The 56,358-nt window shown below is 50.1% G+C and carries 63 protein-coding genes and 3 pseudogenes (2 of these 66 running past the window's edge); 17 read left to right on the forward strand and 49 right to left on the reverse strand.

The annotated features are described in order from the left end of the window. Together nifJ and ompC are read left to right on the forward strand one after the other, a co-directional pair. Positions 1 to 1,388, forward strand: the 3' end of a protein-coding gene (gene nifJ, locus L384_RS04555) for a pyruvate:ferredoxin (flavodoxin) oxidoreductase (protein ID WP_023324702.1). It extends 2,137 nt beyond the left edge of the window; the window shows 1,388 of its 3,525 coding nt (coding positions 2,138–3,525); the start codon falls outside the window, past its left edge; its stop codon occupies positions 1,386 to 1,388. Positions 1,389 to 1,775: 387 nt separating this feature from the next. After that, positions 1,776 to 2,936 (forward strand): porin OmpC, encoded by a 1,161-nt coding sequence (ompC, locus tag L384_RS04550; protein WP_023324703.1) that lies wholly within the window; start codon positions 1,776 to 1,778, stop codon positions 2,934 to 2,936. A 34-nt stretch (positions 2,937 to 2,970) separates the two neighbouring features. On the opposite strand, the gene L384_RS04545 is transcribed toward ompC, so the two are convergent. The 3 genes from L384_RS04545 to L384_RS22810 all read right to left on the reverse strand — a co-directional run bounded on the left by L384_RS04545 (position 2,971) and on the right by L384_RS22810 (position 3,947). Continuing rightward, positions 2,971 to 3,393, reverse strand: coding sequence for a GFA family protein (locus tag L384_RS04545; RefSeq protein WP_023324704.1), 423 nt, complete (start codon positions 3,391 to 3,393; stop codon positions 2,971 to 2,973). A gap of 3 nt (positions 3,394 to 3,396) precedes the next feature. After that, a complete protein-coding gene (locus L384_RS04540) occupies positions 3,397 to 3,594 on the reverse strand; it encodes a hypothetical protein (RefSeq protein WP_003856931.1) in 198 nt (65 codons plus the stop codon). 221 nt (positions 3,595 to 3,815) lie between these two features. Further along, the gene (locus L384_RS22810; RefSeq protein WP_255343908.1) at positions 3,816 to 3,947 is read right to left on the reverse strand and encodes a hypothetical protein; all 132 of its coding nucleotides are present in this window, start codon (positions 3,945 to 3,947) and stop codon (positions 3,816 to 3,818) included. Between the two features lie 70 nt (positions 3,948 to 4,017). Here L384_RS22810 and L384_RS22105 point away from each other — a divergent pair. Together L384_RS22105 and L384_RS04535 are read left to right on the forward strand one after the other, a co-directional pair. Beyond that, a pseudogene (locus tag L384_RS22105) lies at positions 4,018 to 4,215 on the forward strand (tyrosine-type recombinase/integrase); the annotation flags it as partial. 324 nt (positions 4,216 to 4,539) lie between these two features. Next, positions 4,540 to 5,211, forward strand: a complete 672-nt coding sequence (locus tag L384_RS04535) for an SOS response-associated peptidase (protein ID WP_023324705.1) — start codon at positions 4,540 to 4,542, stop codon at positions 5,209 to 5,211. Here L384_RS04535 and L384_RS04530 read toward each other — a convergent pair. The 4 genes from L384_RS04530 to L384_RS04515 form a co-directional block, all read right to left on the reverse strand. Next, on the reverse strand, positions 5,208 to 6,095 hold the full coding sequence (locus L384_RS04530; RefSeq protein ID WP_023324706.1) for a hypothetical protein: 888 nt from the start codon (positions 6,093 to 6,095) through the stop codon (positions 5,208 to 5,210). The genes L384_RS04535 and L384_RS04530 overlap by 4 nt on opposite strands. 155 nt (positions 6,096 to 6,250) lie before the next feature. Next, positions 6,251 to 7,519, reverse strand: a complete 1,269-nt coding sequence (locus tag L384_RS04525) for a Y-family DNA polymerase (protein WP_032628257.1) — start codon at positions 7,517 to 7,519, stop codon at positions 6,251 to 6,253. Positions 7,520 to 7,521: 2 nt separating this feature from the next. Further along, on the reverse strand, positions 7,522 to 7,941 hold the full coding sequence (locus L384_RS04520) for a translesion error-prone DNA polymerase V autoproteolytic subunit (RefSeq protein ID WP_023324708.1): 420 nt from the start codon (positions 7,939 to 7,941) through the stop codon (positions 7,522 to 7,524). Positions 7,942 to 8,113: 172 nt separating this feature from the next. Further along, positions 8,114 to 8,671, reverse strand: coding sequence for a recombinase family protein (locus tag L384_RS04515; protein WP_032628390.1), 558 nt, complete (start codon positions 8,669 to 8,671; stop codon positions 8,114 to 8,116). Between the two features lie 82 nt (positions 8,672 to 8,753). Here L384_RS04515 and L384_RS22815 point away from each other — a divergent pair, with 82 nt between their 5' ends. Beyond that, a complete protein-coding gene (locus L384_RS22815) occupies positions 8,754 to 9,578 on the forward strand; it encodes a phage tail fiber protein (protein WP_251997979.1) in 825 nt (274 codons plus the stop codon). On the opposite strand, the gene L384_RS04510 is transcribed toward L384_RS22815, so the two are convergent. The 35 genes and pseudogenes from L384_RS04510 to L384_RS04375 all read right to left on the reverse strand — a co-directional run bounded on the left by L384_RS04510 (position 9,544) and on the right by L384_RS04375 (position 39,915). After that, a complete protein-coding gene (locus L384_RS04510; protein ID WP_023324711.1) occupies positions 9,544 to 10,860 on the reverse strand; it encodes a phage tail fiber protein in 1,317 nt (438 codons plus the stop codon). The genes L384_RS22815 and L384_RS04510 overlap by 35 nt on opposite strands. Before the next feature lie 59 nt (positions 10,861 to 10,919). Further along, positions 10,920 to 11,885 (reverse strand): DUF6453 family protein, encoded by a 966-nt coding sequence (locus L384_RS04505; RefSeq protein ID WP_032628261.1) that lies wholly within the window; start codon positions 11,883 to 11,885, stop codon positions 10,920 to 10,922. A 1-nt stretch (position 11,886) separates the two neighbouring features. Next, the gene (locus tag L384_RS04500) at positions 11,887 to 15,468 is read right to left on the reverse strand and encodes a TipJ family phage tail tip protein (RefSeq protein WP_023324713.1); all 3,582 of its coding nucleotides are present in this window, start codon (positions 15,466 to 15,468) and stop codon (positions 11,887 to 11,889) included. A gap of 52 nt (positions 15,469 to 15,520) precedes the next feature. Further along, positions 15,521 to 16,150: a tail assembly protein gene (locus L384_RS04495; RefSeq protein ID WP_017694304.1), complete on the reverse strand. Its 630-nt coding sequence runs from the start codon at positions 16,148 to 16,150 to the stop codon at positions 15,521 to 15,523. A gap of 32 nt (positions 16,151 to 16,182) precedes the next feature. Beyond that, a complete protein-coding gene (locus L384_RS04490; RefSeq protein ID WP_023324714.1) occupies positions 16,183 to 16,893 on the reverse strand; it encodes a C40 family peptidase in 711 nt (236 codons plus the stop codon). Position 16,894: 1 nt separating this feature from the next. Continuing rightward, complete coding sequence (locus L384_RS04485) at positions 16,895 to 17,650, reverse strand: phage minor tail protein L (RefSeq protein ID WP_023324715.1); 756 nt, start codon at positions 17,648 to 17,650, stop codon at positions 16,895 to 16,897. Continuing rightward, a complete protein-coding gene (locus tag L384_RS04480; RefSeq protein WP_015570921.1) occupies positions 17,647 to 17,994 on the reverse strand; it encodes a phage tail protein in 348 nt (115 codons plus the stop codon). Before L384_RS04480 ends, L384_RS04485 begins: the two co-directional genes overlap by 4 nt. Positions 17,995 to 18,050: 56 nt before the next feature. Then, on the reverse strand, positions 18,051 to 18,404 hold the full coding sequence (locus L384_RS04475) for a hypothetical protein (protein WP_020690998.1): 354 nt from the start codon (positions 18,402 to 18,404) through the stop codon (positions 18,051 to 18,053). Between the two features lie 74 nt (positions 18,405 to 18,478). Next, a complete protein-coding gene (locus L384_RS04470; RefSeq protein WP_023324717.1) occupies positions 18,479 to 21,391 on the reverse strand; it encodes a phage tail tape measure protein in 2,913 nt (970 codons plus the stop codon). After that, positions 21,388 to 21,702 carry a DUF1799 domain-containing protein gene (locus L384_RS0121260; protein ID WP_032628264.1) on the reverse strand — a complete coding sequence of 105 codons (315 nt, stop codon included), beginning with the start codon at positions 21,700 to 21,702 and terminating at the stop codon, positions 21,388 to 21,390. Before L384_RS0121260 ends, L384_RS04470 begins: the two co-directional genes overlap by 4 nt. Beyond that, the gene (locus L384_RS04465) at positions 21,699 to 22,010 is read right to left on the reverse strand and encodes a phage tail assembly chaperone (RefSeq protein WP_023324718.1); all 312 of its coding nucleotides are present in this window, start codon (positions 22,008 to 22,010) and stop codon (positions 21,699 to 21,701) included. The genes L384_RS0121260 and L384_RS04465 overlap by 4 nt, the downstream gene beginning before the upstream one ends. 64 nt (positions 22,011 to 22,074) lie before the next feature. Further along, entirely contained in the window at positions 22,075 to 22,746 is a 672-nt protein-coding gene (locus L384_RS04460; protein WP_023324719.1) for a phage tail protein, read from the reverse strand. A gap of 69 nt (positions 22,747 to 22,815) precedes the next feature. Beyond that, the gene (locus L384_RS04455) at positions 22,816 to 23,226 is read right to left on the reverse strand and encodes a phage tail terminator-like protein (protein ID WP_023324720.1); all 411 of its coding nucleotides are present in this window, start codon (positions 23,224 to 23,226) and stop codon (positions 22,816 to 22,818) included. After that, positions 23,223 to 23,807 (reverse strand): hypothetical protein, encoded by a 585-nt coding sequence (locus tag L384_RS04450; RefSeq protein ID WP_023324721.1) that lies wholly within the window; start codon positions 23,805 to 23,807, stop codon positions 23,223 to 23,225. The genes L384_RS04455 and L384_RS04450 overlap by 4 nt, the downstream gene beginning before the upstream one ends. 1 nt (position 23,808) lies before the next feature. Then, complete coding sequence (locus L384_RS04445) at positions 23,809 to 24,159, reverse strand: hypothetical protein (protein WP_023324722.1); 351 nt, start codon at positions 24,157 to 24,159, stop codon at positions 23,809 to 23,811. Further along, the gene (locus tag L384_RS04440; protein WP_023324723.1) at positions 24,159 to 24,641 is read right to left on the reverse strand and encodes a DnaT-like ssDNA-binding protein; all 483 of its coding nucleotides are present in this window, start codon (positions 24,639 to 24,641) and stop codon (positions 24,159 to 24,161) included. The genes L384_RS04445 and L384_RS04440 overlap by 1 nt, the downstream gene beginning before the upstream one ends. A 36-nt stretch (positions 24,642 to 24,677) precedes the next feature. Continuing rightward, positions 24,678 to 24,977, reverse strand: a complete 300-nt coding sequence (locus L384_RS22940; RefSeq protein WP_162497085.1) for an Ig-like domain-containing protein — start codon at positions 24,975 to 24,977, stop codon at positions 24,678 to 24,680. Further along, positions 24,959 to 25,912: a major capsid protein gene (locus L384_RS04435; RefSeq protein WP_023324724.1), complete on the reverse strand. Its 954-nt coding sequence runs from the start codon at positions 25,910 to 25,912 to the stop codon at positions 24,959 to 24,961. Before L384_RS04435 ends, L384_RS22940 begins: the two co-directional genes overlap by 19 nt. Before the next feature lie 11 nt (positions 25,913 to 25,923). Continuing rightward, positions 25,924 to 26,694, reverse strand: coding sequence for a hypothetical protein (locus L384_RS04430; protein WP_023324725.1), 771 nt, complete (start codon positions 26,692 to 26,694; stop codon positions 25,924 to 25,926). 80 nt (positions 26,695 to 26,774) lie between these two features. After that, positions 26,775 to 27,872 carry a phage minor head protein gene (locus L384_RS04425; RefSeq protein WP_022651279.1) on the reverse strand — a complete coding sequence of 366 codons (1,098 nt, stop codon included), beginning with the start codon at positions 27,870 to 27,872 and terminating at the stop codon, positions 26,775 to 26,777. A gap of 1 nt (position 27,873) precedes the next feature. Beyond that, complete coding sequence (locus tag L384_RS04420) at positions 27,874 to 29,262, reverse strand: DUF4055 domain-containing protein (protein ID WP_023324726.1); 1,389 nt, start codon at positions 29,260 to 29,262, stop codon at positions 27,874 to 27,876. Position 29,263: 1 nt separating this feature from the next. Next, positions 29,264 to 30,571, reverse strand: a pseudogene (locus L384_RS0121265) (terminase large subunit domain-containing protein). Next, positions 30,549 to 31,547 (reverse strand): terminase small subunit, encoded by a 999-nt coding sequence (locus L384_RS04415; RefSeq protein ID WP_023324729.1) that lies wholly within the window; start codon positions 31,545 to 31,547, stop codon positions 30,549 to 30,551. Before L384_RS04415 ends, L384_RS0121265 begins: the two are co-directional and overlap by 23 nt. Before the next feature lie 46 nt (positions 31,548 to 31,593). After that, positions 31,594 to 32,043 carry a hypothetical protein gene (locus L384_RS0121270; RefSeq protein ID WP_032628266.1) on the reverse strand — a complete coding sequence of 150 codons (450 nt, stop codon included), beginning with the start codon at positions 32,041 to 32,043 and terminating at the stop codon, positions 31,594 to 31,596. Positions 32,044 to 33,762: 1,719 nt separating this feature from the next. Further along, on the reverse strand, positions 33,763 to 34,038 hold the full coding sequence (locus L384_RS0121280) for a hypothetical protein (protein WP_032628392.1): 276 nt from the start codon (positions 34,036 to 34,038) through the stop codon (positions 33,763 to 33,765). 7 nt (positions 34,039 to 34,045) lie between these two features. Next, complete coding sequence (locus L384_RS04410; RefSeq protein ID WP_023324732.1) at positions 34,046 to 34,675, reverse strand: glycoside hydrolase family 19 protein; 630 nt, start codon at positions 34,673 to 34,675, stop codon at positions 34,046 to 34,048. Continuing rightward, a complete protein-coding gene (locus L384_RS04405; RefSeq protein WP_023324733.1) occupies positions 34,675 to 34,956 on the reverse strand; it encodes a phage holin family protein in 282 nt (93 codons plus the stop codon). The genes L384_RS04410 and L384_RS04405 overlap by 1 nt, the downstream gene beginning before the upstream one ends. Further along, a complete protein-coding gene (locus L384_RS04400) occupies positions 34,943 to 35,329 on the reverse strand; it encodes a phage holin family protein (protein WP_023324734.1) in 387 nt (128 codons plus the stop codon). The genes L384_RS04405 and L384_RS04400 overlap by 14 nt, the downstream gene beginning before the upstream one ends. Before the next feature lie 1,172 nt (positions 35,330 to 36,501). Then, positions 36,502 to 37,317: an antitermination protein gene (locus L384_RS04395; protein WP_023324735.1), complete on the reverse strand. Its 816-nt coding sequence runs from the start codon at positions 37,315 to 37,317 to the stop codon at positions 36,502 to 36,504. Continuing rightward, positions 37,314 to 37,676 (reverse strand): crossover junction endodeoxyribonuclease RusA, encoded by a 363-nt coding sequence (gene rusA, locus L384_RS0121285; RefSeq protein WP_032628394.1) that lies wholly within the window; start codon positions 37,674 to 37,676, stop codon positions 37,314 to 37,316. Before rusA ends, L384_RS04395 begins: the two co-directional genes overlap by 4 nt. 2 nt (positions 37,677 to 37,678) lie before the next feature. Next, complete coding sequence (locus L384_RS04390) at positions 37,679 to 37,885, reverse strand: hypothetical protein (RefSeq protein ID WP_023296483.1); 207 nt, start codon at positions 37,883 to 37,885, stop codon at positions 37,679 to 37,681. Next, on the reverse strand, positions 37,885 to 38,487 hold the full coding sequence (locus tag L384_RS04385) for a DUF1367 family protein (RefSeq protein WP_023324736.1): 603 nt from the start codon (positions 38,485 to 38,487) through the stop codon (positions 37,885 to 37,887). The genes L384_RS04390 and L384_RS04385 overlap by 1 nt, the downstream gene beginning before the upstream one ends. A 39-nt stretch (positions 38,488 to 38,526) precedes the next feature. After that, complete coding sequence (locus tag L384_RS22825) at positions 38,527 to 38,769, reverse strand: hypothetical protein (RefSeq protein WP_224065701.1); 243 nt, start codon at positions 38,767 to 38,769, stop codon at positions 38,527 to 38,529. Positions 38,770 to 38,875: 106 nt separating this feature from the next. Further along, a complete protein-coding gene (locus L384_RS04380) occupies positions 38,876 to 39,100 on the reverse strand; it encodes a DinI family protein (RefSeq protein ID WP_023324737.1) in 225 nt (74 codons plus the stop codon). 365 nt (positions 39,101 to 39,465) lie between these two features. After that, a complete protein-coding gene (locus L384_RS04375) occupies positions 39,466 to 39,915 on the reverse strand; it encodes a VOC family protein (RefSeq protein WP_023324738.1) in 450 nt (149 codons plus the stop codon). A 486-nt stretch (positions 39,916 to 40,401) separates the two neighbouring features. Here L384_RS04375 and L384_RS04370 point away from each other — a divergent pair, with 486 nt between their 5' ends. Then, on the forward strand, positions 40,402 to 41,583 hold the full coding sequence (locus L384_RS04370; RefSeq protein ID WP_023324739.1) for a diguanylate phosphodiesterase: 1,182 nt from the start codon (positions 40,402 to 40,404) through the stop codon (positions 41,581 to 41,583). 564 nt (positions 41,584 to 42,147) lie between these two features. Here L384_RS04370 and L384_RS04365 read toward each other — a convergent pair. Further along, the gene (locus L384_RS04365) at positions 42,148 to 42,933 is read right to left on the reverse strand and encodes an IclR family transcriptional regulator (RefSeq protein WP_023324740.1); all 786 of its coding nucleotides are present in this window, start codon (positions 42,931 to 42,933) and stop codon (positions 42,148 to 42,150) included. A gap of 149 nt (positions 42,934 to 43,082) precedes the next feature. On the opposite strand from L384_RS04365, the gene L384_RS04360 reads away from it, so the two are divergent. Both L384_RS04360 and L384_RS04355 read left to right on the forward strand, forming a co-directional pair. Then, positions 43,083 to 44,675 carry an MFS transporter gene (locus tag L384_RS04360; protein WP_023324741.1) on the forward strand — a complete coding sequence of 531 codons (1,593 nt, stop codon included), beginning with the start codon at positions 43,083 to 43,085 and terminating at the stop codon, positions 44,673 to 44,675. Between the two features lie 10 nt (positions 44,676 to 44,685). Beyond that, positions 44,686 to 45,714, forward strand: coding sequence for an HlyD family secretion protein (locus tag L384_RS04355; RefSeq protein ID WP_032628271.1), 1,029 nt, complete (start codon positions 44,686 to 44,688; stop codon positions 45,712 to 45,714). Between the two features lie 256 nt (positions 45,715 to 45,970). On the opposite strand, the gene L384_RS04350 is transcribed toward L384_RS04355, so the two are convergent. Then, entirely contained in the window at positions 45,971 to 47,350 is a 1,380-nt protein-coding gene (locus L384_RS04350) for a MocR-like pyridoxine biosynthesis transcription factor PdxR (protein WP_023324743.1), read from the reverse strand. A gap of 109 nt (positions 47,351 to 47,459) precedes the next feature. Between L384_RS04350 and L384_RS04345 the strand changes: the two genes are divergently transcribed. Genes L384_RS04345 through L384_RS04335 form a run of 3 tightly spaced genes read left to right on the forward strand, consistent with a single transcriptional unit; the run spans position 47,460 to position 48,997 of the window. After that, complete coding sequence (locus tag L384_RS04345) at positions 47,460 to 47,885, forward strand: GNAT family N-acetyltransferase (RefSeq protein WP_023324744.1); 426 nt, start codon at positions 47,460 to 47,462, stop codon at positions 47,883 to 47,885. An 8-nt stretch (positions 47,886 to 47,893) separates the two neighbouring features. After that, the gene (locus L384_RS04340; RefSeq protein ID WP_224222677.1) at positions 47,894 to 48,502 is read left to right on the forward strand and encodes an FMN-dependent NADH-azoreductase; all 609 of its coding nucleotides are present in this window, start codon (positions 47,894 to 47,896) and stop codon (positions 48,500 to 48,502) included. Between the two features lie 15 nt (positions 48,503 to 48,517). Beyond that, a complete protein-coding gene (locus tag L384_RS04335) occupies positions 48,518 to 48,997 on the forward strand; it encodes a carboxymuconolactone decarboxylase family protein (RefSeq protein ID WP_023324746.1) in 480 nt (159 codons plus the stop codon). Between the two features lie 246 nt (positions 48,998 to 49,243). Here the strand turns inward: L384_RS04335 and L384_RS04330 are convergent, their stop codons facing one another. The 5 genes from L384_RS04330 to L384_RS04310 form a co-directional block, all read right to left on the reverse strand. Continuing rightward, positions 49,244 to 49,693, reverse strand: a complete 450-nt coding sequence (locus tag L384_RS04330) for a carboxymuconolactone decarboxylase family protein (protein WP_005131814.1) — start codon at positions 49,691 to 49,693, stop codon at positions 49,244 to 49,246. Positions 49,694 to 50,172: 479 nt separating this feature from the next. Next, positions 50,173 to 50,859, reverse strand: a complete 687-nt coding sequence (locus L384_RS04325; protein ID WP_023324747.1) for a replication protein P — start codon at positions 50,857 to 50,859, stop codon at positions 50,173 to 50,175. After that, a complete protein-coding gene (locus L384_RS04320; protein ID WP_032628274.1) occupies positions 50,856 to 51,773 on the reverse strand; it encodes a replication protein in 918 nt (305 codons plus the stop codon). Before L384_RS04320 ends, L384_RS04325 begins: the two co-directional genes overlap by 4 nt. 84 nt (positions 51,774 to 51,857) lie before the next feature. Continuing rightward, a complete protein-coding gene (locus L384_RS04315) occupies positions 51,858 to 52,409 on the reverse strand; it encodes a toxin YdaT family protein (protein ID WP_023324749.1) in 552 nt (183 codons plus the stop codon). A gap of 2 nt (positions 52,410 to 52,411) precedes the next feature. Further along, positions 52,412 to 52,630 carry a transcriptional regulator gene (locus L384_RS04310; protein ID WP_014832188.1) on the reverse strand — a complete coding sequence of 73 codons (219 nt, stop codon included), beginning with the start codon at positions 52,628 to 52,630 and terminating at the stop codon, positions 52,412 to 52,414. Between the two features lie 98 nt (positions 52,631 to 52,728). Between L384_RS04310 and L384_RS04305 the strand changes: the two genes are divergently transcribed. The 6 genes and pseudogenes from L384_RS04305 to L384_RS04300 all read left to right on the forward strand — a co-directional run. Then, on the forward strand, positions 52,729 to 53,118 hold the full coding sequence (locus L384_RS04305; protein WP_023324750.1) for a helix-turn-helix domain-containing protein: 390 nt from the start codon (positions 52,729 to 52,731) through the stop codon (positions 53,116 to 53,118). 49 nt (positions 53,119 to 53,167) lie between these two features. After that, positions 53,168 to 53,584: a hypothetical protein gene (locus L384_RS0121290; protein ID WP_032628277.1), complete on the forward strand. Its 417-nt coding sequence runs from the start codon at positions 53,168 to 53,170 to the stop codon at positions 53,582 to 53,584. Between the two features lie 6 nt (positions 53,585 to 53,590). Further along, on the forward strand, positions 53,591 to 54,010 hold the full coding sequence (locus L384_RS0121295; protein ID WP_234784026.1) for a hypothetical protein: 420 nt from the start codon (positions 53,591 to 53,593) through the stop codon (positions 54,008 to 54,010). 323 nt (positions 54,011 to 54,333) lie between these two features. Beyond that, positions 54,334 to 54,489, forward strand: a pseudogene (locus L384_RS22830) (hypothetical protein); the annotation flags it as partial. After that, the gene (locus L384_RS22835; protein ID WP_032628279.1) at positions 54,482 to 54,646 is read left to right on the forward strand and encodes a YdaE family protein; all 165 of its coding nucleotides are present in this window, start codon (positions 54,482 to 54,484) and stop codon (positions 54,644 to 54,646) included. The pseudogene L384_RS22830 and the gene L384_RS22835, both read left to right, overlap by 8 nt. A gap of 140 nt (positions 54,647 to 54,786) precedes the next feature. Further along, positions 54,787 to 56,358: the 5' portion of a RecE family exodeoxyribonuclease gene (locus tag L384_RS04300; protein WP_023324752.1), read on the forward strand. 1,566 nt of this gene lie beyond the right edge of the window; the window shows 1,572 of its 3,138 coding nt (coding positions 1–1,572); it begins with the start codon at positions 54,787 to 54,789; its stop codon lies beyond the right edge, outside the window.

The raw sequence follows: 56,358 nt of genomic DNA on the forward strand, positions 1-56,358 counted from the left end.
CGTTAGATGGCGCACCGGAAAGTTTGCACTCGCTGGATGTAAAATCCCGCGATATGCGTGGTCAGAAATATGTTCTTCAGGTGGCGCCGGAAGACTGTACCGGCTGTAACCTGTGCGTCGAGGTGTGCCCGGCGAAAGATCGTCAGGACCCGTCAATCAAAGCCATCAATATGATGTCGCGTCTTGAACATGTTGAAGAAGAGAAAGTGAATTATGATTTCTTCCTCGACCTGCCCGAAATCGATCGCAACAAGCTGGAACGCATTGACATTCGTACCTCGCAGCTCATCACCCCGCTCTTCGAGTACTCCGGGGCGTGCTCCGGCTGCGGCGAAACACCGTATATCAAACTGCTTACCCAGCTTTACGGCGACCGGATGCTGATTGCCAACGCGACGGGCTGCTCGTCGATCTACGGAGGTAACCTGCCGTCCACGCCGTACACTACCGACGCAAACGGTCGCGGCCCGGCGTGGGCAAACTCGCTTTTCGAGGACAACGCAGAATTTGGTCTGGGATTCCGTCTGACGGTCGATCAGCACCGCGCCCGCATAATGCGTCTGCTGGCACAGTTTGCCGATAAGATCCCGGCAGAACTGAATGATGCCCTGCATGCGGAGGCCACACCTGACGTTCGTCGCGCGCAGGTTGCTGAACTGCGCCACGCGCTTCAGGGTGTTGAAGGGGCTGAACAACTCCTGACTGATGCTGACGCGTTGGTTGAAAAATCTATCTGGCTGATCGGCGGCGACGGGTGGGCCTACGATATTGGTTTCGGTGGTCTTGATCATGTCCTGAGCCTGACCGAAAACGTCAATATTCTGGTGCTCGATACTCAGTGTTATTCCAACACCGGCGGACAGGCCTCGAAAGCAACGCCATTGGGAGCGGTCACGAAATTTGGTGAGCACGGCAAGCGCAAGGCGCGTAAAGATTTGGGCGTCAGCATGATGATGTATGGGCACGTCTACGTCGCGCAAATTTCGCTTGGGGCGCAGCTCAACCAGACGGTGAAAGCCATTCAGGAAGCGGAAGCGTATCCAGGCCCGTCGCTGATCATCGCCTACAGTCCGTGTGAGGAGCATGGCTACGATCTGGCACTCAGCCACGACCAGATGCGTCAGCTCACCGCAACCGGCTTCTGGCCACTGTACCGCTTTGACCCGCGCCGTGCCGATGAAGGGAAATTGCCGCTGGCGCTGGATTCGCGTCCGCCGTCAGACGCCCTTGCCGAAACCTTACTTCAGGAGCAGCGTTTCCGCAGGCTGAACGCCCAGCAGCCTGAAGTAGCAGAGCAGCTATGGAAGGATGCGGCAGCGGATCTTCAGAAGCGTTATGACTTTCTGGCGCAACTGGCAGGAAAAGCCGAAAAATCGACCAGTGAATAACCTGTATGCCCGGCTTGTCCGGGCATTTTTTTGCTATAAAAAAGCCCGATGCACGTGCACCGGGCGAATCCAGAAGATCGGTGAAAATTGCCTCAATGTTCTGAACAATATTCACGTGAATTATGGATGAAATAATCTTAAAGGCATATAACGGCGTGGAGATTACCTTGTTTTCCTCGTAATTAATAATTTTTATTTTGTATTGATTATAATAATCCATTCATGACGTTTATCATTATTTCAACCGCATCATTTAGTTTAGATTTTACTTAACCCGTAACAATTATATTTTATTCATCCGCCGCCAGAGTGATTTAGCATGGGACACCTTTCCAGCCCGGAAAGTTCACTAAGCAATAAAAAAATAACTGCAAAGGAATAATCAAAATGCAAAGAAAAGTACTGGCACTGATGATCCCCGCTTTGTTAATGGCTGGAGCCGCTCACGCAGCTGAAATTTATAATAAAGACGGCAATAAACTGGATCTGTATGGCAAAGTAGATGGTCTGCATTATTTCTCTGACGACGCGTCTAAAGATGGCGATCAAACCTATATGCGTCTGGGTTTTAAAGGTGAAACCCAAATCAACGACATGATGACCGGCTTCGCCCAATGGGAATACAACATTCAGGCAAACAACACCGAAGGTTCTGACAATCAGTCCTGGACGCGTCTGGCCTTCGCGGGCGTGAAGGTGGGCGATTACGGCTCCTTCGATTACGGCCGCAACTATGGCGTCCTGTACGACGTTGAAGGCTGGACCGATATGCTGCCAGAATTTGGTGGCGACTCTTATACTTATGCCGATAACTTTATGACCGGTCGTGCAAACGGCGTGGCGACCTACCGTAACACCGACTTCTTTGGTCTGGTGCAGGGTCTGAACTTCGCGGTGCAGTATCAGGGTAATAATGAAGGCAGCAACTCTGACGAGTATGGCTGCTCTCAGGAAGGCACTAATAACCGTTCAGATAACAACATTCGTAATCAAAACGGTGATGGCTTCGGTATCTCCACCACCTATGACTTTGGCATGGGCTTCAGCGCGGGCGCGGCATATGCGTCATCTGACCGTACCAACGATCAGGTTAGTGCTGGCACTGGCGCAGCATCTCAGTATGCAGGAGGCGATAAGGCGGATGCATGGACTGCCGGCCTGAAATATGACGCTAACAATATTTACCTGGCGGCAATGTATTCCGAAACCCGCAATATGACCCCTTATGGTTCAACCGATAGCCAAGATGGCGGCGGTATTGCAAACAAAACCCAGAACTTCGAAGTCACCGCACAATATCAGTTCGATTTCGGTCTGCGTCCGGCCATTTCCTATTTACAGTCTAAAGGTAAAGACCTGGGCAATGGCCAGGACGATAAAGACCTGGTAAAATATGCTGACGTCGGTGCTACCTATTATTTCAACAAAAATATGTCCACCTATGTTGATTATAAAATCAACCTGCTGGATGAAGATGATTCATTCTACAAAAACAATGGCATCGGTACGGATGACATTGTAGCGTTAGGTCTGGTTTACCAGTTCTAATCCCGTTAGCCCGCAGCGATCTGCGGGCTAGTTTTCATCGCTGTTTCGTCTGTTCTTTACGGAAAGAGAGATAGCCAAATACCCCGCTGTCGTCATCCATAGGGTGATTTACTCCATCCATTACCGCCACTTCCGGGAAGTCGAATGGCGTGACATTTTCCAGACAGGCGACATTCACACCATATTCATTGGGATTGGAACGTCGTTGGTGGAACGTGTAAATACCGCAAATCGAACAGAAGAAATGGCGCGCCGTGCCGGTGTTGAAACGGTACTCTGTGAGCGTGTCCGCGCCCTGCGTCACCTTAATGCCCGTCAAAGGCGCTGAAACCACGACCGCCCCACGCATCCTGCAAAACGAGCAGCTACATCGACGTGCGGTATTCAGGCCGTCCGTCAGCTCAACCGTAAATTTCACCGCCCCACAATGACACTGTGCATGACGAATGTCAGCCATCGCTTATACCCCTTTTCTCACTAACTCAGCCGCTTTTAAAAAGACCTCATCTTCGACACCATCCCCCTTCTGCCTGCCGAGCCTTACCAGTTCATCGACAATACTTTCACGGTTGATGATCTTCTGGGATGAAACCAGCCCGATAACGGCGGCACCAATCGCCAGCCCAACTAATCCTGTCTGCTCGTCTTTATTTTTCATAGAAGCGCTCCCTTGTCCCCCTCAAAAGCGTAGCAGGAGAACTGTAAAACGCGCTGGTACGCGGGAATGAGATCCGTGCTTTATCTCACCCGTTCATCCGGCAAAAAAGGGCTGGATTCTGAGCGGTTATCAGACGACGTTGATGAGGATAACGTGAATAGCGGTGCGCGTAGAGAGGCCGTAATGGGTGTTAAAACCGCCTTCGTAAAGGCGGTTGGTCATTACTCTGGATCTTTATCGCCTGATTCAGGCGCTGAGCCAGGATCATCTTTCGGTTTTCTTCTATCCTTTTCCGGGTTATCCGGGCTGGGATTATAATCAGGATGGTCACCATGAACGGGACGGTCAGTCATTTTCACCTCCGTTTTTACTGCGTAAGCTGTAAGTGTAGACAACCCTTCAGTCTTAACCAAACTTCTCCTGTGGGGCTCATTTGTAAATCGTGCTGGCATTCGGCGCTGCAATCCGTACCATACACGACACACTTTCGCATGCTGGTTTTTACCGGTAGCCGCAAACCCGTCTTTTATCGCTAACCAGATGGGGCACGTAAATGCGCAGATGGTGTATGAAATCTATGCTACATGGATAGAAGAGATGAACACGAAGCTGACGCTTTGAAATCGTTTTCCTCACCCTGTGCCCCATTTGAGATCTGAGTAACGAATAGATGCAACAAAATCAAGAGATTAACAAGAAAGAACAATACAACCTGAATAAGCTACGCTGATTTTATTAACTCATTGATTGCTTTCGTTTTGTCAATTTATTCAATTAGTTAAAGCATAGCAGTTTCTCCCTAAAGCTACCCAGTAATACATTTTTAATGCCCTTTTTTTGCCCCTATTCCTCAGTTTTGCCCCTAAATTTGCCCCTAACTTTAGCCAGTGTGCCCTCCTTTTTCTCCCTGCCATATACTTTCAGTCTGACTGACTGGAGGTTTCTATGTGTGGACGTTTTGCACAAGCACAAACCCGTGAAGAATATCTGGCTTACCTGGCTCATGAAGCCGTTCGCGACATCGCATACGACCCGGAACCCATTGGCCGATACAACGTCGCGCCCGGTACCAAAGTTCTGTTGCTGAGCGAACGAGACGAACAGTTGCACCTCGATCCTGTCCTGTGGTCATATGCGCCCGGGTGGTGGGATAAGCCGCCACTGATTAACGCTCGCATCGAGACGGCGGCCACCAGCAGAATGTTTAAACCTCTCTGGCAGCATGGCCGGGCGATATGCTTCGCCGACGGATGGTTCGAATGGAAGAAGGAAGGCGACAAGAAACAGCCCTACTTTATTCACCGGGCAGATGGTCAGCCCATTTTCATGGCAGCGATCGGCAGTACGCCATTTGAGCGTGGTGATGAAGCAGAAGGTTTTCTGATTGTGACGTCTGCAGCTGACAAAGGACTGGTCGATATTCACGACCGACGGCCACTGGTTCTGTCACCGGAAGCAGCACGAGAATGGATGCGTCCTGGTGTAGGAGGGAACGAAGCTGAAGGAATAGTTGCCGACGGGACAGTGTCCGCCGACATGTTTATCTGGCATGCAGTGTCGCATGCTGTGGGTAATGTACGATACAACAATTCAAATGCAATCAGAGCGATAAACTAATCTTTGATTTTATACTTTTCATGCTGAATATTTTTCCTTGTATTTATTGCCAATGCCTTGAGTTTGCTGTGAGAAATACAACCTATTATTGCAATAAAGAAGACCACAGTCACACTTATGCAACAATTGTTTTTTATAGTAAGAATCAAGTCATTCATTGGCGCACTTAGTTCTTTTTTATTTACCAAGCAATAGAAAATATAATTTAACGTTGCCGCAGCAAACCAAATAAAAAAGGAAAGCACCCACTCAAAAAACCAAAAAACTCTTTTCTGTAGAGACAGAATGTAATTCTTCTCAGTTAACCATTCCAAAGAATCGACAACCACAAAATTGTAGTAAACAATTCTTTTCTTTCTGGTGAAAAATCCTTTAGATACTTTTATTCTTGTATGAATTGTAAGTGAGTTTGGGAGCCCTATATCTATTAAATTACGACTCACCCATTCGCAACGAAAGCTTTTCCACCACTTCCATATATGGAAGTAATCTCTGCAATTGCTGACAATGGGTTTGAAAAAAGAGACTGCCTCGCCTCTAAAAACTATAAAGAATTTTTGATTTTTATCCCCTACGGTACTAACACCCAGATTAGGATTGAACCGAGATGTAGCATAACATCTACCGCCTGTTAATGACATAAGACATCTAGACTTTAGTATATTGCTAAAATTATCCTCTCCATTCGAGAAGTGGTATAAGTGAGTTGCCTTTTGAGATAACCGCATCTTCAAAAACAACACAACAAAAATAAAAAAAGCACCAAATGGAATTAGTAAAACTGTAAAAACCCCTGATAAAAATAATGCAATTTTAATTAAGCACACAAAGAACCTTTTGGTAAAACTATTGCTAATGCTTTTACCATTAACTCGACCACTCATACCCCCCCCATTAATTTATCAAAAATCCACATGAAACTGCATTCAGCACCCACCCAAAAAAATTAAGTCAACTAAACCTATTCATGGTATTTCTAGATGTTAAGCTCACTAACAAAAGCTAAACTTATCTGTATACATTCCAGCATATTATGGAATTATTTCACCCTAAGCAAATCATCGAATCTGGTAGTATACCGAGGCGACAACATTTGACGTTTCATCTGCCACTGCTGCTGCATACCCTGCCCGGCAAAGAAGAGGGTTCCCTTTCCGTCTTTCGCGTTCAGGTGATCGAGCACTTCCATCAAACTTTCGCTACCAGCCCGCGGCGCGTTCTCATCAAAAAGGTTTAACTGCGCCACGCCCTGGCTGAAAAAGTCACCCAGCATAATGCCTGCTTTCTGGTACCGGTGACCATCCTTCCAGATTTTGTCCAGGCACTTTACCGCGGCGTTGATAATGTCGCGTGAGTCCTGAGTAGGGGTGAGAAGCTTCATTGACGCACTGTTGCCGTAATATGTCTCATTCAGGGCAAAGGGTGAAGTCTTCACGAACGTAGAGATAAAGCGGCAGTACTGATGTTCCCCCCGAAGTTTTTCAGCACCACGGGCGGCATAGCTACAGATAGCCTGGCGCATCTGTTCATACTCAGTAACGCGTTCGCCGAATGACCGACTACAGACGATTTCCTGCTTTGCCGGTGCAAACTCTTCAAGATCGAGACAAGGCTCGCCGCGCAGCTCCCGGACAGTCCGCTCGAGTACAACGTTAAAGTGCTTTCTGATTATCCACGTGCTCTGCTCCGAAAGGTCCAGCGCAGTTTTGATACCCATGGCGTTCAGCTTCTTACTAATACGCCTGCCGACGCCCCATACGTCCTCAATGGGTACCAGGGCAAGGAGTCGGCGCTGGCGATCGATATTTGACAGGTCCACTACACCGCCCGTCTGCCGCTGCCATTTCTTTGCGGCGTGGTTGGCGAGTTTAGCGAGAGTTTTTGTCTGAGCAATGCCAACGCCAACGGTGAGGTGAGTACGCTTCTGAACCGTAGCACGGATCTCTTTGCCGAACTCCGTCAGGTCCCGGCAGTTGCGAACACCAGTCAGGTCGCAAAAAGCTTCGTCGATGCTGTAAATTTCGACGCGAGGGCTCATTTCCTCCAGTGTTGTCATTACCCGGTTCGACATATCAGCATACAGCTCATAGTTGCTGCTGAAGCAAACAACGCCCGCGCGCCGGAAAAGCTCTTTTTGCTTGAAAAATGGCTCCCCCATGGTGATTCCTGCCGCTTTTGCTTCTGCGCTGCGTGCGATTACACAGCCATCGTTATTTGAGAGAACAACAACAGGCCGCCCTCTCAGGTCCGGCCTGAATACAGTCTCGCATGATGCGTAGAACGAATTCACATCACAGAGCGCAAACATATTCAGCTCGCAGATTTAACGATGAAAGTCACGACGCCGAAAACGTCCAGCGTATCTTCGCTACCGACGATGATCGGTGAGTATGCGCTGTTCATCGGATTGAGCTGAACAGTTGGACGCAGTTGAAGACGTTTAACAGTAAATTCCCCATCCACAGCCGCAATGACAATGTCTCCGTGTTCAGCAGTCCGTGAGCTATCAACCACCAGCAGATCACCGTCGCTGATCCCCGCTTCTATCATCGAATCCCCTGCGGCTTTAACGAAATACGTTGAGCTGGGATGGGAAACAAGCAACTCATTAAGATCAATACGCTGCTCTACATAATCAGCTGCGGGGCTGGGAAAACCACATTGCACCAAATCGCTGTATAGTGGGATTGCGATAATTTCTCGCAGTTCAGTAGGCCTGATAAACTCCATTACGCATACCTCAAATACTGTTTATATATACAGTAGTTTCGTTTCTGTCAGCGCGCAATACACCTTAGTCGTAGCGACTGTTTAAAGCTTCACCGCTTCGTTTCTAAGTTTCTATCAGGCTTCGAATTATTATTTTTGTAAATTTTCCGACTTGAATCCTAGATGCACAAATTTAAGCCGGTTTGGATGCAGGGAATTTTTTATACAGCGTGCACACCGCTACGTCGTAAATAATCGCCACCTGCTTTCTGTCCACGCCGTTTGAAATCAACCTGCCAGCCTGCGCCCATTGCTCTGGGGTTAACTTCGGACGCCTGCCACCTATGCGTCCCTTCTCCCGGGCTGCCGCCAATCCTGCCCGGGTGCGTTCCACGATTAACTCCCTCTCCATTTCGGCCAGGGCCGACATGATGTGGAATATGAAACGCCCCATTGGGCTGGAAGTGTCGATGCTGTCCGTAAGGCTTTTGAAGTGGATGCCGCGCTGCCGGAGTTCGTCGACCAGCAGTACCAGGTTCCGCATGCTTCGCCCGAGGCGATCCAGCTTCCACACTACCAGCGTATCGCCCTCGTTCAGCGTTCGCAGAAGCTTTTTAAGCGCTGGCCGGTTCGCTACCGCCCCGCTCATTTTTTCCTCAAAAACCTGTTCACATCCTGCTCGTTCGAGAGCTTGTCGCTGGAGATCTGTGTTTTGGTCATTTGTTGACACCCTAACGTAGCCAATATGCATATTTTTCACCCAATATTTTCTGCAAAAAAATCAGGTGAAGTTATCGGCATGGATGCCGCAGGGTAATCTATAAAACGTCGGTTTGGTAGACAGCAATGGTGTCATCCCATTAGAACTGGGAGGAACAGGTGCAAAGACTGCCAGTTCTGCACTCTCAAACCTTGGCGCGCTGGGCTTGAGCGGAGGTACATTAACGAATGCTCTGAATATCGCAGGTATCGCTGGCAACCCTTACGCTTTTACCGTTGAAGGACTTTCAACGGTGGGTAGTGTATGGGCTCATACGGTGATGGTTAACGGTACTCCTCGCTTCAGGGCAGGTGTTGCAGGCATTGGTGGTGCCGTCTCTTACCAAATCGCAGGAAGAAATAATGGCACCGATGCATTCTCAACAATGCTGTCTGTGAAGCCAGGCTCAGTTGTTTACACTTCTGAAAATACCACTAAATCCTCCGATGGCACGCTGAAAGCAGCTTCGCCGGTGGCCAGAATCGTGAAATCTCAGAACGAGAATCAGCGCACCGATATTGATGAAAATGATTTTATCTGGTGCGGCTGCGGTACTGCGAACACCGAAGCTGAAGGAATCAAAATTTCCCGGGTCGATGTTGGTGTTTATGTGCTGACAGGTTCGGCAGGCCTGGCGTCAGAGGGATGGCAGTTACTGCCGCCAATGGACCCTGTCGGCATGGGGGAACTGGGTGTAGTTGAGGCAGAGCAAACCGAAAACGGAGGACTGACTATCCGCCTGTTTAAGCGAAAATACCTGCTAGGCGATGACGGGGAGATCGTCAAAACGAAAGGGGAACCGATGGACGTGCCAGCGAACAGCTGGATCGATGTTCGCCTGGATATGCCTGATGATTCTGCCTTTAATCAGCGGATGAGTCAGGGACTTGAGCCATAGCCGCACGTTGATTCCAGATACTGTTTTGCGGCATCTCTACACGGACACTGACAAACTGATCGGCCGGAATGTCGGCCGCTTCGCCATCTGCGAGACCTTCCCGGGAGTTCCTCGCAAATATCGGTGCCGTCGAGTATTCCCGGTGGAATGTTTTCACGAGCACTGACCCGTCGGCATTTACCTCATAGTCAAGCCAGATCAGGGCCTGCCCGTTGCGATCTTTAGGAATATCAAAACCGCCATCAATCCCACCCCACGCCGCATCAGAGTTCATACCCATGCAGCCCTCGATCAGATACTCTCCGGCTTTCATACGAGTTACAGAACAGCCTTCTGATTCGTCATTAGTTTCAAACGAACCGTCTGCAAAAAGCTTAACTACTGGGGATGCAGCCTTGAGCGTTCCGTCACTGGCTTTCGTGGTGTTCTGCGTCGAATAAATGGTGTGCGTCGTGGAGAACCCTACGTTAGCATTGCCCTGAATTGTTCCATTACCCTGACGATATTTGAGGCCCTGAGAGGTGGACGCTAACTGCCACGACACATAGCCACCACCCGACGAATCATGCCAGCCACGGAGTGTTAACATGCCCGTGTAAGTATCAACTCCGCTGCCTCCACCCCATCCATTTCCTCCAAGCTGTATGCCAAAAGACATGCCGAGCGGATATTGTGAAATACCATCATAAGAGGCAAGGTTCCTGTAATCGCGATGAACCTGGACCATAACAGCGGCTCCGTTGATGTACGACGACACCGGGGCAAACTGATTATCAACGTCTCTTGTAGCGCTATTTCCCAAACCGAGGTTTGTGCGTGCGTCAGCGGCATTCGTTGCCCCGGTCCCACCCTGGCTAATTGGGACTGCTCCATTACTTCCTTTCTGGACCAGTTTGCCGATCGCCGGAATGGTTACACGAGCGCCGTTGATGGTAACGGTGATGTTCTGGTTTGCTGAGGTGGTGGCGAACGTCTCCCAGGCGCCGATGTTCTCGTCATACTCGTTGATGAGCTGAGACATGCTCTGCGCCAGGCCGTCGACCGAGAGACTATCAGTAACAAGAATGCCGTACTTCTGGCCGCTCAACGCCGGAGACGCGGCAGGCGTAACCGTCAGTGACGTCGCACTGTTGATGGCGATGATCTGAAACATCTGTACCGGGTTAGAAAGAACAAACAACGTCTGGCCAATCCGAATCTGGCTGGCCGGTGCCGTCCAGTTCGTGCCGGTGCCGGTGGCTGTATTTCCGTTAATGGCGATGGTGCCAGTGTTATAAAGCATATTATCTCCAGGCAATAAAAAACCCCGCCGGAGCGAGGTTGATTAAAAAGACAGTTTATTCAGACGTACATATCGGGAAGAACGGGAAGATTCAGTGGCGTTACCGTGTCATTACCAAAAATTGCATACCGCTCGCGCCCAAGATATTTCCCACCCTGAACTGAAGCACTGCCGTTCTGTATTTTTATTCCGAACATTCGATACACGTACATGCCATTTACTTCGTGAGCCATCAGCCCGAACCTGCCCAGCGGAACATAGCCGCTGCCGATGCTCACGGCATTTTTCGAAGGCGTCCAGAGTTGGTTGAGGTAGACGAAAGGCCGCTTTGTCGTCGAAAACGTGCAAGCCCCGGCTGCATTGAAGATGTTGAGGCCGGTGCCCGGCTGAGGCGCCACGCCACTGGCAAAGATGACAATATCTATCGTGCCGGTCGTCGGAGCATCATCGTTGGTGGATGGAGGGCTGAAGAACCTGACCGTGTTGCCATCGAAATCGACTGTGTTACCGCTATTGCAGCGCCCAAAGACGATATATTTGGACTTGTCGTACCCCGCTATCGTGGGAACTGCCCAGCCGCCAGTGGGAACATTGACGGTACCCTTCCAGATACACTGTCCTGACTGTGTAGCATTGGTTATTGAGGTGAAGTCAGTGCTGTTGCTGATGAGAAGACCCACACCACTACGCTGGCCTGACGGAAATATCTGCCAGAGGCTACCGGGGAACGTGTACGTACTTTCACGCTCACTGATGCTTACATCCTTCATCGTGGAGTTCTGCGTCACGCGGCCACCGGATATGGTGACCGAGTTCATTTTATGAAGCAGCCCTGAATCAAGATAAGCCGTTGCGTGAGGGATAAACAGCACCTGCGCCCCGGAAACATAACCGGCAATATCAGCGTACTTGGCTTTCTGGTAGCCACTGTCAAAGTTGGCCCCAAACGACGGGCATCGCAGGCCCGCAGTTATCTCCATGCGCTTTCCGCCGTCATTTAGTTCTATCAGTAGTCCTGTCGGCATTTTATGTCCACGTCCCCAGTACGATGCGGCCGCCACCCGGAATATTAATGGTTACGCCATTACCATTAATCAGCGTTGTATTGCCGGAGCCATTGAAAGAAAAATTACCGTTTGTGGCGTAAATCGAGCCGCGAACGGTCACGTTGTTAAACGTCGCGTAGCCAGATTTGTTGATGTGCCAGCCAACGTTCCCGGTGCCGTCCCAGGTTGAAGATTGGATATAGCTGCCGATCTTGGCGTTTCCAATCGTCCCGTCTCCAATAACCGTGTCCCGAATTATGGTCTGCCCATTCTGGATAACGAAAGGAAGCGTAACGCTCGCTCCGGCCTGGTGCGTTACGGCGAAGCGGTCAGCCAGGAAGATAACCTGCGACTGCATGCCGGACGGCGTATTCTCCACGCCGATCCCCATCCCTGCCGCGTAAAGCTGACCATTGCTGGATAACCCGACCTTGATGCTGTACATCGCCTTCAGGTCGCCGTTGACGTTCGCAATGGCCTGCGCGTTGGTGGTGATCGCTGAAGTGTGCCCGTTGATGGTCGCCGTGATGCCGTTTATCTGCGTGGCGGTGGCCTGCTGATAATCGGAGAACGTCTGGTTCAGGCTGTTGATGGATGCCTTGTTGCCGTTCACGTCAGTCTGCAAACTTAGCAGCGAACGCGCCGTTGCCTCCTTCTCGTTGACGATCACCTCATCAATGCGATCCAGGTGCGCGCTGTTACCGGCGACCGATGCAGACAGCGTTTTGCGCGCAGCCACCTGCGCCAGGTTGCCCTGAATAATCGCGATGGCGGAGTTCTTCACTCCCCCCGCCATGCCGTCCACAGACACATTGATGCTATCGATTCGCTGACCCAGTGCGGTATCGGCCGTCGCCACTGTCTGCTCAAGCTCGCTCAGAGAAGAAGACACATCTCCGACCGTGCTCGACAGGTTTGTAACGCTGGTCTGAACCTTCCCGATATCCTGGGCATTTTTGGCGATTTCCTGCGCCTGTTGCGCCAGTTCATCGTTGGCCTGTTTGATGTCGTCAGCCATGCCAGCAATTTTTTCATTGCTGTCTACCGCGTTCTCGATCAGGTCTTTGAACGTATCGGAGCCTTTCATGTCCTCCAGAATGGCATCGGTGATATCGGATACATCGATGCTGGCCTGTCCGCGCACAAAGTCTGTATACCCTGATTCGTTTCCGCTGCGGTCCACCAGCTGCGCGCGGTACCAGAAAATTTGCCCTGCCTTAAGGCCCATCTGCTGATACTTGCGCTGCGGATAAGGCACATCGGCCAGCAGCATCGCATCCTCTTCGATACCCGTCAGGCTGTACTGAATTTCCGTCTTCAGCGTGTCGTCGGTGTTCGCCGGGAATCCCCAGCTCAGCTCGATACCGAATACCACATTATCGGAAGCGATGAAGCCGACCGGTTTCGGCGGATTGCCCACTTTACCCGTCAGCGTTTTCTCTTCCGAATATCCCCATCCGGAAGAAATTTCTGCGGCATTGATGGCGCGTACACGTACCAGATAGCGCCCGGCATAAATCCCAGGAACGTCGAATGACGTGGTGGAACTGCGCGGCACGTTAACCCAGTTCCCGTCGTTGCGGCGCCATTGCGCTTCATAGGCGATAGCATTCTGCGCCTGGTCCCAGCTCACGCGCATGGTTTCGACGCTGATATTCTGCTGCACCACTGAAAACGAACTGATTACGATGTTGTCTGGCGGTGACTGATTGCTGGGCGGGATCACGCTCACCGGCCGCTGGTCAATGATGGCTCCGGTATCGATTCGGGCATATTTATCCGGATCATGATTTGCACCGACGATTGTGAACGTGCCGTCATTATTATCTGTTACCGTTATAACGCGATACTGCTGTGCATAGAGTTCATCAGACTCTATGACCCACACGGCCTGAGCCACCGGCGTTTCGCTGTAAGCAGTCGTAACGGTTACTTTATTGCCCGTTATCGACTGGATGGTGCGTGACTGTGAAACACCCGATGGAAGATTGACAATCATCCTGTCGTCTGCCGAAGCATCCGGCGCCCTGTCCAGCGTCAGCACGCGACCATTCACCGCAGAGATACGGCCGCCCAGGTCGCGCCCGGAGAGATTTCGGTCCGCTACAGCGATTACATAGCCAGGCTGCGGAATGTTGCCATCTTCCCCTACATTGAAAGTAACAACGCGATCTTTGTTGTTGGTGAGGATCCCACATCGCCCTTTCCGATTCGCTTCCGACTGACGGGTACAACCGATAGCCGTTATCTCAAGTTGATTAAACCCATAACGCGCAACCAGCGCCTGCTCAAAAACAGGCTCCATCGCATCAGAATAAGCGTTATCAGGATCAGACCAGGACACCAGCGCATTGGTGTAACGGTTCTTTGTGGTGCTGCTGGAATAGGTAAAGCGCCCATCAATAACGTTCGCATGCGTGTATGTAAAATCTACATCTCTCGGCATGTCCGCCAGCGCCACAATCTGGTCGTCGCCCCAGTAGGTCATCCCACGGAAGATGGCAGCAAAATCACGCAGGACCGTATAAGCGTCGTTGCGTTCCTGAATGTAGACGTTGCAGGTATAACGTGGTTCGGTACCACTTCCGCCTTTGCCGTCCGGTACCATTTGATCGCAATACTGCGCAACCTGGTAGAGCGTCCATTTATCTATGTTGGCCGTTGAAAGACGATCCCCAAGTCCGAAACGGTCGCTAACCACCAGGTCGTAGAATATCCAGGCAGGGTTATCGGTCCAGGCCCATTTAAATGTCCCAGTCCACGTACCGCTATAAGTGCGGGTTTCGGGGTCGTAAGTATCCGGTACGCGGATAACGCGGCCGCGGGGCTCGCAGGAGATCTGCGGGATAGAGCCGTTAAACTGGCTCGAATCGAATTCGATATAAAGCAGCGCTGTGTTTGGATAGCGTAACTTGGCATCAATTACCTCGGTAAAGCTCTGCAAGATCATCGTGTCGCCGATCTTCGCGCTGTTGGCATCAGACGTTATCTTACGGAGTCGGATTGTCCAGGTACTGCCAGCCTGAGGTAAATCAATACGGTGGCTGCGCTCGTAACCTGAAGTCGTTTTGCCGGTCACACTGGTATTGAGTACCGTCTGCCATGTGCCACCATCCGTCTGCAGGTCAATCGCATAATTAACCGAGTAACCGACCAGATCGCCGTCGTCCTCCTGCTTGAAAAGCGAAGGCCATTTCAGGCGCAGGCGAACCGCTGAAAGCTGCATATTGGTAAACGTGCGCGTCCACGCTGTAGCGCTCGATACCTCAGTTCCCACGTTGATTTCGTTTTCGGTACCGGGTATGCCCTGAATATATTTTTGCGCCTGAGTTCCCGCGCGAAATTCCCACGTAACGCCGCTGAAGTTTTGAGAGCCGTCAGCATTCTCCAGAGCCGTTCCGTCTAGGTAGATATCCCTCGCGGTCAGCCCACCAGCAAACTCCCCTTCACCGAGAACCATCAGGATTTTCGCTTTCGCAACGGACTGGAGATCATCGGGCTGCTCGACAGGGGTGCGAGAACTCGAGCTGCCGCCTTTACGTCCGGTAATTGTTTTAACCATATCGCGCCCATAAAAAAAGCCACCCGAAGGTGGCCTGAATGACAAATATTTGTTATTGCTGATCTTCTACGTAAATCCCGGCAGAGGCAACAGCGCCGCCGATTCGCCGTTTACCATAGAGAATGGGGACAGGGTTTCCCTGAGAGGTTGTGTTCGTCACGCCACCAAAGGCGTAGCTGGCTTGGTTATCCGCAGATTGCTTACTGGCGAGCCCGGTTGTCTGTGGGGAAAGCATCTGGACTACGCCGCCGATCGCCATTGATGCCCCAATCCCCGCCACAGCGCCCCATCCACCAGCGAAAGCGGTACCACCAATCCCAATCGCGGCCCCTCCCGTGACGAACGCAGCAACAGCGACAAGGGCAACCCCGAGGATTGTCTGAAACACCCCGGCTCGCTTACTGCCGATGATCACCGGCGCGATGCGGATTTCCTCTGTGCTCCTGTCCATACTGAGCTCATCGTTTAAGAGGTTTCGTTTCCCGCTGAATACCGCATAAGTTAAACCTCGTTGCTTACTGGTATTCAGGAAACGTTCAAAACCCGGCACGATAACGCTTAGGGCGCGGATGGCCTCCTTTGGTGAGGCTACTGATAAACGATATTCACGCCCGAAGGTGGCGCCTAGCACGCCGTACAATCGAATTGTGCGGACCGGCTCAACATTGAGTAATGCAGCCATTTTTCCCCCATAAAAACTGTCACAGGCAGTTATCAGAAACGGTCTTTAAAGCGCAGTATTTTCATCGTGCGCTCACGCCAGTAACCGCCATAAGGTACGCGCTGGCTCAGATGACCATAAAGGTGATGCAGTAGCATGTTGCCTTCCAGCAGAATCCCCGCATGATTCCACTTATCAGCCTGAACCTGCATGATCACCATATCGCCAGGTTTTGGCGGCCCGTCGAATTCACGGAATCCGCACTCATACCAGCAATCCTGATAGAAGTTGTCCGGGTAGTCGTTTTCCCACCAGGGATAATCGACCCGGTAATCGTGAAGCTCTATCCCGTGCGTTTGCCGGTAATAGCTCATCACCAGCCCCCAGCAGTCAAAGTGACCAAGCACAAACGGGCGCTCCAGCAGCGGCAGTTCTCCACGCGGCTGGATGGTTCTTAAATCCCCCTCCGGCCAGCTCACGATATGCCAGGGTAAAAGCGTTGAGTCGCATTGCGCTTTATCCAGTTCGCTCGGCTGCGTAGTGGCGTCAGGGTGGCTGTGAACGATGGCGATCACCGTACCCCAGTCCTCAGCAACTGCGTAATCTTCCGGGCAGAGGACAAAATTTTCCTCCGGCGCCACGGCAAGATTCCGGCACGGAAAATAACGTTCAACGCGGCTTTTCTGCGCCACCACACCACAGCACTCACGAGGATATTCAGCGGCTGCATGCGCCATAATCGCATCAATGGTTTTCTGACGCATATCAGCTCCTGATTAAAGACGTTCCCGGGAAACCACCAAACGGCAGTTCTTCATTCTCTCCGAAGCGAAGTTTGCACGCCGTGAGCGTACCGTTACAGACATCAAGCGAGGGATCATCGACAGGATTATTATTGTTATCGAAGTATCTGGTTCCGGCATAATCGCAACCGTCACCGGTTCGGTACTTATTGCGCATGCACCAGGTACACAGGGAATGAAGCTGGCGCGTGGGGATCATCTTACCCTGCAACGACATCGGGCTATCGAGTACGAATTCGATACTTTCGCCCGGAATTTCGCTGCTTTTACCATCAATGTAAAAAACTCGTTTTCTGACCTGTTGCGGATCAGCTGTTGCGTTACCTGCTGGGAAGTTCTTCGCATCGAGATAATGCGAATAAGTGTCATAGATAGTGACTTTCGCCTGTAGCATATCGTCATAAGCAAGGCACAGCGCTGTAATCTTGCTATCGATATCTGCAACCGTGAGTGTTGGCTGGGCACTGTTGCCGTCTGTTGAGGCTTCAAGCCCTTCTATTTGATACGGCCAGGCGGCATATTCCTCCCCCTGCCACCAGATACTTTTCGCCTTCAGCTTTGATTCATCGCCACCAGCGGCAGCGATTTCTTCTTCTGTGTGCGGGAGGTTGTATGCGTGAAATCGCAGTACATCATCCACGCCGAACGTAGAGCCATCAACTTCGATAAGCCGGACTTTATTACCGGGCTCAAGGCTTTGATAGTCTGCTGTGATCATGGTGCGTACGCCTGTTTGAATGTTGCGGAAATGGTCAGAACGTTGCTGGATAAGGGCTGTGACTTGATTGATTCGGCCTCAATCCGGTAGAGCCCAGTTTCGCCAACTGGCGATGTCCAGATGAATGACTTTATAACGTGAGAACGAAAGAATTTAAGGGCCTGGAGCATGTCCGTTTTTTTGCCCGTTAGGGTAACAGGCCATGACTGCTTTTCAGGGTTGATGCCTTCCCCTGCAATCTGCTCATAGCCATCGCCAAAGGTTGCAGAGCGGGTTTTATGGCTAAACGTTCCTTCCATTCCCGCCTGTATCTGCGTTCGCCAGGTGAACGTTTCCAGTGCCATGTTTGCTCCATAAAAAAAGCCACCCGAAGGTGGCTTGTGACAATATGAGAAGGAAATTAGCGGGTTTCACAACCAAGCTGAGACTTGTCGATAATCTGCGTGCCTTCAACACGGTAACCATATGTGCCGAACAGAAATGCGTGGTTTAATTGATAAATAACAACATCGCTTAGGCCTACGGAACACTTGTCTTTTTCAATAGCCCGATCCATTGCAGTTTTAACGCTTGGAATGCCCAGCGGGAAAATAACAATTGGAGCTTTGTCTTCACCAGTCACACGTTGACCTTTTTCAAACTTAGCTGCGTTCAGGTTGTAATTTTTAGTACTACCAACGGTCATATCAGCAACACGAACAGTACAGCCAGACAACATTAAAGCTCCAAGAGCTAAAGCCACTACCTTCTTCATTTTAAGTTTCCTTTGATTGCAATCGGAAACATCTTAACATGATGAATAATGTGATAAAACAAACACCATGTCTCTTATCTTGATTTTGTTGCATTCCAGATGAGCCCACCAGGCTGCAGCTGTTTGGCAATCCCGGCACGAACAGACTGATCCATGGTCTGCTTGTAAGCTCGAGAAACAGCATCGTCATTGCCGGAACTCTGTTGCTGAGAGTTCTGGTTCTGCACAACAACAGACGTTTGAACAGTAACATTGCCAGCGCCAGCGGATTGCAATCCATACATGGGCGCGGTGCCAACATACCCGCCGTTTGCATAGCCCTGAGCACCCCGCATAAGCGCATAAAGATTACCGACACCCAGCGCACTGGTCGCTTCCTTCGTAAACACAAACTCACCACCGTGAACTACGCCTTTCGGTTGGTACTTACCACCATCACCGGTGTAGCCACCGCTATCGAATCCCGGCACCAGACCACCACCAGAGAAACCAAAGAAGGCACCGACACCCGATCCACTAAAGGCTGATTTCATTCCATTAACCAGAGCCAGTTGCGTCAGCATCTGGGCGATGCCCTTAAGGAAGGTAGTCAGGAAATCTGAGAAGTTTGATTTACCAGTAGTAAAAAAGTCAGTAAGTGTGCTGGCCATCCCGGCGAACGCATTGCTGGTAATCGTCTGCACCTGCGAGTAAACATTGGTCGCGCTGTCTTCAAATTCAGCCCAGCCCTTCTTCGCGCCGGTCAACCAGTCGCCACGCAACCTGTCCTCTGCATCATAGTAATCATTCGCCGCTTTAAGCTGCTTCTGATAGCTCTCGTCGTCAAGTGAACCTCCAGCATTCTTCCAGCCAGCGGCAAGCTGACTTTTCGCGAGTTCACGTTGTGCCTGACGGTCACTCATCCCTGCACCGTTCACTAATGCAGCCTGCTTCTCTGCCATCTGCGTGACGTATTTCTGCGAGGTATCCATTCGCTTGTTCAGCTGTTCCTGTGCGGTAATCTGATCACCTAACAGGGCTTTCTGCCGTGCCAACTGAAGCACCTGGTCTTTACTCGCCAGCAGGGATTGTTCCTGCTTTGTCAGTGAACGTGAACGCGAGGCCTCCTCCAGCACCTGAAATTTCGCTTCAGTCGTCCACAGATCTTTGCGCTGCTGGCTGATAGTATCGTTCAGCCCTTTATGCTGCTGCAGCGCGCGTAACTGTGCCTGAAGCGCCAGTAACTCGGCCTGGGCAGCATCCGTGCTGCGATCGCCAGCTGATAAAGTGCCCTGCTTTCCGGTTTTGGTCTTTTTGCCAAAAGCAGCGACTCCTTCCCGATCCTTCTGGGTGGTTGCGGTACTTATCTTTCTGGTCGTATCGAGGTATTTACCTGCACTGATATCAGCGGCATCCCAGTCTTTTTTCAGCTGAGAGATGCTGTCGCCATAAGCACCGGCCATTTTTTCGTTGTAGTCCTGCCATCCCTGCAAAGTATCTGTTTTCGCCCAGTCGGGAACGAGGTTAATAGCGGCAGCGATAGAGGAAGAAATGATCTGGTTCAGCTTCTGGAAAACGATCGCAACGCTGTAATAAATTGCGTTGAATTCCTTCAGGGTGTTTGATGCCAGTTCAGCTACCCACTGACCGATACTCTGCATGGCCTCAGACGCCCAGCCCTTGATACCCAGCCACAGGCGACCAAACGGTGTCAGCGAGTCGTAAGCCTGCTCCCCACGTATTGCCATCGTATCGCCAAACAGGTCCATAGCCTGCGTAACGGCCGCGGTCTGGTCCTTTTGCTTTATCAGATCGTCAACATGCTTAAGTTGTGAAACGGTCAGGAAATTATATTGTTCGTTGAGACTCTGCAGCGCTTTAACAGGGTCTTTTTCGATGTCCTTATAGGCTTTGGCGATGTCCTGCGCCGAGACTATACCGGTCTGAACCGCCAACGCCGTGGAGCCCGCTGCTTTTTCAAGTTGCTGCTGTGTCAGCGATCCCATGCCAACCAGCTCAGTCATCAGACCCTGAACGGTTCCTACAGTAGCTCCAGTAGAGGCAGCAATAGACTGGGAGGAAGCCATGATCTGGAGCGCTGACGTGCCGGCAATGTTGCCAGTCCTGATAATGGCCTTGTTGATTTCGTCGTAGGCGGTGAAGTAGTCCGATCCCGCTTTGGCCGCAATCAGTACAGCACCGGCCAAGCCACCAATTGCGACTCGGGCAGGGGTCACCATCGACAACATCGCTTTCAGCGCATTGCCTACACCGCCAAACGAATCACGGAGCTGACCGCCCTGCTGAATGGCAACCATATAAACAGGCATACCGGAAGCCAGTGAGGTCACAATGTCGGTAATTTGCATCGGGAGATAACGCATAGCATTGCGGTATTGCCCCGCGCTGATAGCCCCAGACTTCCACGCTTCCTCCTGCTCTTTCAGCTTTGCGATCATTGGTGCAGCACGATCGGATACGCCGAGTTGGGCAGCTTTTAGCTCTAACAGTTCTGCGCGCGTTTTTCCGATTGCTGTGACCTGCTCCTCCAGCGAATCGATAAAGGTTTTGCCCGCCGCAGCTGCACGCTGCGCTGCCTGAGCCTGTTCAATGCGAGCCCGCCCCTCTGCGGTTTCAGACTCCATTACCTGTGCCAGTTTTACCCGCGTCGTCTCAAGCACGCTGTTGTAACGAGTAAAGTCCTCGTCTCCCACCAGCCCTTTACCGCGAAACTTCGCCAGGCTCTCTTGGATAGTGTCCAGTTCATCCAGTGCCTTGTTTACCGGGCTGATTTTATTCAGCAGGTTCTGCAGTTCCTGACGCTGCTTCTTCAGGCTTTCGCTGTTTTTCTTCTGGTTATCGATACCGGTGCGGAACGTGCTGTTCAGGTCATCCGCTTTACCTGCCGCGGCGGACGCGGTCTCCTGAAAGCGATCCAGTGCCTGGTTACCGCGCTCCAGCTCACTGGTATTTACGCGCAGGGAAATCGTGGCGATATCGTTACTCATTCCGCCCTCTCTTTATGCATAACTTTTAGTGCGGCGCTCTCCATGATTCGGATGTCCGAAAGTGCGGTTGCCTCGTCCTCGACGTGGTGCAGGCGCATTACCCAGGGCAGCACGTTGTAATCAAGCCCTGATGCACCACCCATGCCCGTGCGCCACTGCGTACTGACAGCCTGAAACACCAGGAATGAAGGCCATACATCTGGCCAGACATCTACGAAATGATCGTCATAGTCATCCGGCGTAAGCCCGTAAGGCGCCAGGTCTGCCGCTGTGGGTTCAGGCGTATAGAATGCAGAGGCAACCGCTATCAGTTTTTTTCGCGTTGCCCCATCAGTTCGCGATAGTAGGTTTCAGGGATAGCCTTGATCGCCGCCGGATAGTTCTCAAGCAGCAGCGACAAGTTTTCCGCGTTAAATGCATCAGGAAGTGCCCAGCCAGAAATAATTTCCATCAGAAAATCAGTGGCGGTTTTGCCTTCGAGTTTTTCCAGGTCAGCCAGCTCTTTAAGTGGTTTATGATTGAACGTGAATGTCAGCACGCCATCCTCATCGCCAGCGCGCGGGATCGAGACGTTGGCCTTAAAAGTTGGTTTGGGCTGAAGGGTGAATTTAGTCGCCATTGATACCTCTTACGAAAAAAAGCCTCCGTGATGGGAGGCATGGAATGGTGAAAGCTCTGACGGGTCAGGCGGCAGCGTCAGTCACCTTGTAGAACGTCATCGCCGGTGACTGCAGGTTCAGCACCACACTCACTGTCTCTACCTCGTTAACCGCAGTAGTCGGCGTGTCGTCAAAAGATGCCGTGGCCGCCCAGTAACGGTTCTCCTTCGCCTTCGGCACGTACATGTACGCTGCGACTGTCTCTTCGTCTTCATCCAGCTGGCGCAGCAACGGATATACCGGGAGAGTTGAGTCGTGAGCGATAGAGTAGGTCTGAGAGACTGCGGATTTATAGGTGTTCAGGTTGCGCTGGCGATCATCGCTGAGGAACTGAATCTGCGTGGTGTTCTGATCACCACCTGATTTCGAAACCTCAGTGATTTGTGGCAGTTCGGTCCATTCTTCAATTTTGCGAATAGAGCCGGAACCGCCGCCCGCCGCGTATTTGTTTGTGTTTGTGGTATTGATGTTGCGAAGAGTGACAACATTCTCCGCAATCGCGTCGATTTTCGCGATAACGTTATCAATACCCGACCAGTTGCAGTTCACGTGAACGATATCGCCGACCGCGATATCGTCTGCGGCGCTAACGGTGATCACCGCGTGCTCAGCATTCGTCGCGCCGGTGAACGTAATGGCCGGGCCGTAGCCCGATGCCAGATAGACATGAGCGCCGTTAGGCAATGCAAAGCCCATAATGGTTACTCCTTTAGAAACGGGAAAACCGGCTCAAGGCCGGTCAGTTGTGGGACGTCACAGAGGGAATCAGTTGGTAATGTCTGCCCGATAATTCAGGCTGACAGGAACGGTGTAGGACACAGGTGTAGGGACGCCGCGGAATATGCCAGGCGCGCTGCTAATCCAGCAGGTAAAGTCTTTGCCTGCAATTTCCAGCCCCTCGGGGAACAACTCCGCTACCCTGCCCGCCAGGGCAACGACGGAGGTACGGCCGGACCCGGCTGGCGCCACGACATTAATCTGGTACACGCCAGAATAAGTCCGGCAGCGCAAGCCGAGATCAATTGTTCGCGGCGTAACGGGCATATCGTGAACGACCAGGTACATCTCGTTAGCAGGAGGTGTAAACGGCACATTCTCCCATGCAACAGAAATGCCTTCGGCATCGGCCCAGGAACCCAATCTGGCGGCCAGTGCAGATGCAGTATCAGGAATCACCTGGACACCTCCTTGATAGCTTCCTCAAAGAAGCGTTGAAACTCAGCAGCGGTTATACGGACCATTCCGCCCGGTGCCTGTGTGGAATGCCCCATTTCCAGCGGGTAGGCATAGGGCACGTTGTTGCAGAAATAAATGGCCTTCATCCCGACTTTGAAAAGCGACAGCGTGTAGTTCCCGGCCGCTTTTGTCAGGTCGCCGGTCTTGTCTATTCGCCCTGTTTCATCAGTTGTCGGAGCATCAAACGATACCTGCCAGTTGCCCCGAAACCGTCCACCGGTATACCCGGGCGGCGCTTTGATATCCATCCCATCCACCAGTCGAGCTTTCTTCTTAAGTCGCCCGGTTTTAGTCAGGTTGGCAGGGTCCGATTTTTGCGCTTCGTTATGGTCGTATACCGCCTGATTGTAAGAAGCTGCCGTCTGGTTGATGCCCCAGAGTTCGGGGTTGCCGACAGGTGACATCATCACCAGTTGATTAAGGATCCGAATGCCGACAGCACGTACGGCCGCTTCCTGATTCGCTTTGGCTTTGTCCACGAACGCGGTGATGGCAGCCGTAAACGCCTTATTATCACTCATGCTATGCCCTCAACTGAGATTTGTAGCAGAGCACCACCGCACCCGGTTTCACGGGGTTAGGTTTTACTACGCGGTGGCTTACGCCGTCCACGACGATCAGATCGCCGGTTTTAATTTCCTTCTCAGCAGTGAAGACAATCCGAATATCTCCGTTTTCAATGACGGTTCCATCAATTTCGCCTGGCGCGTAATCCGTCTTCACTCCTGTGGCGGTGAACTGGATATCATCGGAACGATGCTCCACACCACCGATGATGATTAACGTGCCCTTACGCGTGACGTTGTATGCAATGCCGTTCTGCTTGAGCATACGAGTCGCTGTCGCCTGCATTCGCTGATAGTTGATGGTCATTACGCGCGCTCCGCGAAAGCATTGATTGCATATCCACGCCCACCAGCCAGGTCGCCGAGAATAGCCATTACCGCCGGGTAGGATGGTGTGAACACCTCACCATCGGCAACCGCATAGGTTATGGTAACGGCGCCTTCGACACGTTCGGTTTTAACCGCGGCCTCACGAACGCTTGAAAGCAAATCGCCATCAATTGCCTCGATAGCCAGCATGCATTGTGCGGTGATAACCTGCCGTGGCACCTGGTCGGGTGGGAAGTCGTGTCCATCCAGAATGACATTTGCGCGTGGCCAGGCCAGAGGCTGTCGAGGGTCTGCTTTGGAACCTACCCAATCAAGCCCTTCCAGGTAGTCCATCGCCTTAATCAGTAACGGTGCGAGCTTTTCAGGCAGCTCAATCCCTCTCAGCGCGGCAAATGACGCCAGTTCATCTTCGCTGGCGTAACTGTTAACGTCAGCGGCGGTGATATCAGTATTAATCATCTGAGCATCCGGTGAATGGGGCTTACGCCCCATCGATTAGCCAGCTGCAGGTGCGGTGAAGGTGATTTCCTCACTCGATTTAGCAATACCATCAACAGTACCAGTGACTGTGAAAGTACCTGCCATATCAGAGGTAAGTTTGACCGTTGCCCCACCAGCAGAGCCGGTTTGAGAACTGGCAGTGCTGAGCGTGCCGCCGGTTGAATTCCAGGCAACGGTTTTGCCGGAAACACCTGCGCCGTTTAGCGTGTACTTAAGGGAAATGGTGACCGCATCGGTGCTGTCAGCGGTTGCGGAGGTTTTATCCGCTGACAGCGTTACTCCCCCGCTGCGGATCCCAGCTTAATCAGCACGCCAGCCGTAGATTTGTTACTGGTGAAGTGCTTCTTCCAGTTACCCGCAGTGCCGATGGCGGTCAGGTCAGGGTTATCGCCTTTGGAGGTATCCCAGCTGTAGCCCAGCAGGTCAACGTTCACCACGCCTTCAGCGCGATAGCCAACCGCAAGGTTTTCCTGATCGTTGATATCGTAGGAACGGAAGCCCGGCGCCTGAGATTCGGTGACGGTAACCGCTCCGGCCACCAGCCCAAGGATCGCATCAGCGTCCATGGTGTCGGTAACCAGGACAGGTTTACCCAGGGTGCCCGGCTGCCCGCCGTAAACCACCACCCCCGCTTCTTCATAGATTTTGTTGGCGATCGCCTCATCCACGATGTCGAAGTAAGTGGCGGAGTGCATAACGAAGAGCACCACACGGTTGAACTTGTCGCCGTACTTACGCAGGCCGCGCGTCAGGGTCTTCTTGCCGTCTGTTTCGATATCGGCGGTAACCACCATGTCCGCGTTGGCGCCAATAGCAGCCGTCAGCGCCTTCAAGCCGTATTTCACGTAGCCTTCCAGCGTCGCGTCAGCCACATCAGTGCCGATCACTTCGGAGAACTCGTCAACCGAGCGGCCGCGGCGTTTGAACGCTTCTTCAGTCGTTTCGTATGGACCGTATTTCCACGGCGCTTTGACGGAAACTGCTTCGCCGGCGCCAATCTTCTTACCCGTCACTTTTTCGGTGGAGTTAACGTCACGCGATTCGATAGAGCCGCCAACCTTGTAGAAGGCACGCTTGCGGAAGTCGCCTTCAATCAGCTCGTTATCCAGCAGGATCGCGCCGTTGGAGGACGCGTTGAAAATAGCCAGGTTGTCCTGGCGGCGCTCGAGGAAAGCGGTCTGCGCCAGGTCGTCATAAATAATCAGATCACTATTAACAGTGGTAGGCATGGGTTAATCCCTTATTTCGGAAGTTTGAGGAAGGCCTGCTGGCCATGCTTGCGGATGTAGTCCGCTTTGTCGCTGGCGCTCATTTCGGAACGTTTCAGGCTGCCACCGCCGTTTGGTTTGTGTCCACCTGCGCCGGTGCCTTCTGCGCGTGGGAACAGATGCGGAGCCGTCTCCTTTAGAGACTCCGCCCACTCAAGTGGGCTTAGTGGAGTTTTGCCGTCTTTACCGAACAGAACATCGCCATTTGCATCAACTGCTACGGCCTCGCCTTCGTCGTTGAGCTGGAATGTGCCTTTGGCACGCAGAATCAGATCGTCGGATGCTTCCGGCAGCGCGCCAGCTTTTGAGGCTGCTGCACGGATTGCATCGCCCAGAACCCGGTCCCGGAATTTGTTGGAGAACGCTTCGGCTTTGTCGGCGCGTTCATTTGCGGCTTTAATCTGCTTATCAACGTCAGCACGCAGACGCTCGGTGCGCTTATCGAGCACCTCATCAATTTTCCCGGCGGCAATCAGCTTTGCCTCTTCGTCGTCGGAAAAACGCTGGAGGATCCCACGTACAGCATCAGGATCGATACCATCGAAGCGTGACAGGGTTTCTTTTTGCTGCTTGATGGTGCCCAGCAGCTCAGAGTTTTTTGATTTCAGGCCTGTGACTTCGCTGGTCACACGCTCATCAATCAGCTTCTGGATTTCTGGCGTGATTTCGATACCACCGCCACCGCTGCCCTCTCCGCCGTTTTCTGGTGCGTAAAATTTCAAGAGCATGTTTCGAATTAACATAATTTCCCCTTGGGATTTTGCCGGGCCTCGCCCATAAAAAAGCCCCGGCGGATGCCAGGGCATGAAGAAAGTAATGGTTGTTAGTAGTCAGTACCTGAGAGCTGTTTCAGACGTTCCAGGCTGATCCATTCGCCTTTGTCAGTGAACATATCAGCCAGGTCGATTTCACCCGCGCGGAACAGACGGCCACGCTCGGCACCCAGAACCTGATCCTGCCGTTGAGCTGGCTGACGCGCGAGCCATTCAAGATACGTGGTATTAGCAGGTACCTGCCCATCCATGCTGGCGCGTGTACCATCATCCATTTCATCGATATCAATGCCGAGTTCGCGCCAGGATTTAAGGATTAGGGTTTCAGTTGAACGGCAGCAGAAATGAATTTTCCCGGGTCCCTGCAGGTAAGGCACCTTATGCCCGACCGGTTTGTTATCCAGGGTGTAGCGCAGCAGGTCACGAATAATGCAGTCATGGCTTGTTTTATTGTCCAGCGTAGACAGCCACTGTTTTCCTTTCACGATATCGCTGTTGGCACTGGTGAAGCTGTTGCGTGCTGTGGCAGCCAGATGATTCACGGCTGTTTTAGCGATGCTGGCGGCGTTTGCCCTGCTCATCTGCAGCGCGCCGTCGCGATAGTCTTTGTTGGCGTGACCACGAACATTGCGCGCGATAGTTTCTACCCTGTCGCCGGCAAGATAACCCCGACGTATGGCGTTCACGATACGCGCCAGCCTGTCCGATTCCAGATTCTCCGCCCACTCACTTAGTAGCCTCCCCTGAAAGGGTTGCGCCATCGCCGCGGCATAGACCATATCGGCGGTAATGGTCTGTAATGGATAGTGTTCAAGCACCTGAGAAGGAAGAAGAGAATCAAACAGACTGAGCTGGTAACTTACTTCGTTCTGTGCGAGAGACATTAACTCTCTTTCGAGGCCAGTTTGCATTGAAGCAACGGCCTGATGATTAAGTTCGCGTACGCTGCCGAGTAAGCTTTCGAGACGTGTAACCGTGAAGCTATCAGCCGGGAGCCTGTCCAGCGCATCCAGTAGACGTGCCGACAGGTCAGCATCCGTCTCGTTAAGCAACTTCACCATCCGGTTTGCCACGCCGGTAGCGTAGCGGCTTAACCAGACGGAATGTGCGATTGATTCATCGCGCAAGCTTTCGTTTACTGTTGCCATATCAGCCACCGGTCAATGTGGGGGCTTGGTTGCGAAGTGCATCAATCACTTCGTCCGGGCTGTCGGCCGGGTCGATAAGGTCAAGCTTCTGCAGTGCGCGAACCATATCGCTGTCGCGCAGCGCACCGGACTGCCAGGCGTTGACGATTGCCGTCACCATGCCCGACTCGGCAACCTTCGCTATGAATTCTTGGTTGATGGTGTAACTCGTCGTTTCGCCCTTAATGCCGAGGTATTTCGCACACCAGCCAAGCGCCAGCGTATAGGCCTCAGAAACGTTTGAAACGCAGATACCGAGCACGGATGTGGAAGATGTTTGCTCACCACTCGCCTGGGTTGCCGTCTTCGCCGTGGCGTTCTGCTCAATCAGCCGCGCGCCCAGCTGCACCATGTAATCGCGCTTACTGTCCATGGCCTCTTTAGCCAGCATGTTCGGCTGCGCCTGGGCATAGCCAAATGAGCCATCTCTGGGAAGCATCAGTGGTGAACGGGAACCAATTTTCACTCCGGTCTTCTCAAGGTGATCGCGCCAGTTGGTATCAAGCCCAGTCATATAAGGCTGCACCTGGCCACAGAACCACACGCTGTCCTCATAGTCAGCGCTGTTCCGGTAATGGCCGTGGTTTATCTCAACCAGCGCGGCCAGCGGGGAGTCATCGATAGTGGGATCGTTGTTCTGTGCACCGACAAAAGTGAACGGGATTTCGTCCCAATAGTCCTTTCCTTTCGGCTTAGGGTGGTACTCACTGTCAACGGTGTAGGTTCCGCTTGCAGTGCCACCAGCCCGGCGCCATACCCGGCAGATGAACCGCCCTTCTTCCAGCGCCAGCTCGCGGTACTGAATTTCATCCTTGTAAGCGTAACCATCCGGCTCTTCTACGCATTCGCGCAGGACCACCAGCACCAGCTGATCGCGTCCGTTAATACGCTTTGTTCTCCAGTTGATGATGTTCTCTGCCGGATAGCGGAGGATGATCGCCTCATCGGAGGCTTCAGCGTAATCGACGTAAATGCCCTCTCGCGCAACCTCCAGCAAGTTCTCGGTCACCAGCTGCGACTGCTGGTAAATACTGGTGCCGGCCCCGTCAGCATTGTCCAACATGTATTTGAGCTTTTCAGGACCGTTAAACGTGGGGTCCTTTCGATACGCCATCCCAAGCATGCCGATCTTCGTATTGCCTGCTATGGCGTAGAACACCGCGCGGCTCAGATAGTCCTCATTACGCTTTTTATTGCGTAATGATTTATCGGTTGGGTCGAGATACGGCAGATACTTATTACCTGCCCCTTTTACGGCCTCGGCCCCTTTGCAAAAGTCCCTGTATTTCCGCCAGGCAGCAGAAGCCGCCCGGTGTTCTGGTCGAACCCAGGTGATGTCGTCGTTTGCCATATCAGAAAGTGGTGTCCATGGTGATTGAGTATGCCGGCTTCACAATGGGGTAATCCTTCACGATGAAGTACCCACCAGCATCATTGGGGTGATCGTTATCCGCTGATTTATCCGGTTCGCCGTTCGCAGCCCAGACTTGTTGTTCAAGGCTTTCGGTATAGACCGGGCAGTTCTGGACGTTGACCAGATAGCGGCGTTCGCCGTTGGCGTTACAGAACATGGCGTTCATCGAGTTGATACGGTCCTTAACCGGCGGGTTGGCATCATCAACAATGACGCTGAATCCGGCTTCGTTGAGCTGGGCGATATCGGTCTTACTGGCGTTCTGGGATTTACGGGAATCGCCTGAGGCATCCGGGTAAATATAAATCTCCCGGTTTTTCACATAGCGGCCATCCTCGTAGCGCTAGAATTCCTCCTGAATGCGCTTAATCATCGCCGGCGTGTCGTAGACCTTCACTAACTCACGAACAGCGCGCGGCAGGCCGTTACGCTTTACGTGAACAATCGCGGCCATTTTCCCAACGTTGAAGTCCATGCCGATAAACAGCGGATCCCCATCCTGAACCTCATCAGAACAGTTATTGAGCTTACGGTTGAACGTGTGGTAAATGGTCCCGCTGTTGAGGTTGGTGAATTTGCCGCGCAGATAGGCCTGAATCAGTTCGTCAGGGTATGAGCTCAGCAGCGATGGGATGTAATCAGGCGGTAGATTCTTCGCATTGTCAAACGTGCTGGCCTGAATCAGTCCATAGAGGGCCGCGAGCTCCGGCTTTTCACGAACCGCCTTCACGAACTGCTGGTAGACGAATTTGAAGCCTTCCGGCGTTGTCGTTACATCGATGCCGTTACGCAGCCCGTCTACTTTGTAGCGCATACGGGCGATGATTTTTCGCCAGGCCTGCTGCGCTTTGGCTGCCGCCATGACGTCCAGCTCATCCACCATCGCATTACCGATTTTGAAACCAACTATCGAGCCAGGTTTCTCCATCGAACGGCAGATTGTCGTCCCGCGGTATCGTCGCCCCTCGTAGAAGTGAACCTCTTTGTTCCCCTCGTTGATTTTGACGCTCAGCCCCCAGTCAAAGGCCACTTCCTCAATCGTCGGGTAGAAGATGTCACGGATCTGCGGGTACGTCGGCGCGAAATAACCCTGGTTGATTTTAGGGTGCTCCCACATCCCCTTACAGATGCCGCCACAACCCACCCACGTCTTACCGGAACCGAACCCGGCAACGTAGGCTTTGAATTTGTGCTGCATCGCGAGGAAACGCGCCTGAGGAATGTTAAGTGTCGGGCTGATCCCCATCTTCCGCCCTCGCGTCCACTACATTGATATTGATCTGAACTGGGGTCGGTTCGTCATCATCACCATCACCGGCCAGCTCTTTGCGGAGTTTCTCAACCTCCAGCTGCCGGCGGTCGATTTCGATTTGCTGGAGACGTTGAGCGAACTCGCTATCCGCCAGGCCGAGCCGCTTCATTACCGCTTCAAACATTCGCTCACGGCTGATAGCGGTTATCTCGACGCCATTCTTCCCCAGCTTCACACCGGAATAAGCCAGAGCAGCAACAGGGGAGAGTTTCCGAGTATCGGCGAAATACGGCTGACCAATACCATCGCCGTTGCAGCGCGGACAGCCTGGGTTAGGCTCTCGGGTGTGATCGTAGCCGTAACCTCCAACATCGACTGGCTCACGCTTATCGCGTTCTGTAGCTTCGAGGCGCTTCTCTTCGAATTCCACCATATCGCGCCACTGGTACTGGTGACCGAAGCCCCAGCAGTAACGACACGCGCCGCGGCGATACTGCGAAAGCTGGTTTGCATCGAAGGTGGCAAGCTGCCACATCTGCGCGAGGACTTCATCGGCACCGCCAAGCGTGCGAGCAATGGAAGCTTTCTGCTGTTGTGCAATAGCCTGGGCAACTGAAGTTTTCTGAAGGAGTTGATAACCGATTTGTTCAGCGGATTTTTTGCTGTAACCCGCCCTGATAGCGGCTTGTGTGGCGTTACCATCCTTTAGGTATTCTGCGACAAAACGTCTTTGCTGTGCCGTTAATCCATCATCATCCACCAGCTCTTCTGCGCTTTGTTCTTTTTGCGCAGTGCGCACTTTTTTCTGCGCAGTTTTTCGCGCAGTTTGCGCAGAAGGTTTTTTAATATATCGACGGGCGGTAGCGTAATTCAGTCCCTGCGCTTCACACCATTCCTTTGGTGATACGCCGGTTGCGGCATGTTCGGACAGGAACCGTTGCTGAAGCTCGCCCCAGTCCGGTTTTGCCATATTAACTCCAATAAAAAACCGCCCTTAGGCGGTTAAATTTTGAGATTTAAAATTTTGGTGCTAAGCCATACTTCGGCGTCTTTATGTTAGCAGCCCAGACTTTGATATCGTTCTGAAGCAACAAAGTGAAATCTGACTTGAGGTGGTTAACCATCTCATTGACCTTGCTTGCATCATTCACTGCAAAGTGTTCAATCTTGTCTGCTCCGACTGATACACAAGTGTAAGTTGCAGGCACATCCTTCCCGTTAGCATTAAGCCGCACCTTCTCATCTCCACAACCACCATCGGACATATAGGATACGAGCATATTAGCTGACTCCCTCCCCGGTTGAGAGATGCTTATCATGACAGGCAATCCCTCTGAGGTCTGGGTAATGTCGTAGAGTACAGCATCTTTTTGATACCAGGTATTGTATTCTCTTTCCTGAAACGCTGCGTAGGATGGCGAAGAAATCGTCGCCAGCAAGGCGATTGTAATAAAGTGAATTTTCATCGGTTGCTATTGTTTTGTTTAGGCAAAGTTATTATCCATATTGTGCCAACAGCAACAACGACGTAAGATTATTCCTACTATTTTTAGTGGTACTAAATTCTCTTTTAGCAACCGTTAAGTATCCATATATCTCATATCAATAAAGCATTATAAATCCCGGTAATTTGCATTAAGTAAAAGCTAACTCCATGGTAACGAAAAAAATTTGCAATCACCTCTCAATACATTATCAGCATTCTACAGCATCAACCTTATTTTTGGTGAGCTTTTTCGAATGGCGAACTGGCTGCTATGTTTCGTCCATGATGTCTAATAACAAAGAGTCACTTATTAAACAAATAAGCGAGTATGCCAGGCTTAACGAGCAGGAAGAAATCCAGTTGCGCAAGATAATCAGTTGATTGATTCATCCGCTTAATCTTATAACTATCATCAAGCCCACCAGCAGGTGGGCGTTGTAATGGCTGCCACTACCCGGAGTGGCCACGCTCATGCCCTTGAGTTGCTGTCGCTTCATCGCCGCTTATAACCGGTGCGCGTCTGGCGTTCGCGCTGCTTTACCGGAGCATGTCCCCTTATTTACCCTCACAACGGTCTGCTATACCTGCTCGCCATTACGCAACTCGGGGCAGCATCATGGCTGCTGCATGGCCTTATGGCTGCGGTCAACCCGCTTACTGTTTCAAGGTCTTTAGCCCATCCACCAGTGAAAACAATCTGAGGAATTTCTTAATATCCCACGCTTACGCTTGTTGTTATCTGCCTGGCTGCCAGGCTATACATGACTCTGATGCGGAGAATGCCAACTCCGGGGAACATCAATAAAAAGAGCAACGAAACTGAGACTCCTGTAGCCCTCGCTGAGAGGGCTTTTTTTTCAAAAAAAAGCCAGCTCGGACAGAACTGGCTGGGTCTAGCAGTAAGTAGGTATTACTTCGCACTCATTTCGACGTGTACCCTATTCCTTTAGTCAAGCATTCAGACGCCGGGTGCCTCCCGGTGGACTTGCATCACTCCGCAAACCCGCAACACTACGTCCAGCAGTGACTGGTTGCCCCTCCGCTCAGGGGGATTCATCTGTATGGCAGAGATATCGAATCACTCGTGCCATTAAAATGTAGCTGACAGACAAAATAAAGTTGTGAGCATTGTTAAAATTCTTCGCTAATCATTCATTCCGTATACCCATCAGGCATTAGAAGAAAGTAGATTTTCGTTCCTTTGAGTTATTTATTTAATACACCTTTTTACTTTTGAGAAATGGATTACATTTACATTCTCTTGTAATGATGACCCCTTTGGTCTCCCTTCCGAATTGCAGGATTTCATTTCGGAAGGGACTTTTTTCCTTTCCCGCCTTGATAAATACTCATTGTTTTCTAGACTGTTACATAGACTTTGCTATGTCAGGTGAAGTCGTCGTTCAGGACTACCCGTGTGCTCAAGGATGAGCCACCCTGATTTGTTCAAGCTTTTCCCTGCTAATTAATCATCTGCGCCACAAGAATTGTCCATTTGTATAACAGAATTCTCAATATTTGCTACGGTTAAAGTCCAGAGGAGAGACTGTGTCCGAACCTCAGGGATGAGGCTCAATTTTTCTCGCAATTTGCTTTCCATGCTTTGTTATGCGCCAGGATGTCTTTCTTCGTCTGGCGGTCCAGAACGTCGATGTCTTGATCCGTCAGGAAGATTGGCTTCACCCAATCGCAACCGGTATCAACCACCACCGGGACGCTTCCATTCGTTACGCAGCTCGCGATCAACATCGTCGCCAGGCATATGATTAACAGTCTGCTGTACATTGCTGGCCTCTTTCGTTGTTTCTATCCTGCGTTCGGCTGCTGCGACCATTGCCGCTGCGTTATCTTCGGTTCGCTGCTGGTCGGCTTTGGCTTCTGCTTTGCTGGTGCCGCGAAAATGGCCCAGGCCAAAAGCGCCGGCGATAGCGGAAATGACCAGTGCGGCCAGCCCGATTATTGTCTCGATACCCACACTCACCTCATACCAGAACTGATTTCGCCAGGTTAAACAACGTACGGCGTTTTTCCAGCCCGTTGCGGCCGCCATTGATTAATAGTGTCACGCGCTCAACGTCGCCGGAATGAAGAAGGCAACCGCGGGAGGCATAGAACCATGCGGCTGAGCGCGCGGCGTATTCATCCTCTTCAAGCAGTTCCGGGTGGGTTACAAGGTCCAGTTTCAACGCCTGGCCACAACTGCGATAGTTACTCAGACCAGTAACCTGTTTCAGCCCGCGACCGCGATATTTCCATCCATCACCGGCAACCTGATTGCCCAGGTGTTCTTTTCCCCACTCACCACCGTATACCAGATTAGCGATCGCTTTCTGGTTTGCCGGTTGCGTTGCCGTTCTGCCAAGTGCAGCGGCTTGCTGTGATGTGATGCGGTGGCTGCCGAACGTCGGCACCAAGTTTTCTGCCGCATAATTAAGATTTTCCACCACACAGGTAAATCTGGAGCTTTCATGCCCCATCTGGGCAATAAACATCGCCTGATCAAGCGGTGTGGTTATGCCGTATTCCTTCATAGCGGCGTCGATATGCGGAAACCAGCGCGCAGCTAACCCGGCGCTGATACCAGCCGCCTTCTGAAATTGTGTTTGATTCATTAGTGCCTCAGATGATCAACCAGACGTGCAACGTTGCCTTTGACGGCCACCAGCACGGAAAGGAATATGATGTTTGCCGCAATGGTGGCCCATGATGAATGCGGGTAAATCCCACACAGGTACGCCAGCGGTACAGCGCTATAAGTGACGGTAATCAGCCAGGCTAAACGCGAAATCCATGGCCGATGCCGCGAATCACCACGGCGATAAAACATCAGAGTAATTACAACTCCGGCGCAGAGCAGCGCGTTGATAGTTGCTGTTGGGTCATCTAGTACCACCTGAACCTCCCCGGCGCGTTATCAGCGCCACCAGCGAGCCAATGTCCTGCTTGTTCAGGAACGTAAGGATTTGAACGGCTAACGCAGAAGCTATTACGGCACCGATAGCATCCAGAGGCTTCTCGGTGTATCCCGTCCAGGATGTGAGTTTTGAACCCAACAGCCCCGAACAAAGAATGCCGACGATATACGACACGAAGAAGTATGCCAGGCGACGTAACACACTCAGGTCAGCCGCTGTCGCTATGTAAAATACGGCGCCCGCAAATGCACCAAAAACAACACCGTAGTCAGTTCCGGTCAATAGACCGTAGACACTGGCTCCAGTCAAAGCTAAACCGGCCAGCCCCGTGCCGGAAAATGGATCGGACATCGGCCCCCCTCATATTGCTGTGAATCCTCTCAGTAAATTTGAGGGGAAATAAAAAAGGCCACCCTGAGGCAGCCTGTGTTCTTCAAATTATGTTCATAAAGGTGGGGATATGGGGCCTTCCAGAACGACCGCTTCACCGTTATGGCAAAGATCGTAGCCACGAGTTAGATGCCAGACGCCTCTGATTATTTTTCCTGTAACCATATCTTCAGTTTTACCGTGCGAAAAGTAGGCGATCTGGACACAGTCATTGTGTCTAATCCAATAATATCCCTCTTTCATAATTCACCTCTTAAATTGTTTCATTTAGAAGTGTATATGACGATTCAGAACCTGGTGGTCGACAAAACGTTTTTTTTGAGGATGTGGCGCCGGGTGCCTCCCGGTGACTTATCTCTGGTCGTCAAAGTCGCGTGCATACCTGCACATAGCAGTTAACCAGACGCCCCATCGCTTAGATGGGATTCACCACATTCATAACTAAAACAAGAAACATTCATCTGGTCAATGGATGATTAATAAATGAAAAAAAAGCCTGCTCGGAAAAGCAGGCATAAATAGCTAAGTTGGCAATAACTGAGGGAGTGGTGCCGGGTGCCTCCCGGTGGAAATGATCACAGCATTCATTTCCGCGCGCTGGTTGGACACTCTGGAGAAATGTCCTGCTGAATCGCCCCTCCGCTTAGGGGGATCCACCACAAAAATGCTTTCAGAAACATCCATTACTCAGGATGCTTAAAAAGCATATGTGCAGTATGAAGAATCTGCCACGTAATCAGATGAATATATTCATTTAAATGGTTCAGGCAGAAGGCCTTCAATCACCTCTGCCTCTCCGTTGTGACAAATGTCCTCTCTCTGCGTCAGATGCCAGACACCAGTTATCAACTGGCCCGTTTCAAGGTCATCGGTTACACCATCGGTGTAGTAGGCTACCTGAATTCTGCCGTTGTGCTGTAGCTAGTAGAAACCCTCTTCCATTTTCCCACCAGCATGGCTGGGAAATTAGAAGTTACTACGGGGTTGTAAGGTTTTAGTAATTCTTAAATTGCTATAAAGCAAAAAGCCCTACGGGGTTAACCGCAGGGCTTTAAACGAAGGCAATAACCCATCGTTAGAGCAAAAATACCACAGATTCGGGAAAAGTAAATAGCTCACGATAAAATAACGCCCTATTTTGTTATCTGCTTCAACTGCGCATCGGCCCATGCCTCTTCGATGTCAAATTTGGTGATTAGCTGATCGTAAAAGGGCTTAACAGACTTCTTCCAGGTATCTAGGCTGATTGTATCCGTTATCTGGCGCACCGCAGCGTATGCCTCAGTTGAGGGGATACGCTCATATCCACGTCCGCCGCAGCGCTTACAGTCGGCCATAACCGGCACGCCCTGCTTTTCAGTGAGCTCCTGATTCACTGCTTTACCGCGCCCGTGGCAGTCTTTGCAGGCGCAACTGACAACTTTTTTACCTTCACAAGCCGAACATAGAACCCGCACCACCTCTTTCACCTGGCGTTTAACCTCGAAATCACTCGGAGATTGCTTAAGGTCTTTTGCCCACTGTGGAAGCCTCATGGTGTAGTGCGATTTCATCGTGAAAACATCAGCCTCAATGAATCCCTGCCCCGAGCAGCAATCACACTGTTTCACGCTTGCGGCGCTGCGGGAATAATCCTCAAAAGCGAAGGTGGCCAGCTGCCGCATTACCAGTGGCTTAACGGCATCGTCCAGCTTGCGCAGCGCGGCAACCTTATCGCATTTGGTTAACGCGTACTCAGCCAGCAACTCAATCGCCCTCGCCCGGTCGTTGTAACTGATGCCCATCTTTCCGAGGAAGGCACTGTATCCCATGGCGGCGCGTTCCTGGGTCATGCCCATGGCAGCCATAACATCACTCCCGGTCAGTGAATCTGAAGCAGTGGCGCGCGGAGAGTCGCTAATAAGCGTCGACTTGGCGAAGTGGTATTTGAGGGTATTTTCAAGATTCATGCGGTCTCCAGCTCAGTAATGGTGAGTTCTAATTTCCCGCCCTTAACAGCAGGCATCTTCACAACTCGATAGTCGACTACCTGGCAGTCATCCAGCCAGAATCCCGCCTTAGTTAAAGCGTCGAATGCAGCTTTTTGCAGGTTATCCAGATCGCGGCGCCGGCGGTCGGGCATGTGACATTCAATTCGGATTTTGAGTGGTGCAGCCGTTCGGATGTTTAGCCTGGCGCTTCGAATGACACTGGCCACGGCATAGCGGTACGCGACGCCATCAGCGCTAATGTGTGTACGCCCGCGGTTGTGCCGGTAATACCGGTTGTTACTCGGTGGCCAGGGCAAAGTGATTTGATATGTTTTCACGTTCACCCCCACATCCGGTTGCGCCAGCGGCTATCCGGGCGCGCTGGTGTATTTGAGGTCGGAAGGAAAGCACTGACAGTCCAGGTCACGTAATCCTTGTTTAGGCTGCGCTCAACTCGCACGCCGCGCGCTTTGTAACGCTTAACCAGTTCGTCGGCCTGTTCGGTGCTGCATTCGGTATGATGGAACCATGAATGTTGCATGCCCATCACCCCGCAAAGCCAAGCAGCTGCGCGGCGACATTTTCGGCCTCATCGCGACTGCGGAATGAACGAGACAGGACCCAGCGCCAAAGAACATCGAGCACAGCTTTATAGAGTTGTTGAAACTCGAGCTCGTCCATGTTGGCGAATGAAATGCTGCGAGGATGCTTTTTGAGTGTGCCGTCAGGTAGCTGAATAGCATCGAAGTGCCCTGCTTCGACGATCACCCAGGAGCGGTAAGCGTCAAAGGATTTGCACAGGCTAATGCCATTTGTGACCCGGCGGTATGCAACCTGCTCAAGATAATGCTCAGCAGCATCGATCAGCGCGCCCTCATTGCCGGCATACGAAGCCAGGAACTTGGCGTAGCCAGTAATCAGCTTCCTCTCGTTACTCGAGATAGCCCCGCCGGTTGGTTCCCAGTATTCAAAACCGAGATTGAGAAGCGCGAAAAAGCGCCGGTGAAATGCCGGGTTTCGTACCCGCCTGAACTCGGCAACAAGAATATCGCCGAGCCGGGTTTTTGATTGCAGGATATCCCTGGTCTCGGGCGTAGCCGGGATCAGTATTCCTGAATGGTGTTTGATAAGTTGTAATTCTAGCGCCATGGTTCTCTCCGTGGCGCATCAGGTATAGGTTGTTCAGGCCTATGAAAGAATAATATCAGACGGTGGTGTAACTCGGTACCCCAGTCGTTTTGCAAATTGCATAAACCCGTTGAGAGTGAATATTTCTTCCTCTTCGAGCAACGGTCGCAATGAAACTATTCCATTTACTCGATAAACCAGATATCTGCCCTCAGCCGGGAAGCTATAGATAACTGCTTTATCGGCCCTTCTGACCACGTCGTACCATTGATCATCTGCATTAAAGGCATCTGCACTACACACTATTTCCCCCAGAGCGACTTATTGACGCGGTAAACAGTAATCGGGAACAGCCAGGGGAACGCAAACAGCGATACTCTTTGAAACTGCTCCAGTGAAATTCACGCGATTAATAAAACCACTCGTCGGCGCTTTCCCAGGTCTCCTGCACGATTTGCTCAACCTCTTTCTTGTCGCCCCCGAAAACAGTCAAACCATCATTACTGGCACGCTTAATCGTAATCTGGCAACCATCAAACTGCTTGCTAAGTCTTTTGAGCAGTTCTGACTCGAGCGCAGGTATAGCTCCAACAGGAAGTTTCTTCATGCGATCAATGGTTAACTCGATTTTCATTTTTCCCTCCGCAATGAACAACTGTATGCATATACAGTATATTTATAAACATATCTCACGGATTTTGCAACGATTAAAGAGTGTTCGCACTATGGAGCGCTTTCAGGCTTACAGGTATATGTTTTAAGTACGATATGGGGCAGATCTCAGATTTGGAGGTCTACACAATAGTTATGTTGAATAGATTTCAGCGGAGTTTGGTGCAGTTTCGCTACTAAATTGTGGCTTAGAAATGAGATTAATAAAATGAAAATCTGTAAAGGCTAATATGGAGCTTGCTGTTACTAGCAACAAATTAGTCAGCAAGCTCTAAAACGATATGAAACATTACCAGAGCGTAATGTAATCCAACCGGTTATCGAAATTTACTGAGATGCAGGCACTGTATCATAATGACGAAAAGCCTCGATCCCGACTTTCTGACCATAAGAAAGTTCAAGTGTGTTACCATCAGGATCAGCGAAGAAGACATAATAACCTACCGGTTCCCCTGCCTGAACAGGTTCTTTTCGCAAGATGCCCTCCATCCTAGCCATCGCTACTTTATTGTCGATTTCTTCAATGCTTGAACAAGCTACTCCCAAGTGACCAAAATTACCTAAAGGGGTGTCAGTCACAGCATCAACCTGGACAAGGACAAGCGCAAAAGGGCGAGTTAGGTCACTTAACCACGCGACTTTACGTGCCTCCGGAAGGTCAGGCTCTCGCCTGTGTACGACTTCCATGCCAGCATAACGGCCGTAAAAATCAATACTTTTATCCAAATCTCTAACAACAAACGCAACGTGCGTAAAACCGACATCAATCTCTTTCATTAGGCTAATCCTTTAACTATATCGAGAATCGCCATCTTAAAAGCTCAAGCTAACTTGAGGTCAAGTGCCTTTCAATCAATGCTTTTGCTGGATTTCTTGCACGTATCTTTCAATGTCGTTGAGGGTTGCAGCCTATGCTAACTAGCTCCAGCAAAATGAAGATAAGGCCCGCTACGCAAAGAAGAAGAGATAAAGTTAAAGCCACAATGAAAACCATTAGAACCTCCATGTGATAATTTTTACTACCGCAATCTTAGAATCAATTTTTACTTTGTCACGTGTGCATACCAAGCAAATTTACGTTGCAGAATCGTGAATTTCTCGCAGGATTAAACCACGTTAATTTAATGGTTTTTTGTGAAGCATTGTACTCTTCATGCACAATTTTAACTTTACCGTACTCGTTTTTGTAAATTTTTCAGTTAAATAGCCCTAACTGACCTTCCGTATGCTACTTTAGAAGAAAATCCTTTAAAGTGTGAAACTATGCTTACTACTCTCATCTACCGAAGCCACCTGCGAGCTGATACACCAATTCAATCCATTATTGACATGGTCAGTGAAGCAAATTCCCGAAATGAATGTGCGGGGGTAACTGGTGTTTTACTTTTCAATGGGATTCATTTCTTACAGCTTCTGGAAGGTGATGAAGCAGCTGTAATGCAAATCTATGAAAAGATTTGCCTAGATACACTTCACTTTAACATTGTAGAACTCTTATCCGATTATGCCCCCTATCGACGATTTGGCCGCTCAGGCATGGAATTAATTGATATAAGACTATTCAGTAAAGAAGAGTGTCTGGACAGGGTTCTTCAACGTGGAACAACCCAACATAAAATGCTTTACAACGACAGAGCCTTAAGGTTTTTCCGCACATTTATAGATTCTGCTGAGACAGACAGCTATTATGAACTTCCTGATAGATACAGTTGGTTTTTTTCATCCGATCAAATAAATGTATCATCGGTTGATCCCGATATTATCGAAGACATGCATGCAGTTATAGACCCTCTGGCTGCCCAGATTCATTCTTTTGTCTTGAATGCTAAATCAGATAATGACGTTATAAAAGCCAATAATTTACTTTTTGATTTGGAATCGAAGAAAGATTTGTTAAAAATTGCAGGGGGTTTCATTACCTCTTCACAACGAGTATCAATAACACTCCTGCCTTTAACCTTACTGAGGGTGCCGAATGCAATTGAGATTTTGCTCGATTACATCAGAGAAAGTAACTTACACCCAGAACAAGTTTTAGTTGAGTTTTCTGAGAGCGAAATAATCCCTGAAATTGATGAGTTCGCGCATTCCGTGCAGATTCTCAAAAGCTGCGGTTTAAGTGTTGCTATTAATGACTTTGGTGTGGGAAATGCAGGTTTATTGTTTCTTTCGAAATTTCAGCCTGAGAAGCTCAAAATACACCCTCAACTAATCCATAATATACATAAGGACGGCTCTAAGCAGGCGATACTACAAAGTTTAATACGTTGCGGCGAACTTTTAGAGATAAGGATTTGTGCAACAGGTGTCGAACAACCAGAAGAATGGATGTGGCTAGAATCCGCTGGTATATTTTGCTTCCAGGGCAATCTTTTTTCAAAATATGATAAAAATGGATATTTGAAGATCTTCTGGCCAGAATCTAATGAATTCATAGAATTTTAAAAAAAAACTTCCAGACTTATTACTTTTTCATAGGCTTAACGCAGTCATAATCGATGGGTGTCAAGCTGGAAGCGGATAAACTAATATATAGTGAAAAGTCAGCGGGCCCGGCGGGTGCAAAAGCAATGCTTCAGTACTCAGCTAAAATGCGGTAAACGGAGCAGGCTTAAATAGTTGGTCTCATTTTCGCTCACACATCCCCTTACCCTCCTACCAGCTTTCATCCAATCATATTTGGCTTTTAAAGCTCAGCTGGTATCGAGCAGTCAGCGATACTTGCGCAGCAAACGTGCCGCGCAATTTGGTTTTCCAGTAAGTCACACAAGCGCCTCGTCATTACCCGAAGCGGCTTATCACGTGAAGGTAGTTTTTACAGTCATACAAAGGCTGGAATGTCAGCTTTGTGCCAAAAGCGGACGTAGCTAACAGTACTTAGTGTTGATCAACGGGAAGCTGGTCAACTCCATTACCAACTGATCGTTGTATCTAATATTGGGGCAGGTCGGGCCGGGCTGTGCAAGCGGCCTAACAAATTTCGTTGAGAACACTTATTCCTGTTGTTAGTTATTCTCCTACCGAAATTATTCTTCCAATTTCATTAACTATCGCCTCCTTGCATTGCATGAGTTCTTTCCGATAAAAGGCTTCATGTTTATGGAAACGTGGCGCTGGAACTAATAATGAGATAGAAAAACGACCAAAAAGTGTGTCTAGCGCTACTGCTATCGTGCAGACGCCCTCAAGAGTTTCACCCAGATCTATAGCCAGCCCATTGGCACGAACATCGGCGATCAGCTCCAGAAGCTGTGGAAGAGTTTTAACTGTCATTCCGGTTAGATCTTCATAGGCATCGCCTACCAGTATGCGGACATCTTCATCCCTTTCCATAGCCAGTAACACACGACCGCCGGAAGTACTGTAGAGCGGCAAATTAAGTCCAATACGAGGTACAACACGTAATTCACGTGATGCTACAACGTAATGGACGATTGCCAGCTGGGTACCACTGGCACGTGCCAGGGTCACTGTTTCATTAATATTGGCCGAAAGCTGCTCCAGGAAGGGACGTACAAGATCCACTACATCGCTGTGCACACTGGAAATAAGTTTGAGTAGTGCTGGTCCCAGACGCAGACCACCTGCACCGCTGCTACGCACAAGTTGAGCACTGTCTAAGGCCGCGACAATACGCTGCACCGTTGAACGAGGGAGAGCAACCTCCTGCGCAATTTCCCCCAGACTCATGCCGCCTGGGTGTTTACCCAGCACATTCAAAATTGCAGCTGCACGGGCGATAACCTGAATCCCGCCGGGTTTTTCATCCTCAAAGCTTGAAGCATTAACGGCCATATAGAGCTCCTTATCGTCCGGTGACGGACAGCCTGTTATCTCAGTTCTTGTCTTAATTATCACATTGCAATGGACGCTACCACAATGTAAGATGCCACATTGTACCACAATACGGTACATTGTATCGATTTAATGCACGAGAACTTTGTATGAATGCACAGCGTTCTACCCAACCCTTGCCCCCCTTTACCTGGCGCCTTGCAATGGGGTTTGTGGGTGTACTGATTGCAGCCTTGACCTCCGGACTTAATGGTCGGGTTATAGATATAGCGCTTGCAGATGTGCGTGCCGGAATTGGCGTGACTTATGATCAAGCCAGCTGGTTCACATCTGCCTACCAGGCCGCGGAAGTAGTGGCGATGATGATCGCACCATGGTTTGCTGTGACTTTTTCGCTGCGTAAATTCGCGCTTGCTTGCGCTGGCGGTTTTATGGTTTGCGGCATACTTTTACCCTTACTGCCGAATGCGCCGTTGTTTATTCTCTTGCGAACGATACAGGGCCTGTTTAGCGGCGCACTTCCTCCCTTACTCATGACTGTGGCGCTACGTTTTCTGCCACCATCTATAAAACTTTATGGACTTGGAGCTTATGCTCTGACTGCGACTTTAGGTCCAAATGTGGCACCTTCACTGGCGGCATTCTGGACAGATGAAGTGAGCTGGATGTTCATGTTCTGGCAAGCGGTCCCCGCCATTTTGATTTCGATGATATTTATTGGCTGGGGTTTGCCGCAGGACCCGATTTATCTCGACCGATTTAAACAGATCGACCTGTTCGGTATGCTTACCGGCTGTTCTGGTATGGCGTTTTTAATAATCGCCATCACTCAGGGTGGACGTCTGGACTGGTTTGAATCGCCGTTATTTAATTGTCTGTTATCCAGCGCCATCGTGTGCCTGGCGATTTTTCTGATTAATGAATGGTTTCATCCCCTCCCTTTGTTCAAATTACAGATGCTGGAGAGAAGTAACTTTTCATATGGCCTGATGGCGCTCGCTGTAGTGTTGGTACTGTCGCTGGCTGGCTCGGCTTTGCCGTCCAATTTCTTTGGCAAAGTAGAGGGCTTTCGAACAGCGCAATTTGCGCCGCTGGCTTTGACCATTGGGCTCCCGCAGTTAATTATCACTCCACTTGTTGCCGCACTGCTTAGTCTGCGCTGGGTTGATTGTCGCTGGCTGATAGCTTTCGGGATTGCTCTGATGATTTTCGCCAGCCTGATGGGTATGCAGATAACCAGCGACTGGGCACGCCAGAATTTCTGGGCCATACAGGTTCTGCTGGCGATTGGATTACCGTCAATTATTTTACCGTTGCTTATGAGCGCAACCAGCGTTGTGGCTCCCCCGGAAGGACATTATGCCTCTGCTATGTTCAATACCGTACGGGGTTTTTCAAGCATCGCTGCTGGCGTATTAGTGGAATGGTTTATAAATAACAGAGAACAATTTCATTCTAATGTTCTGGTCAATAACGTAGCCAACCGCCCATGGTTGATATCGACACCGGTCAGTGAGCAGGCCAGCAGCAGCATCCCTTTATTACACGACGGCAGCATCAGCAACACCGAGAACATCGCGGGATTTATCACCTTATTAAAACATCAGGCAATTGTTCTGAGTCTGGGCGACAGCTATCTGCTGATGACTGGCTTTGCCGTCCTGCTGTTATTACTCACTGTCTGGTTGCCAAAACGTGTCTGGCCGCCCCAGACACGTTTTCAACCTGCCATGACTAAATAGAGGTGGTTAAATGAAATTTTCTGTATCCAGAAGGACGATTATGCTCAGCGCATTATTAATTCTGATGATGACGATGATATTTTTCGTCTGGTCGACAATGCTGAATAATGATACACGTACCAATGATGCCTATGTGAATGCGGATTACACACTGGTAGCACCAAAAGTATCGGGTTATATCAAAAATATCTATGTCGCGGATAACCAACGGGTTAAAGCAGGGCAAACACTGGCCACGCTGGATGACCGAGACTACACAATAGCGCTTGAAATGGCGCAAGCTAATTTGCAGCTTAGTCAAGCAAAACACCTGAGCAGCCTTGCACAACTGGAGCAGCAACAATCCATTATTGCTCAGACTAAAGCGACCCTTTTAGCCAGTCAGGCATCGGCGCAGTACGCCAGTCAGAACGCTGAACGTTTTAACAAACTTTATCAAAGAGGTACCGTCGCTGCGGACGATCAACAAAAAGCCCATTCAACGCAGCGTTCTGCATCCGCAGTCGTTCGTCAGAACGAAGCTGCTCTGACCTCAGCAGAAAAACAGGTAGGCGTGTTGAGGGCTGCATTACGTCAGGCGGAAGCCGATGTTGCAGTCGCGCAGGCAAAGGTCAGTCAGGCGAGGCTTAACCTTTCTTATACGCGTATTGTTGCACCAGTCGATGGGATGGTAGGCCAGCGTTCGGTGCGCCTCGGTGCCTACGTTAACGCAGGGACACGTCTGCTGGCCGTGGTTCCGCTACATCAAACTTACATCACTGCCAATTATCTTGAAACACAGCTGGCAAATGTTCAGCAGGGGCAGAAGGTCTTAATTAAAATTGATGCCATGCCTGGCAAAAAGTTTACTGGACATGTCGATAGTATCGCTCCTGCAACCGGCGCAACGTTTTCAGCCATCCAGCCAGACAATGCAACGGGTAACTTTACTAAAGTCGTCCAGCGTTTACCGGTGAAAATAGTGCTGGATGGTAATCAACCCGATGCAAAATTATTGCGCGTCGGGATGTCAGCCGTTCCTGAAATTGAGATCCGCTAATATTCCAGATACACTCAAAAAACCGCTCTATTTTTGAACGTCTGGCTTAGAAACGGTGTTCCCGTTAGCGATACGTAATATCCTGTAGGAGATATATGGCACCGACATCAGACTAAATTCCTGTTAAAAAACACATGTAGTATCACGATCATATTTAGTCGACCCTCATTTACAGGGAGTGATCGACTAAATATTTTTATCAGGCAACGATACGGCTAAACAAGAGATTATTATTCACGCCTGGCTATCAAAAAACTTAATGCTGCATAAGCGCCAGTGTTTTTTCCTTAACCCGCTCCAAAATTTTCTGCGCCTCTTCGGTTGAGCGAATATTAGTGTATCCAATGACTAACCCATAACGTTTTTGTGTCTGCGCATACCAGCTCGAGAGTGGCCGGACGTAAAGCTCGTGCTGTGTCCATAATGCAGCTAATGCGGTATCTACAATGCCACGTTGCAGAAAGGCAACAATATGCATCCCGCCATCTGTAAGCTCAAATTCAAATAACCCTGGAAAGCTCGTTTCAATTGCTTCAAGCATCATGCGACGCCGCTGCTGATAGAGTAAGCGCATCTTTTTTATATGCCGGTAGAAGTGCCCTTCGCTAAGGAATTGCGCAAGTATTTTTTGCGGCAGTAATGGTAGACCCGTTTCAAGGATTTCGCCCAGTTCACTGAAACGGGCTACCGTCTCCTGTGGTATTACCATATAGCCGATACGCATAGCTGGCATTAGCGTTTTACTAAACGTACCGGTATAAATAACCCGGTCATGCATATCGAGGCTTTTCAACGCCGGGATTACTTTTCGTGTGTAATGAAACTCTCCGTCGTAATCATCTTCGATTATCCAGCTACTGTTTTGCTGTGCCCAGGCCAGCAGCTGATGCTTACGCGGTAATGAAAGGCTAACTGCGAGCGGACTTTGATGAGTGGGTGTAACGATAGCGAAGCGTGCATCATTGTGATAGCGCTGAAGAAAATCAACATCCATGCCCTGCCGATCAACAGGTATATAGTGCAGATTGGATGCCATTCGCTTTAATAATTGCTGACCATAAAAGTAGCCAGGATCTTCAAACAGCACTTTATCGTCAGGCTGTGCAAGTACCGACAGAATTAACCGTAAGTTGGCCCGATAGCCGCTGGTAACAAAGATTTGCTCCGGTCGGCAATTCATTCCTCTTGAAATATTGAGATAACTTGAAATGGCCTCACGTAGCGGCTGAAAGCCCATTACCGGGGGCATGAGCATTTCTTCTGGACGAAGACTTCGCGCCGCTTTTCCCGATATTAGTAACCATTTTTTATGGGGAAATTCATCCAGGGCAGGGATTCCGAGCCTCAGATCACCCTTCCTTTCAGTAATCTGTGTGTTAAGTGAACAAGACGATACAGCGTTGTCTGCGCTGACCGTTGAAGTTAGCCTGAGCTCCGGATTTATATAGGTCCCCTTTGCCCCCAGACTCACGAAATAGCCTTCTCCAATAAGAATTTCATACGCGGTTTCTACCGTTTTTCGCGCTACCTGCAACTCGCTTGCTAGCGAACGAATCGAGGGAACGCGCGCTCCCGGTTTCAGAAGACCGTCCTGAATCTGCTGACGATAGCGGGCATAAATCTCTTTGTACCCCATTAAATGCACCTTTAGATGTCCTATCAATTAAGTGCAATAATGGCCCTTTTTAACCAGACATACAAGATTAAGATATGGCTATTAACTAAGCCACTCATTATGAGGCGTCATGAAGATTGAACATTACGACACCGCTACTGACCTTGCCCGTTGCTTTGCGCTGATGCGGGAACTACGCAGCAAACTGACGAATGAGAAACAATTTATCGCCCAGGTACAGCGCCAGCAGGCGCAAGGTTATCGGCTTGCAGGACTGGAGCAGGATGGCAAACCAATAGCGCTGGCCGGTTATCGACTGCTCGAAAATTTTATTCACGGGCAATTCTGTTACGTCGACGATCTGGTAACAGTGAGCGAGGCTCGCGGTCAGGGGATGGGTGCAACGCTGTTGAATCACTTAGCGGTAATCGCACGTGAATACGGTTGTGGTCAGATGGTCCTTGATACCGCCATTAGTAATTCAGGAGCCCAGACATTTTATCAGCGTGTCGGATACACCGCCCTCGGCCTGCACTTTTATCGCGATCTCACCTGAGGAAAAAAATGATGAAACTGCTTCACATTAAAGTCAGTCCGGATTTATCAGGATCGGCATCCCGCGCGGCGTCTGAACGCCTTGTAGAAAAATTACGCGCGCATCATGCCGAGCTTGAAGAATCAGTTCTGGACCTGGCTCAACGGCCGCTACCACATCTTGATGCATTTACCATTGCTGGTTTTTTTACCCCACCAGACCTACGTAGTGAAGCTCAGCTCACCGCTATTAAGACTTCGGAACAACTGGTAGATCAGCTTTTTGATTGCGACACATTGGTTATCTCATCACCGATGTGGAACCTCGGCCTGCCTTCCGTGCTGAAGGCCTGGTTCGATCATATAACCCGCGCCGGACGAACTTTCGCCTTTACGCCAGAGGGCAAAAAAATAGGGCTAGTCAGCGGCAAAAAAGTGTATTGCGTTGTCGCCAGCGGCAGCGTATTTGCCCACGGTCCATTTGTAGCAGATGACCAGTTCACGCCCTACATTCGCGTAGCGCTTGAATATATTGGCATTACCGACGTGCAATTTATTCGGGTAGACGGCACGCATGACCCCGTAACTCGTACTACAGCATTACCCCATGCACTGCAAACCATTGATCGTTTATTTTAAAAAGAGGATTACAATATGTCGTCACGTGTGAATCATTTCAAAACCATCCCGGCACTGGCTAAAACACTTGCCGATGCTTCTATGGCATTAGGAAAAATCTCGCTGGATAAAAAACTTAAGCACTTAATTGATATCCGTGCCTCACAGCTAAATCATTGTGCATTTTGTCTGGATATGCATGTTAAAGAAGCAAAAATGCATGGAGAGCGTGAACTGCGTCTTTATCACGTTGCAATCTGGCGGGAATCGCCATTGTTCAGCGCCAAAGAGAAAGCTGCTCTGGCACTGACTGAAGCTTTGACCCGCATTGGTAATAATGGTGTAAGCGAAGCGCTTTACAACGAATTGCGCGAACATTTCTCTGAAGTGGAAGTATCAGAGTTAACATTCACCGTTGCTGTAATTAATGCCTGGAACCGTCTGCAGATTTTATCGCAGATGGCACCAGGCTCGATGGATAGCGCTTACGGTCTGGATCGTGCTGAATTACATTAATAAATGTCCGCCAACAACACTTCTTGTTGGCGGCTTTATTTTTTAATTATAAGCTTACATATAATGTAATAACCGCACACGAATAGTATTCATAGTGTATTTTCAACCTAATATTATACATGCTTAAAAGAATATTAAGATCGATTATATTCATCGCTAGCTGTTAAAAAAGTAAAAACCGCCTTTCGGCGGTTTTTACTTTTGGGGAAATGAGTAACCAATCGCGAGAAGAAAATGAATGGTAATTTATGCCTTGGCCAGCGGCTTCATTCGAAAGCTGACGCCCATACGATTAAGTGCATTCATTGTTGCAATAACGATGGTCAAATCGACCAAATCTTTTTCACCAAATACTGAAAGCGCTGCAGAATACGCTTCATCCGAAGCATGTGTCTCACTTACTCTGGTAACTTCTTCAGCCCATGCCAGCGCCGCTTGCTCCAGATCCGAGAATAAATATGTAGCCTCCTCCCATACGGGAATCAGAACTATTTTCTCTACCGACATGCCACACTTCATAAGATCGCGGGTGTGAATATCAATACAATGCGCGCAGCCATTAATCTGAGATACTCTTAAAAAAACCAAATGTATTAACTCTTCCGGGAGATTTGTTCCTGTTGTGGCGAAATGATGCAGCGTTCCCAGTGCTTTTGAGCCTTCTGCAGATACCTGGAACCAATTTGGACGTTTCATTTGTTTTCCTTTAGAAAGTGTTACTTGATTGATTTATCTACGGAAATATGCCTCACCTTCTTCAGAAGGATTACTGATGGATACTTCAGTGTTAAGTCATCATAATCAAAATTGACATATAAAAAAGACACAAAGAAGAGGAAAATGCGTAGGACATGTTAGAAATGGAATGCCATGAAACTAATATGGGTTTAACTTTGATTCAACAATGATGATTGTTTGAATGGCCAATTTTAGTCTTTATGCAGAAATGGCACCTGAGGATGTGACTTGGTGAAGGCCTTCATCATTATGGTAAAAAAGGTGCAGGATACATTGTCGGATCACTCTTTCTTCTGGCTGAACTGCCGATTACCAGCAGGCTAAAGCCTGGCTATCCCAAACGACAATCGACGTTCCCAGGGAAGAAATGTTTAATTCATATGTAATGAAATTCGTTCTGTACGCACACCTCTCGCTCATAGCGGACCATTTCTTTCCTATGCCCTTCCTTCAGCCTTCATCCGCTCATATTTGGCTTTGAGACGCTCTGCAGGTGTCGGTCCCTTCGACGATACTGGTGCTGCCAACGCTCTACGAACTGGCGGAATCGGCTTCCCGGCCAGCACCCGCTTTTCCCACACATCCAGAATGTCACTGGCTTCACGCTCGAGTTCTTTAAGACTCAACTGACCATTTGTTCCACGGCGCCGCAGTTCAAGGCAAATGTGGTAATAAACCGCCTTTGGCCACGGATATAGCTCGCTGCTCGGGTACCGATAAACCAGCTTCCTCCACTTCCAGTATTCAGCCATGACGTCAGCAGTGGTGATCCCCAGCACGCAGCGCCCTTCCCTGCACCACTTGATGAACTGGCCTGGCGAAGGCAGAAATGGACGCTCCTGTCGGCGTACCATGCGCATGCCGGCTTCGACCTGCGCCATGGTTGTGATCCCGTTTTCTTTAAAGGCCAGCACCCATTGCCGGCGGATCTCGTTCACGTCTTCCTGGCTGCGATTAACCAGGCTTGCCGGGAACGCGGCCACCAGCTGTACGAACAGCCCGTTGATAATCTGAGCCACCTGCTGCGTTTGTTCGCGTTCGGTGTACTGCTCAGGCATGTTGTGCGCTACCCGGCAAGCCTGTTCCCGGTCAAAATCGCGAATGCTCTCTGCGAGGTTTTTCATTCCAGCACCCCGTCAATCCAGTCGGTGTTATGCAGGTCAATGCCGCCCCGGGATGGCTTTGCCGTTCCGGTTGCACGCAGCCGCTTCGTAGTGAGCTGATCCCATTGCTTGCGCAGACTTGAAGGGCTCAGGATGTTGTCTTTCCAGAACTCATCCCGGTTGGCCCACTGGAAGAGGTCACAGATTTCGTAGTGAGTACGCTTGTCCTGGGCACGCATCAGCCTTATGGTGTTTGCCCATTCAGCCCAGTTGGGTTCGGATAGCGATGCGTTGACGGTGAGAAGCCTGTCGTAAATCCAGCGTGCGGCCTTGAGGTCGTCAGCGGATCCCCATGATTTACCTGCAGGGGTGTATATCCCGGCGGCTGCTTCTGGATGGCGTGAGAGAAACTTTTGAGTTTTCTGGTTTCGGGATTCGTCAGAATTCCGAGACGAGGATATTTTAATATTGTTCTTGTTATAGTCTTGGGTGTCTACCGTTTCCGGGAAGGTTTTTCCCGTTTTCGGTAACACTTTTCCCGATTTCGGGAAGACTTTTCCCGTTTTCGGCTTGTCTAAAATCCAGGCAGAAAGGTCAGTATTTATACCGACCGTTTTCATCACTCCCTGCTTCTGACTGAAGATAATTTTGCGTTCTGCGAGTGATTTAAGCGCATCCGAAACGTGGGAATCACTCAGCCCTGTAAGCTCGGCGATCACCGTGTTCGTAACGCGGTCCTGTTTCTTGTTCCAGCCGTAGGTAAGCCAGATCACCGCCTCAAAACACTGCCACTCCCGGCCTGACATTCTCAGACGAGGCTTGAGTTGTTGTATCTCGTTAGCGACCTTGGTATACCCGTTCGACAGGTCGGCCATACGACCTCCCGCTTGTTCAGTTCTGTGGGGGAAATTGATAATTTCAGCTGTGTTTGACATACTTAGCTCCGCAATTACACTCCGTTTTTGCACCTGAAAGTCGGTTCTGTTCGCGCAGACCGGCTTTCGCCTTTTCTGAAGAACTCATATTGCCCCCAACATGGTTGTGACCATCGCCAGCAGCGGCGCTGTGAGATCCGGATCGACACGGAACATTTCGAAAATCCCCTCTCCTAACTCCTTTAGCTTTTCCTTCTTCGGTGCATCAACCATCAGAGCTTGCTTCGCCTCACTCACCTCTTTTTCCAACCTGGCCATCCGGTAGGCAAACGAGTCGTTCTTTACGACACGGTCGCGGTACCGAATCGGTAATACAGACATGATCGCTGGCAACAGCTGTTCGACGTTCTTTCGGTACGATGCGGAGTCTTCTTTGTTATCCAGCCAGCGGAATAGCTTCACGTTCCAGACGTCGGCCTGGCCTGAGAAGTCCACGCCATTAAGCTGAAGTTCTTCCGCCGCTTCTTGGATTTGAAGCGCAACAGCTACACGCCCTTCTGCCGCTGCCCACGCCCGGACTGCAGAACAAATATCTCGATGTTCAATATCCTGCGCTGCCGATTCGCTTTGATGACACGGGAATATCAGTGGAGTAGAGGAAGCTCTGCTACTCTGTTGAAATGAAACAGTTTGCATTGTTAAGGCTCCTGGTTAGGTAAACCGTCTGTGGGATTCGGGTAAAGATCAGGGCGCAACTCGTGTGGAGTCACGCCGGTAACCCCATAAATTGGCAGCACTCGCTCAGCCGGGATCCCCTTGCGGCGCCAAAGCGAAACAGCCATTTTTGAAACGCCGATCAGAGTACCAAGCGCACTGGCCGAGCCAGATCGAAAAATTGCAAGTTCAATTCCAGTCATAGGACCTCCTTAAGTGCAAAAGAGTAAAGCACTAATTTACCAATCAGTCAATAAACACCTGCCTATCAAGTGGTAAAGCTATTGTTTACAATCCATATATGAATAGAAAAGAACCTAACCAGAGCCTAATTTCTAGGCTGACTGAATTGAATAACAAAGGCTTCTCAAAAACAGAGATGGCCAGAGTAGCTAATGTCAGCAAACAAGCGGTGACCGGATGGTTTCGAACCGGCAAGATGAGTAAAGAATCGGCACTTGCTTTAGCTGATGCAGCTGGAGTGTCGGTCCCTTGGCTCCTTGGTGAGGAAGTTGGCGAGAAAGACGGACTTAAGGCAGACGAACAGCGCCTGCTTGAGCTCTATCGCCAGCTGCCCGAGGAAGAGCAGAAGAACATGCTCCGCGTCTTCTCAATTCGCCTGAAGGAGCTAGATGAACTGTATGCGAAGTACATGAGTCGAAGGATCAAGAGCGATAACGGAGTAAATTAATCAATCCCTTAATTCCGATCTCTTCCATGAGATGTAAGGAAGTAATACTATGGATGCAAAAATATCTTTTCTTTTCCCATATACGACAGTTGGGATAAATCAGCACAATTTTTCCCCTGTACTAACTTTTGAATGCGACGTTTTACCTGTCAAAGCGGTACTGCAAATTGCTTTTTACTTTATCTGCCTGAAAAACAAAGAAAACTACAGATTAAGATTTGACATACTTCGAGATGGAACTTCTGTAATCGACGATAGCTGGGATAGAGACAAAATATTTATGTCAGAAGATCCATCTTCTGAACCCGATAAAGTAGCAGTTGGACTGAATATTGATCTTCCATCAGTACCATTTGACATGGAAGGAATTTATCAGATTAGTGCTGAGCTTTTTTACCCTCAAGATAGTAAAACACCCATTCACCAAAATGATGCCTTTTTTAAGGTAACAAAGAAGGCTGGGTAAAAGTACATGCCGGAAAAAGTTACAATACTGAGACCTGGAAAAGAGACCATGCGGTTGCCTGCTGGACGCTATAACGAAAATAATGCATCATTCGAGCATGATGGCGGTAATGGCGGAGGTGGAAACATGCTTGAGGCTAGAGTTGCAAAACTCGAAGCAGATGTCGAAAACATCAAAGTGAATCTTTCTGAAGCACGAATGGATATTCGTGAGCTTACTAAGAGCTCAGCCTCTATTAAAACTGATATATCTACAGTATTACAAAAACTAAAAGATATAGACGAAAAGCTTTCAACTAAAGCAAGCAAAGATTTCGTTGATTCTAAAGCCGGCGATATCAAGGTTTGGATGTTAGGCTTACTTTTACTTTCTATAGCAATGCCAATAATAATGTTCTTGCTCAACCTTTATCTCAAAAAGCCGTAACCAATTACCCAGCCACCGCGCTGGGTTTTCTTTGCCTTCTTCCAACAGCCCAACCACCAAGCCCCTGCCCTGAACTCACAGATCCCGACCTTAGCGTCGGGATTTTTTTTGCCCTCAATAGCTCATTTTCGTACTCCACATACCTCAGGTAAAGCATTACTGTACTTTTGTGTATTCAAATGCTTGACCTGTGGGTAAAGTGGTGATTTACTAGAATAACCAAGACGCACTACGAACCACCAAGGCAGGACGCCCACGAAGTAGCCGCCGACGGCATATGAAGAGTCGGATGAGGTGGAGAGATTAACGCGCATCAGGTGTAAACGTTCCGCTGGCCGGCGATAAGGCAAACGAGGGTGAGAATGATTGATTTCGCACGCAAACCAGGACGGCAACAGGCCGTGAAACTGAACCTCTTCGAGGTGATTCTTCGCCGCCTGTGCTACCTGTTGGCGCAAAAGGGGAATCCAGATGTGTAGCTCAACGAAATGCGGGTACTGCGGCAAGCCGGTTGAACCGGAGAAAGTAGTTAAAAGTACCCTTCTCTATCGAAACGGTGCCCAGCTGGCGCGCAAAGAAAAAGAATACTGCTCTGAACGTTGTGCTTCGTACGACCAGATGGCCCACGAGGCATAACGTTAAAGCCGCGCAAGGCGGCCCGTACGTCCGGTGCTCCCGACCAAAGTTACACCGGAAAACTACTTAAAAAACCAAAGTTCACCCAATGGGCGCTATCTCTGGCCCGGGGATCTTACATCCAAAAAAGAGGATCTCACATGGAATTTTTCTATGTAGTTAAGGCTACGCAGAAATCCGGCAAAGAAGACGCAGTGATTTGGTTCACTGCGAAATCAGAAGCTCGTGCAAACCTACAGCTCGACGTTGAGCTTGAAGATGCTGGTATTGAAACCGGCCGCGGTAAGGATTACGCAAAACCAGTTCGCACCGATTTTCCGGTTTATAACGATCTGCCGAAAGAAAGCACCGTGGATTACACCTGGTGCAAACGCTACGAACTCCAGGACGATGGACGCACTTGGCTACCAAAGGCTGGTGCTGAGTCTACTGGCGCCGTGGACAACACTGCCGCACCGGAACCGACAGTAAATGTCGAAACTACCGTCGAGAGTGTTAAGCTTGAAAACCGTACTCCAGCAGTCCGTTTTGCCTTCCACCTGACCAGCGACAAATATCAGACGCATATCAGTAAAGAGCAGCAACTGGTTGCCAGCGAAATGTCACTGGATGAAGGCAACATCTATCTCCAGAATCTGCTACTGGCAAAGAACGACACCCCTGAAGTTGCCGAACTCAGCCTGAACGCTGAGTGGAAACTGGTACAGGCGATTAAGCAGGTATTCGCGCCAGATGAAGAGCACGAAATAAAGCTACTTGCTGCTTTCATGGCCGACTGGTTGAGAGTAGATGCAGGCGACTGTAATGAGGTAGTGAGAGAGTGGAGGAACGGAAAGCTTACTCTGCTCAAATCAGAAAGAACCAGCGACGCCGATGTTACAACCGATCAGGTTCCAGAACCTGAAAACGGTATTCAGATTGACGAGAATGATGACGAAACCACACGTTATCCGGTCGTTCGTATGCCATTTCGCAAGCAGCTACTCGCTCAGTTCACCGCCGACGAACTGCGCCACCACTTGACCCGCGAAGAATACGAAGGTATCAGCGCGCTGGAAATGGACACAGACAACAGCTATGTCCAGAACCTGCTGCTGGCGGCAGAAAACTGCGAAGAGGTGAAGGGTTACGATACCAAAGACCTGTGGCGCTACACCGACGCCATTCGCAAAGTGTTCAGCCAGGAGAAGCGTCACGAACTCGCTTTGGTTCTCCGATTCACCAGAATCTGGGCGGCGACTGATTACATTGACCGCGGCATTCTCGTTCGCGAATGGGCAGCCGGTAACCGCATTAGTAATGTTCAGCGCACCGATTCTGGTACCAATGCCGACGGCGGCTATGTAACGGATCGCGGCGAAGGCGCGCATCACACTCTGGACACTCTCGATCTTGAGATCGCATGCGCCCTACTGCCTATGGACTTCCACCACTTCGAAATTCCTTCGAGCGTGTTACGACATGCCAAAGAAATCGTGGCGAAGAAAGAAGAACCATGGAAATCCTGGAGCGCCATCCTGCGTAATCAGCCCGGCATACTGGCGGTTAACCGTGCGGCAATCTTCAACTTGATCCGCATCGCGCCAGATAACATCCACCACACGCCAGCGGCTCATCTTGAGTTTGTGAATAAAACCATGACGGCTGAATTTAACTCTGCTGTGAAATTACTGCCGTTGCCTACTCCTGTAGTTGAGACTGAAGCCCCAGCT

It is taken from the genome of Enterobacter sp. MGH 38 (assembly GCF_000492855.1).
GTDB lineage: Bacteria > Pseudomonadota > Gammaproteobacteria > Enterobacterales > Enterobacteriaceae > Enterobacter > Enterobacter hormaechei_C.

Coding starts and splice junctions, on each gene's coding strand:
- ompC (WP_023324703.1), top strand. CDS start 1,776: ATGCAAAGAAAAGTACTGGCACTGATGATCCCCGCTTTGTTAATGGCT.
- L384_RS04545 (WP_023324704.1), bottom strand. CDS start 3,393: ATGGCTGACATTCGTCATGCACAGTGTCATTGTGGGGCGGTGAAATTT.
- L384_RS04540 (WP_003856931.1), bottom strand. CDS start 3,594: ATGAAAAATAAAGACGAGCAGACAGGATTAGTTGGGCTGGCGATTGGT.
- L384_RS22810 (WP_255343908.1), bottom strand. CDS start 3,947: ATGACTGACCGTCCCGTTCATGGTGACCATCCTGATTATAATCCCAGC.
- L384_RS04535 (WP_023324705.1), top strand. CDS start 4,540: ATGTGTGGACGTTTTGCACAAGCACAAACCCGTGAAGAATATCTGGCT.
- L384_RS04530 (WP_023324706.1), bottom strand. CDS start 6,095: ATGAGTGGTCGAGTTAATGGTAAAAGCATTAGCAATAGTTTTACCAAA.
- L384_RS04525 (WP_032628257.1), bottom strand. CDS start 7,519: ATGTTTGCGCTCTGTGATGTGAATTCGTTCTACGCATCATGCGAGACT.
- L384_RS04520 (WP_023324708.1), bottom strand. CDS start 7,941: ATGGAGTTTATCAGGCCTACTGAACTGCGAGAAATTATCGCAATCCCA.
- L384_RS04515 (WP_032628390.1), bottom strand. CDS start 8,671: ATGCATATTGGCTACGTTAGGGTGTCAACAAATGACCAAAACACAGAT.
- L384_RS04510 (WP_023324711.1), bottom strand. CDS start 10,860: ATGCTTTATAACACTGGCACCATCGCCATTAACGGAAATACAGCCACC.
- L384_RS04505 (WP_032628261.1), bottom strand. CDS start 11,885: ATGCCGACAGGACTACTGATAGAACTAAATGACGGCGGAAAGCGCATG.
- L384_RS04500 (WP_023324713.1), bottom strand. CDS start 15,468: ATGGTTAAAACAATTACCGGACGTAAAGGCGGCAGCTCGAGTTCTCGC.
- L384_RS04495 (WP_017694304.1), bottom strand. CDS start 16,150: ATGGCTGCATTACTCAATGTTGAGCCGGTCCGCACAATTCGATTGTAC.
- L384_RS04490 (WP_023324714.1), bottom strand. CDS start 16,893: ATGCGTCAGAAAACCATTGATGCGATTATGGCGCATGCAGCCGCTGAA.
- L384_RS04485 (WP_023324715.1), bottom strand. CDS start 17,650: ATGATCACAGCAGACTATCAAAGCCTTGAGCCCGGTAATAAAGTCCGG.
- L384_RS04480 (WP_015570921.1), bottom strand. CDS start 17,994: ATGGCACTGGAAACGTTCACCTGGCGAACGCAGATACAGGCGGGAATG.
- L384_RS04475 (WP_020690998.1), bottom strand. CDS start 18,404: ATGAAGAAGGTAGTGGCTTTAGCTCTTGGAGCTTTAATGTTGTCTGGC.
- L384_RS04470 (WP_023324717.1), bottom strand. CDS start 21,391: ATGAGTAACGATATCGCCACGATTTCCCTGCGCGTAAATACCAGTGAG.
- L384_RS04465 (WP_023324718.1), bottom strand. CDS start 22,010: ATGGCGACTAAATTCACCCTTCAGCCCAAACCAACTTTTAAGGCCAAC.
- L384_RS04460 (WP_023324719.1), bottom strand. CDS start 22,746: ATGGGCTTTGCATTGCCTAACGGCGCTCATGTCTATCTGGCATCGGGC.
- L384_RS04450 (WP_023324721.1), bottom strand. CDS start 23,807: ATGAGTGATAATAAGGCGTTTACGGCTGCCATCACCGCGTTCGTGGAC.
- L384_RS04445 (WP_023324722.1), bottom strand. CDS start 24,159: ATGACCATCAACTATCAGCGAATGCAGGCGACAGCGACTCGTATGCTC.
- L384_RS04440 (WP_023324723.1), bottom strand. CDS start 24,641: ATGATTAATACTGATATCACCGCCGCTGACGTTAACAGTTACGCCAGC.
- L384_RS04435 (WP_023324724.1), bottom strand. CDS start 25,912: ATGCCTACCACTGTTAATAGTGATCTGATTATTTATGACGACCTGGCG.
- L384_RS04430 (WP_023324725.1), bottom strand. CDS start 26,694: ATGTTAATTCGAAACATGCTCTTGAAATTTTACGCACCAGAAAACGGC.
- L384_RS04425 (WP_022651279.1), bottom strand. CDS start 27,872: ATGGCAACAGTAAACGAAAGCTTGCGCGATGAATCAATCGCACATTCC.
- L384_RS04420 (WP_023324726.1), bottom strand. CDS start 29,262: ATGGCAAACGACGACATCACCTGGGTTCGACCAGAACACCGGGCGGCT.
- L384_RS04415 (WP_023324729.1), bottom strand. CDS start 31,547: ATGGCAAAACCGGACTGGGGCGAGCTTCAGCAACGGTTCCTGTCCGAA.
- L384_RS0121270 (WP_032628266.1), bottom strand. CDS start 32,043: ATGAAAATTCACTTTATTACAATCGCCTTGCTGGCGACGATTTCTTCG.
- L384_RS04410 (WP_023324732.1), bottom strand. CDS start 34,675: ATGAATCAAACACAATTTCAGAAGGCGGCTGGTATCAGCGCCGGGTTA.
- L384_RS04400 (WP_023324734.1), bottom strand. CDS start 35,329: ATGTCCGATCCATTTTCCGGCACGGGGCTGGCCGGTTTAGCTTTGACT.
- L384_RS04395 (WP_023324735.1), bottom strand. CDS start 37,317: ATGAATCTTGAAAATACCCTCAAATACCACTTCGCCAAGTCGACGCTT.
- L384_RS04390 (WP_023296483.1), bottom strand. CDS start 37,885: ATGGGCATGCAACATTCATGGTTCCATCATACCGAATGCAGCACCGAA.
- L384_RS04385 (WP_023324736.1), bottom strand. CDS start 38,487: ATGGCGCTAGAATTACAACTTATCAAACACCATTCAGGAATACTGATC.
- L384_RS04380 (WP_023324737.1), bottom strand. CDS start 39,100: ATGAAAATCGAGTTAACCATTGATCGCATGAAGAAACTTCCTGTTGGA.
- L384_RS04375 (WP_023324738.1), bottom strand. CDS start 39,915: ATGAAAGAGATTGATGTCGGTTTTACGCACGTTGCGTTTGTTGTTAGA.
- L384_RS04370 (WP_023324739.1), top strand. CDS start 40,402: ATGCTTACTACTCTCATCTACCGAAGCCACCTGCGAGCTGATACACCA.
- L384_RS04365 (WP_023324740.1), bottom strand. CDS start 42,933: ATGGCCGTTAATGCTTCAAGCTTTGAGGATGAAAAACCCGGCGGGATT.
- L384_RS04360 (WP_023324741.1), top strand. CDS start 43,083: ATGAATGCACAGCGTTCTACCCAACCCTTGCCCCCCTTTACCTGGCGC.
- L384_RS04355 (WP_032628271.1), top strand. CDS start 44,686: ATGAAATTTTCTGTATCCAGAAGGACGATTATGCTCAGCGCATTATTA.
- L384_RS04350 (WP_023324743.1), bottom strand. CDS start 47,350: ATGGGGTACAAAGAGATTTATGCCCGCTATCGTCAGCAGATTCAGGAC.
- L384_RS04345 (WP_023324744.1), top strand. CDS start 47,460: ATGAAGATTGAACATTACGACACCGCTACTGACCTTGCCCGTTGCTTT.
- L384_RS04340 (WP_224222677.1), top strand. CDS start 47,894: ATGATGAAACTGCTTCACATTAAAGTCAGTCCGGATTTATCAGGATCG.
- L384_RS04335 (WP_023324746.1), top strand. CDS start 48,518: ATGTCGTCACGTGTGAATCATTTCAAAACCATCCCGGCACTGGCTAAA.
- L384_RS04330 (WP_005131814.1), bottom strand. CDS start 49,693: ATGAAACGTCCAAATTGGTTCCAGGTATCTGCAGAAGGCTCAAAAGCA.
- L384_RS04325 (WP_023324747.1), bottom strand. CDS start 50,859: ATGAAAAACCTCGCAGAGAGCATTCGCGATTTTGACCGGGAACAGGCT.
- L384_RS04320 (WP_032628274.1), bottom strand. CDS start 51,773: ATGTCAAACACAGCTGAAATTATCAATTTCCCCCACAGAACTGAACAA.
- L384_RS04315 (WP_023324749.1), bottom strand. CDS start 52,409: ATGCAAACTGTTTCATTTCAACAGAGTAGCAGAGCTTCCTCTACTCCA.
- L384_RS04310 (WP_014832188.1), bottom strand. CDS start 52,630: ATGACTGGAATTGAACTTGCAATTTTTCGATCTGGCTCGGCCAGTGCG.
- L384_RS04305 (WP_023324750.1), top strand. CDS start 52,729: ATGAATAGAAAAGAACCTAACCAGAGCCTAATTTCTAGGCTGACTGAA.
- L384_RS0121290 (WP_032628277.1), top strand. CDS start 53,168: ATGGATGCAAAAATATCTTTTCTTTTCCCATATACGACAGTTGGGATA.
- L384_RS0121295 (WP_234784026.1), top strand. CDS start 53,591: ATGCCGGAAAAAGTTACAATACTGAGACCTGGAAAAGAGACCATGCGG.
- L384_RS22835 (WP_032628279.1), top strand. CDS start 54,482: ATGTGTAGCTCAACGAAATGCGGGTACTGCGGCAAGCCGGTTGAACCG.